This is a genomic window from Sulfitobacter undariae (genome assembly GCF_014196805.1).
Lineage (GTDB): Bacteria > Pseudomonadota > Alphaproteobacteria > Rhodobacterales > Rhodobacteraceae > Sulfitobacter > Sulfitobacter undariae.
Map to the genome: position 1 here is coordinate 57,672 of NZ_JACIEI010000004.1, position 57,671 is coordinate 115,342.

A 57,671-nucleotide genomic window follows, 5' to 3' on the forward strand; every position below is an offset into this window, starting at 1 on the left:
TTCCTCAACCCCTTCTTCGGCGTGGTCATTGCCGCACTTCTACTGGGCGAAAATCTCGGCTCCAGCGACGTCTTGGGCGTTGTAATCATTGCCGCAGGCATCTTTGCCGTGCAAATCTCGCGCCAGACAAAAACCTGACCAGCCATCACAAACAAGTGCACCCCTTTGATTTTCGCATAAAAACCCCATCTAATAGAGCAACACCAGCACAAGGAGCCTCCTATGTCCGAGTATTCTAAAAACCCAGACGTCATCGCGACCCTCTCGCCAGAGGAATTCCACGTCACCCAAGAAAGCGGCACAGAGCGCCCCGGCACTGGCAAGCTGTTGAACAACAAAGAGCCCGGCATCTATGTTGATATCGTATCGGGCGAACCCCTGTTTGCATCAGGCGATAAATACGAGAGCGGCTGCGGCTGGCCCAGCTTTACCAAGCCGATCACCCCCGCCTATGTCGAAGAATTCAGCGACAGCACCCTTGGCATGGTCCGCACCGAAGTCCGCAGCAAAAACGGTGACAGCCACCTTGGCCACGTCTTTAACGACGGCCCCCCAGATCGCGGCGGGCTGCGCTATTGCATCAACTCCGCCTCCCTACGCTTTATCCACCGCGATGACATGGATGGCGAAGGATACGGCGACTATATTAATCAAGTGGAGAACATAGCATGAGCAATCAACGCGCAGTACTGGCAGGTGGATGTTTCTGGGGCATGCAAGACCTGATCCGCAAACGCAGCGGCGTGATCAGCACCCGCGTCGGCTATTCTGGCGGCGATGTACCAAACGCCACCTACCGCGATCACGGCACCCATGCCGAAGCGATCGAGGTCATTTTTGATCCGGCGGTCCTCAGCTACCGTGCCTTGCTGGAACTGTTTTTCCAAATCCACGACCCGACAACAGAAAACCGCCAAGGCAATGATCTGGGCATGAGCTATCGCTCGGCCATCTATTACGCGGACGAAGACCAAAAATCCGTGGCCTTGGACACAATCGCCGACATCGAAGCCTCTGGCATCTGGCCCGGTAAGGTTGTCACTGAAATAGAGCCTGTTTCAGAGTTTTGGGAAGCAGAACCAGAGCACCAAGACTATCTTGAACGCCTGCCCAACGGCTACACCTGCCACTTCCCCCGCCCCGATTGGGTCCTGCCCAAACGCGCAGCGGCGGAATAAAATCAAGGGGCCACCCATTTACACGGGTGGCCCTTTTTGTATCTCGGCACATGACAGAGCGTAACCCAAGTTGACATCCAGACATGCCTGCTGAATGGTTTAGGGCAACCAGATAGGCTTTGCGCGTATGTTAACGGATATTAATCTTCCACTGATCCTCCTCGCCGCTTTCATCGCAGGCGCAAGCCCGGGCCCTGCTACACTTGCCATTGCAGGGACGTCCATGGGGTCTGGCAGAGTTTCTGGACTATTTCTTGCCTCGGGCATTACAACAGGATCACTTATATGGTCCGTCGCAGCCGCGCTTGGCCTTGGCACAATCATGCTGGCAAATGCGTGGATGTTTGAAATCATCCGCTACTTTGGCGCCGCGTACCTCATGTTTCTTGCGTATAAATCGGCGCGGTCCGCCTTTTCCAAAAAAGACATCACGCCCAAATCAATGACAGGTGCGCCCGCGACCCTGTTCACCAAGGGCTTATTACTGCACCTCACAAACCCCAAGGCAATCCTATTTTTCGGCTCACTCTATTCATTGGGTATTCCAGTCGGCGCATCCCTAACCGATCTGGCAATCGTCATCGCGGCGGTTGGTCTTCAAAGCACATTGGTCTTCCATGGTTACGCGCTTTTGTTCTCATCCAAGGCAATGACGCGACTATATCTGCGTCTAAGGCGCTGGTTTGAAGGCGCATTTGCCATCGGATTTGGCGCGGCAAGCTTCAAAATTCTGACCGCAAAGCTTTAGCCCTCAAACCGCCACCCGTGGCCGCCCCGTTGCTTCCACGGTCACATCAGCCTCAACAAACACCTCACGGCCCTCAACGCCAGCCTTGCGGATATCACGCTGCACATTCACCTGAATATCCGCAGCCCCCGCCGCCTCTGCCGCCGCAGTGGCGCGCGTGCGCAATGCATCCTCCAAGGCGCTCAACGCCGCCTCCGCATCGTGAAAGTCTTGCGGCCCGTCTACCAGATGCACACGGTACGTCCCCTCACTGGGCGCGGTCACTGTCCCCGCCTCGCGCATGGTCACACGCCCTACAACTGCGCCAATCGCATTGGCCACCCCCCCATGTTCGGGCAGGATCATCTCACATCCCAATCGCGCCCCCACAGCAGGATAATAGGTCGCGGCCGAGGCCCCCAGCCCGATCACAGGCACCGCCAGCCCCGTTTCCAGTCGCACAAGTCCACGGTGTCCACCCAGTCCACGCTGCATCAGAACATGCTGTGCCAGCACCGCAGGATCTAGGCCAAAGCCCTCTTCTTCCGCTGCAAAAGCAGTCTCTAACAAAGCCAAAGATGTCTGTTTTTCCAATTGGTCAATCACCATCCGTGCCATGACTTCCGGCTCAGCCGCCAGCCGATTTCCCCCGCCCGTACGCCGCCGCCCGAACAGCGCCAATGCCTTGCGCGCGGCGTCTGCATCCCAGCTCGTACTCAGACCCAAAACATGGCTCGCGTCCGATGGCGTCACTCCAGCGATCTGCACCAGACCACGTTCAACCAACCGCTTCAGCGCGCCTGTCTCAATTCGTGAACGCAGCACATCACCCAAAGGCAACACAGCCTCGCCGATCCGCTCCAGCAACACCTCTTCACGCGGGCCAATGCCCTCTGCTTCCTGCCCAAACACCGTTCGCACAAACCGCCCGTCAAATTCACCGGGCAAAGTACTGCGCAACTGCGCGTCCAGCGCCCTATGCACGACCTCGGGCGCGTCCATGGCGATCAGCGACACAGGCACCAATCGCTGCGGCCCAAGGCGCACACCGCCCACCAGCCCCTCGGCCAGAAAATGCACCTCGCTATCGCCGCCAAGGCCGGTTGTCCGCATTGCCACGGCCTCAACCATCGTGCGGTACGGCCCCACCTGTGCCCCCGCAGGATCAATCGCGGGCCGCCCGTCTTTTAACACAGCCACATCCGTGGTCGTGCCGCCAATATCAGAGACCAACGCATGATCCGCCCCCGTCAGCCAGCGTGCGCCAACAATCGACGCGGCAGGACCGCTCAGGATCGTTTCAATTGGCCGCTCCCGCGCTTGCGCACTGGAAATCAACGCCCCGTCGCCACGCACCACCATCAAAGGCGCAGACACGCCCAGTTCACGCAGAACATCCTCGGCCCGCCCGATCAGCCGATCAATCATCCCGATCAAACGCGCATTCAGCACCGCCGTCATGGCCCGTTTTGGCCCGTTCAGCTTGGAGGATAATTGATGTGAAGCAGACACAGGTCGCCCCGTCATTTCTGCCACCAAAGCCATCACCCGCAATTCATGTGCCGGATTGCGGGTGGCAAACTGCGACGCAACAGCAAACCCGCCCACTCCTGCGCCATGTTGCTCCAGAAACGCACGTAAACTGCCCTCATCCAGCGCAGCGGCCTCAGCGCCTGCATGATCATGCCCCCCCGCCAAGACAACATGCGGGTCACCCTTCAGGGCATCCAGCAGGCCATGTGTCTCTAAATCACGTTCTTTGAACCCGATATAGATCAGCCCAACACGCCCGCCCTGCCCCTCGACCAACGCATTGGTGGCCAAGGTAGTAGACAAAGACGCCAAAGCGATATCACCCGCCGCAACACCAGATTGCGCCAAGACAGCACGCACAGCAGCGCCAACCCCAATCGCCAGATCATGGCGGGTCGTCAGCGCCTTGGCGCTTGCGATCACCTCTCGCTCATCCCGAATAATCACCGCATCCGTATAGGTGCCGCCTGTGTCTACTCCCAAAAGCAGCGCCATCAGTGCTCTCCCAACAATCGCGCCACCGCCCAACGCGCTGCATCCGCCACCGCAGCATCCGCATCCTCGCAATGGGTTTGTGCCGCTTCCATCAGGCTTTGATCACCGGAATTGCCAATTGCATACAGCACATTGCGCACAAAACGATCCCGCCCGATCCGTTTGACAGGTGACCCTGAAAACCGCAGGCGGAACGCAGCATCATCCAACTCAACCAATTCGGCCAGCGTCCCGCCCGCACTGCCGTGATACCGCATGTCGCTCGCCGCTACGGCGAATTTGTTCCACGGACAGGCCGCCAGACAATCATCACAACCATAAATTCGGTTGCCCAATTTGCCACGCAAATCCGCAGGCACAGGCCCTTTATGTTCAATCGTCAAATAGGAAATACACCGCCGCGCATCCAATTGATACGGCGCTGGAAACGCATCAGTGGGGCAGACCTCCTGACAGGCTGTGCAGCTCCCGCAGCGGTCCACCTCTGGCGTATCAGGCTCAAATTCCAATGTCGTGAAAACAGAGCCTAAAAAGGCCCAATTCCCCCAATCACGGCTGACAACATTGGTATGTTTCCCCTGCCATCCCAGCCCTGCTGCTTGCGCCAGTGCCTTCTCTGGCACAGGTGCTGTGTCTACAAAAACCTTCACCTGACACGGCTCTTGCTCGATCAGCCAGCGCGCCAATCGTTTAAGCCGCTTTTTCACCACATCATGATAATCACGCCCCTGCGCATATGCAGAAACCGCCCCCAGATCAGGCCGCTCCAGCACCTCCAGCGGGTTGTATTCGGGTGCATAACTTTCGGCCAGCATGATCACAGATCGTGCTTCGGGCCACAAAACTGACGGATCGCCGCGCCACGTCACGCGCTCTTCCATCCAGCCCATCTGCCCATGATAACCCGCGTCCAAAAACGCGCCCAGCCGTTCGGGCACCTCTGGCACCGCATCGGGTCTACATACCCGACAGGCAACAAACCCCTCTGCCAAGGCTTGGGCAACCAACTTTGCTTTAAGGTCCATTCGCTACCTTGCCCTTGAACGCATCCCTGCTCCAAACACCAGAAGCGAGATCAGAAATCCAGATCATTATAGTGCTTCGGCGGCGTGAACCCCGGCACCTGATCGGCCAAAATGGAGCGGAACGCAGGCCGCGATTTAATCTTCGCGTACCAATCCTTCACATCCGGGCAACTGTTCCAATCGACATCAGAAATATAATCCAATGACGACAAATGCGCCGCCGCCGCAAAATCGGCCAGCGTCATAGTATCCCCTGCCAACCAACGGCGGTGGTTCAACAGCCACGTCATATAGCCCAAATGAAACTTGATCGCGCGGGCGCCCGCTTTGACATTCTTGCTGTCAGGATAGCCCGCTTTCATCATCTTTTTGTTCACCCGCTCATACAGAAGCTTGCTGGTGACTTCGTGATGAAACTTGTCGTCGAACCAGCTAACCAAACGGCGCACTTCCAGTTTCTGCACTGAATCCGACGGCAACAGAGAAGGCTCAGGCCGCGTTTCTTCGATGTATTCGCAGATCGCAGCGCTTTCCGACATCATGATTCCGTCCAACCGCAACACAGGCACTTTGCCCGCAGGGTTACGGCGCAGAAAATCGGGATCTTGCTCCCAATAGCGCTCCTCAACCAACTCCACCTCGATTTTCTTCTCGGCCAGACTCAGCCGAACTTTACGGCAATGCGGGGAAAGCGGGACATGAAAAAGGCGGGCCATAGGATAATCCGGAAAAAAGGGTACCCACTACCAATGCCTTGTAGCGATGGGATATTCAACTCTCGAAACAATCTGACCGCCCGTCTGCGCGGATTGTAGCAGCCCCTGAGCGTATCTGCGCAGCCCGTTTTTGAAGCCGCGCCGAGGGCCGCGAGGCGCTGCGCGTTTTGGGTGACGGTAAAACAGCAGCCAATTGCGACGCTTGCTTCGCACTCAGCGCTTCTGGGCCTACACCAAAGTAATGACGCGATGCGGCCTCAACGCCAAAAACGCCCTCATCAAATTCGGCAACATTCAGATAAACCTCAAGAATACGCCGCTTGGACCACAAGAGTTCAACCAGCGGCGTAATCGCCGCCTCCAACGCTTTGCGCACCCAAGTCCGCCCATGCCACAGATAGACATTCTTCACCGTTTGCTGGGTAAGCGTCGACGCGCCCCTGCTTGATCCTTCGGCAATCGCCAGTTTAATGGCCCTGACATCAAAACCAGCATGCGTGCAAAAGTTCGCATCCTCTGCGGCAACCACGGACCGCGCCATCACAGGCGCGATTTCCTCAATGGGGACCCATAGTTGATCAATACTGCCCAAACGACGACCCTCGGAAAACATATAGACCGTGGTTATCGGGTTCACGACACGCCCCACTAGGATAATGGCAACGGCACCAAGAATACAAATCGCCACGCCGCGCCACACAATGCGTCGCAGACGTTTACGCCACGCAGGGCGCATCGGTGCCGCCATCGACTTTAGGGAGGGCTTTGGTTTGGGTTTCGCCTTGGTGCTACGTTTTGCCATGAACCAGCTATAAGCGTGCAGCCGCCGCTTGTGAACGCCCGCTTGCAGGCAGCGTCATATCATCTTCCGCCGTGTTCTCTTGAACACGCCAATGCGCCAGCGAAACAGGAAGGCCCGCCGCTGGCGCAGTTTTTATGGGTTACTCAGCCGGAACAGCCTGCGCTTCGATACCCAATGGCGCGGGGATACGGCTCAGCATTTCCTTTGGACAAATTTGTACAAAGTTACCTTTTTCCAGCTCCCAATGTTGCAAAATATCGGCAGCTTTACGGCTGTTCGTCTCTTCTGCATGGCGCTCGATCAAGGCTTTAAGTTCCTGCTCCCAATGCCCATCGGACACTGCGCAATGTACAAGTGTCTCGTGGTTCATCATGTCAAACACGCGGCCATCTGGATCATAAAGATAGGCCATACCGCCCGTCATACCGGCCCCGAAATTGGCACCGATGCTGCCCAGAATGACAGCAACACCGCCGGTCATATATTCACAACCGTTGCTGCCACAGCCCTCAATCACAACCTTAGCGCCAGAGTTACGCACCGCAAAACGTTCGCCTGCGCGGCCTGCCGCGAACAGGTAACCGTCTGTCGCGCCGTATAGAACCGTGTTGCCGACAATCGTATTTTCAGACGCAACAATGGCCGATTTCATCGGAGGCCGGACCACAATTGTACCACCAGACAGACCTTTGCCAACATAGTCATTGGCATCACCCGACACGACCAGCTTAAGCCCGGGCGCCGCAAATGCGCCCAGAGATTGCCCCGCACTGCCCGCCAAATTCACCGTCAAATGATCCGACTGCAAGGAATTGCGCATGCCAAAACGTTTCACGATATGGCTAGAAGTTCGCGTCCCGACAGAGCGGTGTGTGTTTTGCACCGCATAGCTCAGTTGCAGTTTTTCACCATCCTCAAGGAAGCGCACCGCATCAGAGACAATCTGCGCGTCCAATGTATCAGGTACAACATTGCGCGGCTTGGAACGGTCGTACACCGTGTCCATTTCGGCATCGACCGAGATCAGAAGCGGGTTCAGGTCCAGATCATCCAAATGCGCGTTACCGCGTGACACCTGCGCCAACAAATCCGCCCGACCGATCACATCATCCAGTGACCGCGCACCAATGCTGGCAAGGATTTCACGTACTTCGGTGGCGTAGAAGGTGATCAGGTTCACAACCTTATCGGCATTGCCAGTGAACTTGCCGCGCAGCGCTTCGTCTTGCGTACAGACACCCACAGGGCAGGTATTGGACTGGCACTGACGTACCATAATACAACCCATTGCGATCAGGGCCGCCGTGCCGATGCCGTATTCCTCTGCACCCAACATCGCCGCCATGACAATATCGCGGCCTGTGCGCAAACCGCCATCGGTACGCAGTGTGACGCGCCCACGCAGGTTGTTCATGCTCAGCACTTGATGCGCTTCGGTCAGGCCCATTTCCCACGGCAAACCCGCATATTTAATCGAGGTCGCAGGCGAAGCACCTGTGCCGCCGTTGTGGCCCGAAATCAGGATGATATCCGCCTTCGCTTTGGCCACACCCGCCGCAATTGTGCCAACGCCACTGGATGCCACCAGCTTAACCGTCACTTTACAGCGCGGGTTGATCTGTTTCAGGTCATAGATCAGCTGCGCAAGGTCTTCGATGGAGTAGATATCGTGGTGCGGTGGCGGTGAAATCAACGTCACACCGGGGGTAGAGTGACGCAAACGCGCAATCAGCTCGGTCACTTTCATGCCCGGCAACTGGCCGCCTTCACCCGGTTTCGCCCCTTGGGCAACCTTGATTTCCAACTCTTCACATTGGTTCAGATATTCCGCAGTCACACCAAAACGGCCCGACGCCACCTGCTTGATCTTGGCGGATGGATTATCGCCATTCGCTTCGGGCAAGAAGTGCGCGGGGTCTTCGCCGCCCTCACCACTGTCCGATTTTGCACCGATGCGGTTCATCGCCACGTTCAGCGTTTTATGCGCCTCGGGCGACAGCGCCCCCAGCGACATGCCCGGCGTGACAAAACGCTTGCGGATCGCAGTGATGCTTTCCACTTCTTCAATCGGCACGGCTTTACCCAACGCTTTGAAATCCATCAAATCGCGCAGGTGGGTCGGCGGATTACTTTGCATTTTGGCGCTATATTGCTTCCACATCTCATAAGACGCGCGGTTACAGGCCTGCTGCAACATATGCATGCTGGTCGCTTCCCACGCGTGTGTCTCACCGGATTTGCGCGACTTGTAGAACCCCCCAATCGGCAGAACCGTATCCGTGCCGGACCACCCCAATGCATGCACTTCTTCGGCTTTGCGTTGGATGCCGCTGACGCCAATGCCACTGATGCGGCTGGTCATCCCCGGGAAGTATTCAGCAACCATCGCACGCGACAGACCTACCGCCTCAAAGTTCAGCCCACCCCGATACGAGGAAATAACCGAAATCCCCATCTTGGCCATGATCTTGAGCAAGCCCTGATCAATCGCCTCGCGATAGCGGGCAACCGCCGCCGTCAGATCACCCTCTAACAAGCCACGCTCAATCCGGTCGGCCAGAGAATCCTCTGCCAGATAGGCGTTCACCACGGTCGCACCACACCCGATCAGCACGGCAAAATAATGCGGGTCCACACATTCAGCCGACCGCACGTTCAGCGATGTGAAAGTGCGCAAACCCTTGCGGATCAAATACGAGTGAACCGCGCTTGTCGCCAGAATCATCGGTACTGCCACACGGCCTTCGCCACTGGCCTGATCCGTCAGCACAATATGCCCCGCACCCGAGCGCACAGCATCTTCCGCTTCGTTACGGATGCGCGTCAAATCCTTGCTCAGGTTCCCACTACCGGGTTCGAATGTGCAATCAATCGTTACCAGATCAGCGTTGAAATTGCGGCAAAGCTCGTCAAATTCGGCGTTCCCTACAAACGGGCTGTCCAGCACCAGAATTTCGGTTTGGCTGCTGTCTTCGTCCAACACGTTCTTGAGGTTACCAAAACGCGTCTTCAGGCTCATCACCCGAAACTCACGCAAGCTGTCGATCGGCGGGTTGGTGACTTGGCTAAAGTTCTGACGGAAGAAATGGCTGAGCGGACGGTACTTGTTAGACAAGACAGCCGACGGCGTATCATCCCCCATAGAGGCCAGCGTTTCCTTGCCGTCCTCTGCCATCGGCGCAAGAATCTGCTCCAATTCTTCAATGGTATACCCTGCTGCAACCTGACGGCGGCGCAGATCGTTCCCCGAAAACAGCGCATATTCAGGCTGGCCCGTCAGTATCTCGTCCAGCTCGTTGATCTTGCTCACCCACTCGCCAAAGGGACGCGCATTGGATAGTTTGTCTTTGATCTCGGTATCGCCAAACAGCTTGCCCTCGGTCATATCCACCGCCAGCAATTGCCCCGGCCCAAGCGCGCCTTTGCGCACCACGCGTGCCTCATCCAACGGCACCATGCCCGCCTCGGAGCCCGCGATCAGCATCCCATCAGAGGTCACAACATAACGCATCGGGCGCAAACCACTGCGGTCCAGTCCGGCGCAAACCCAGCGCCCATCGGTCATCGCCAAAGCAGCAGGGCCATCCCATGGCTCCATCACAGAGTTGCAATAAGAATACATGTCACGCCACGCCTGTGGCAATTCCACGGCCTGCTTAGACCATGCTTCGGGCACCAGCATTGTTTTCGCCATCGGCGCAGAACGCCCCGCACGCACCAGAACCTCAAAAACCGAGTCTAACGCGGCGGAATCCGATGATCCTGCGGCCACGATTGGCTTGATGTCTTCCGCCATATCCCCAAACGCCGAAGACGCCATGCGGATCTCATGGGACTTCATCCAGTTCAGGTTGCCCTTCAGCGTGTTGATCTCACCATTATGCGCCAGCATGCGGAACGGCTGCGCCAACCACCACTGCGGGAAGGTGTTGGTGGAATAACGCTGGTGATAGATCGCAAAGGCGCTCTCGAACCGCTCATCCATCAGGTCGGGATAGAACTCGGCCACTTGCTCGGCCAACATCATACCTTTGTAGATGATGCTGCGGCACGACATCGACGCGATATACAGCGTCGGCACTTGCGCCGCGATGGCCGCTTTTTCAATGCGGCGGCGGATCACATATAGCTCACGCTCGAATGTTTCCTCATCCACACCTTTGGCGTTCGAGATCAAAATCTGCTCGATCTCGGGGCGGGTGGCGTTGGCCTTTTCGCCCAGACATTCCACCTTTACTGGCACATGGCGCCAGCCATAGATGTAATAGCCCATGCGTAACACTTCGGTTTCAACGATGGTCCGGCAAGTTTCTTGCGCCGCAAAGTTTGTGCGCGGCAGAAAAACCTGACCCACAGCAATCATCTCATCCAGACGCGGCGTGTGGCCTGTGCGCTTTACCTGATCATAGAAAAACGGCACCGGAATTTGAACGTGAATACCCGCGCCATCGCCGGTTTTGCCATCGGCATCCACAGCACCACGGTGCCAGATCGCTTTCAGCGCCTTAATTCCGTTTTCCACCACTTCGCGTGACCGTGACCCATCGATGTTCACGACCAAACCAACACCACAGGAAGAATGCTCTTCCTCAGGAGAATACAAACCTTTCTCAGCCATGAACGCGCGCTTGGCTTCTTCACGTGCTACCCATGCGTCATCATATTTGGTCATTGGTTGTCTCCTTCAGAGGGCGCAAACAGCGCAAAGGTTTCTTGTCTTGTTAGTTTTTGATGGTCGCCCGCGAACCCGTCGCCGATCAGACAGTCATCAGAGAAATATTCTTGCACCATTTTGGCACCACCCAGATCAGGGAACAGCCCTGCGGCCAGATTGCGGCTGCCGTCATGCTGCATCCCGCACCAAAGCGTCGAACCGCAGGTCTCGCAGAAGGCGCGCTGCGCCCAGTCGGATGATTTGAACACTTTGACGGGGCCGCTGATCTTGATGCTATCGGCGTCCGTCTGGATGTTCACAAAGGCAAATGAATTATGCTGCCTACACATTTCGCAATGACAGGCCCGCAAAACGGGATCGCTGGCAGTGGCCGTGACCGTCACAGCCCCGCACATACAATTCCCGCTTAGTTCAATCTGTTCAGACATCGTTCATCTTTCCTGCTAGCTAGGTCAGCATCGCTGACCAGTCACGCGCTAAAGGTGCATTTCATCGGTGCACAGGCGGTGTACGCTTGGTGCACGATGTGTGACTCCCCTATTCCGCCGCTATGGCAGTGGCCCCGTTAAACTGCTTGATAATCGCTTCGGCACAATCGCGACCGTCTTTGATGGCCCAAACCACCAAGGACGCACCGCGCACGATGTCACCCACAGCATAAACGCCTTCGGCCTCTGTCCGGCCCGAGATATACTCGGCCTTCACAGTGCCCCAACGGTTCACAGGCAGATCAGGACAATCCCAAAGCGTCGGCAGGTCTTCGGCCTCAAATCCCAGCGCCATGATCACCAGATCGGCCTCTTCGATATAATCCGCGCCCTCAATCACTTCTGGCGCTTGGCGGCCAGAGGCGTCAGGCTGACCCAGACGCATTTTCTGCACCATCACACCCGTGATCGGATCACCGGTAAAGCCTTTGGGCGCGCTAAGCCATTCGAATACAACACCTTCTTCTTCGGCATTGGCAACTTCACGTTGGCTGCCCGGCATGTTCGCACGGTCACGGCGGTACAGACATTTCACCGATGTCGCGCCCTGACGGATCGAGGTCCGAACACAGTCCATCGCCGTGTCACCCCCACCGATCACAACCACCTTTTTGCCTTCGGCATTCAGGCTGCCATCGGTAAACGCAGGCACATCATCACCAAAGCTTTTCTTGTTGCTGACAGTCAGGAAATCCAGCGCAGGGACCAAACCCTGAACACCCACACCGGGGGCCTGCAAATCACGGCTTTTGTAAACGCCAGTGGCGATAATCACCGCGTCATGTGCCGCACGGATATCAGCAAAGCTGATGTCTTCTCCCACAGCACAGTTCAACTTAAAGGCAACGCCACTTTGTTCCAGTTGATCGTTGCGGCGCATAACCACATCTTTTTCCAGCTTAAAACCGGGGATGCCGTATGTCATCAAACCACCTGCGCGGTCATAGCGGTCATAAACCGTGACCTGCACACCCGCACGGCGCAGAAAATCCGCCGCGGCCAAACCGCCGGGGCCAGCACCAATGATGCCCACGCTCTCTTTGCGTTCTTGCGCAGGGACAATCGGCTTGACCCAGCCATTTTCCCACGCGGTATCCGTGATGTATTTCTCGACCGAACCGATGGTTACAGTGCCATGGCCCGACTGCTCAATCACGCAATTACCTTCGCACAGACGGTCCTGCGGGCAGATACGGCCACAAATCTCGGGGAAAGTATTGGTCGCTTGCGACATCTCATAGGCTTCTTGCAAACGCCCTTCAGCGGTCATGCGCAGCCAGTCTGGAATGTTGTTATGCAAGGGGCAATGCGTCTGGCAATACGGCACACCACATTGGCTACAGCGGCTGGATTGCTCCTTGGCTTTCGCATCTGCGTACTCTGCATAAATCTCGTTGAAATCTTCCCGACGCAAGTTAGGCGCACGCTTTTCCGGCATGTCCCGCTCAACGTTGATAAATTTTAACATAGGTTGCTTGGCCATGCTGCCTAATCCTCAATTCCCATTTGCACTTTCGAATAAACCAAAGCGAAACGGAATAAAAGGCAGCAGTACTGACCTATATGTCGATTTTACGAGTACAGAGCGTAACGACCCACAGACACCTTATCAGATTTAGGTCCGATTCGAACCATTTAGATCAGTACCCGCTGATAAGAAACAACAAAGCCAATGACCCGACAATGATCCGCCACCACCCAAACAAGGCGTAGCCACGGCGGCTCACAAATTCCAGCAGCCATTTAACCACTAGAACCGCACTGATAAACGCCATGACAAAGCCTACGGCGATCTCACCCATGGCCGAAACGTCCAGAACATCGCGACTCTTGTAGAGGTCATAAGCAAAAGCGCCCGCCATGGTTGGCATCGACAAAAAGAACGAAAACTCAGCCGCGGCGCGCTTGTTGGCACCCAACATCAATGCCCCCACAATCGTCGCGCCAGAACGCGACACACCCGGGACCATAGCAAGACATTGAATAAACCCGATCTTGATCGCCATCGGCAAAGGCAGTTTCATCGCATCATCATACACGGGTTCAGGCGCAATCCGGTCCACAAAAACCAGAACGATACCGCCCAAAATCAGCATAATCGCGATCAACATCGGCGTTTCAAACAGCACAGATTTGATAAACCCATGCGCCATAACACCAATGAATACAGCAGGCAGAAAGGCCAGCAACACAGATAGAATAAACCGACGCGCCTGCGGATCAGTTGGCGCAGCAGTAAACACAGCAATGAGACGCGCAGAATACAGCGTCAGGATCGCCAGCACCGCGCCCAGCTGTATCACAACCTCAAAGGTTTTTCCCGCCGAATTGAAGCCAAGGAAGTGCCCCGCCAACAGAATATGACCTGTTGAAGAAACCGGAATGAATTCCGTCAGCCCCTCCAGAAGACCCAGAAAAGCGGCGACGATCGTGGTATTTTCCATCAGCTTGAGCGCAGATTTTGCGCTGATTCTTTGATCGCAGTAAATTCGCCTGACGGGCGGAACCGCCACAAATACTCAGGCAGCACTGACGTCATAGCAACAGGATCAATCCCAAGCGCCTCAAAGCTCTGCGCGCCTTTGGTCACAACATTGTCGTTGCGCAGGTTTTTCACCTGATCACGTGTGACCATGCTTTTCACCAACCCAAGCGACAAAATTTGCCCCATGTCGAAACCAAACGCCATGTAACGCGCAGCAAAGAAAGGAATGTTCAATACCAGACGGCGGCGGCGAATAACGCCCAACATCAGGTTCATCAACCCGCGCATGCTCATCACCACAGGGCCACCCAGCTCATAAACGCCGCGGACTTCGTCCAACACACCTTTGACAACAGCCTGCGCCACATCATCCACATAAACAGGCTGAAATTGCGTATCGGCACCCACTACAGGCAGGACAGGACCCATCCGTGTCATGCCCGCAAAACGGTTGAAAAATTCGTCTTCTGGCCCGAACATAATCGAAGGCCGTACAATCATCGCATTCGGCTGGTGTTTGAGCACGCCAGCTTCGCCTGCGGCTTTGGTCTGTGCATAGATGCTTTCGCTATCTGCATCAGCGCCAATGGCAGAAACATGAACCATCCGCGTGATTCCCGCAGCCTGCGCCAAACGCGCGATCCGCTCTGCACCCTCGGCCTGAACGGCCTCAAATGTGTTTTTGCCGTTTTCAGCCAACATGCCCACACAATTCACAACAGCATCAGCACCCTGAAGCACAGAGGCGACAGACGCCTCGTCACGAATGTTGCACAAAACAGGCTCAACCTGCCCTACAACGCCATATGTGCGCACAAACAGCGCTTCGTTCGGGCGCCGCACAGCTACGCGTACACGCCACCCCGCCTTGGCCATCCGCCGCGCGATATAACGCCCGACAAAGCCTGAGCCGCCATAGATTGTAACCAGTTTAGACATGGTGCAGTCCCTCAACGATTGTCCCGCACGGGTGTACCCCCGCACAGCCCCGCAAACAAGGCGCAAAAATCCCTCAAATTTCGAGAGTTGAAAGAACTTGCACCCATACCGATAATTATAATTGACACCTCGCGCTGCGAGCCTTAGACGCCACTCACGATACGTGCCCAGGTGGCGGAATGGTAGACGCGCTAGCTTCAGGTGCTAGTACTGGCAACGGTGTGGAGGTTCGAGTCCTCTCCTGGGCACCAATTTTCCGTAAAAAATTGAACACAAGCAACCGATAGAATATCGATTGCACCCCCATTCTCCACATTGATCAATTCAAGAAATTCCGACTTTTCGGGTTTCGCTGGCGCTAACACGCGATGCAGGTATACTGTGTGCTGATCTACACCAGCGGAACACCTTGATGCCTCCAGAGACTTTCGACCAAACAAAAACAGCGCTTCTGGCACTGGGAGGGCAACGGGTTTGGTCTTTGATGGTTTCGCTCTTTGGCGATTTGGCGCTGACCGAGGGCAGTACAATAGACGGGCCTGTGCTGACCGCCGTTATGGGTACGATGGATATCCGACCCGAAGCTGTACGTGTGGCGCTTCACCGTTTGCGCAACGATGGCTGGATTGTTTCCCACAAACACGGGCGGACACGCCGACATTCACTCACCAAGGCAAGTCGCGCAGAAACCGTGAAAGCTAGCGCTCATATCTTTGCAGCACCCGCAGCACAAGACAGCCAATGGCAACTGGCCTTGCTTGATGATGCCGATACCACATCCCGTGAAACGATGGAAAAACGAGGCTTTGCACAACTTCTGCCTCGGGTCTATCTGGGGGCATTGGGCGCGCAGGCCCCTGAAAACGCGCTCTCCCTTAGCGGCCGTTCCGCGCCTCAATGGATACGCCAGCAGATCGGCCAACAAATGCTCGAGGTGGAATACACCACCTTACTGCCCATTTTGGAAACCGCCGAAAAAACCCTGATGGCGGGTCACCTTGATCCGTTGCAAACAGCCGTTTTACGTTGCCTGATCGTGCACAACTGGCGCCGCATAGTGCTACGCCATCCCGCGCTTCCGCCTGCTCTTTTGCCTGACGATTGGGCAGGACACAGATGTCACTTACGGGTGATCCGATTGCTGAACCGCTTTCCACGTCCTCCGCTCATCCATATCGCCCCCACTTGAATACAAAGCACTTTCCACCTACCTTTCCTTGGCTGTATTAGGACGCCCCATGACAAACCGAGTTTATCAAAACGATCTGCCAGACGGGCTTGACCTTGGGGCCATGGTTGCCATTGATTGCGAAACCATGGGCTTGCACCCGCACCGTGATCGTTTGTGCCTTGTGCAACTGTCCTCTGGCGACGGGCATGCGCATTTGGTTCAAATTGCGCGCGGGCAGACAGAGGCGCCAAACTTGTGCCGCCTGCTCGAAGATCCGAATATCCTCAAGCTATTCCATTTTGGTCGCTTCGATATCGCTGCACTGCTCAATACTTTTGGCACCATCACAGCACCTGTGTACTGCACCAAAATTGCCAGTCGCCTTGTCCGAACATACACAGACCGGCACGGGCTGGCGAAGCTGCTGAACGAATTGTTAAAGGTCGACATCTCCAAGCAGCAGCAATCCAGCGATTGGGGCGCACCCAAATTGACAAAAGCGCAAATTGACTATGCCGCCTCCGATGTCTTGCACCTCCACAAACTCCGCGACGTGCTTGAAGGCATGTTGGAACGCGAAGGCCGTACCGCACTGGCGCAATCCTGCTTTGATTTCCTACCTGCCCGTGCGCAGCTAGATCTGGCTGGCTGGCCAGAAACCGACATTTTTGCGCACGCATGATACAGCAATGATCACACGTGACCGCTACTCACGCATGGTGAGATTACTAAAGGTGGCTTTTCCGATTGGCGCGCTTGCGCTTTTGTCGACGCTGTTCCTCCTGTCACGCGCAATAAACACTGACACTCCCATTCCCTTTGCCGAAAAGGAAATTCAGGACCGTCTACGCGACCAGCAAGTCACAGGCCCGTTTTTCTCTGGCACGACAACAGGCGGTGACCAAGTATCATTCGAGGCGAAAAAGCTTCTGGCCCTGCAAGGCCGTCTGGGTGCGAACCGAGCCGAAGACGTCACTGCTTTGCTTGAAACCGCCGAAGGTGCCACATTCGAAGTCAAAGCAGACGTAGCAGAACTCGACATTGCCGAGGACAGTGCCGCGTTGACGGGGCAAGTCTATATGACCACATCCTCGGGCTACAGGATCAATTCCGAAAAATTCACCGCACGCATTTCGGATCTAGACGTGACCGCCCCCGGCGAAGTCCAGGCCACAGGCCCCCTAGGCCAGTTGACGGCGGGGAAAATGCGGGTGTTTACTCCAAAAGAAGCCACATCCACGCAAATGCTTTTCAGTAACGGCGTAAAGCTGGTATACACACCGCAATGATTAAGAAAGTAGTATAAATATGGGCCTTCGTTTGTTGCTTACAGCACTTTTTGCTGCTGTTCTTTCCACTGCGGCGTTTGCGCAAGGGGCGAATGTAGCTTTCGGGACGATAGCCCAAGACACCAGTCTCCCCGTTGAGGTGAGTTCGGATGAGCTATCTGTAGACCAGCAAACCGGATCCGCTGTGTTCACCGGAAATGTCGTGATTGGTCAGGGCGATATGCGTCTGTCCGCACAGCGTGTGATGGTGGTGTACCGCGCCACTCAAGATGGCATCGCCAAAATGGAAGCAACCGGCGGTGTGACGCTTGTTTCTGGTGCTGACGCGGCAGAATCCCTGCGCGCTGATTATGACATTGATGAAGGCACTATCGTCATGCGCGGGAACGTGCTGCTCGCTCAGGGGGCAAGCGCCCTCAGCGCTGACACGATGACAATCCGCCTCACCGATGGCACGGCGCGCATGTCGGGTAATGTACGCACACGTTTGCAAACGGGCGGCAAAAACTGATGAGCCAGCCAAACCTGACGGTGCAAGACGGAGATGCAGGGCTGCGTATCTCTCATCTGCGCAAATCCTATAGCAAAAAGACAGTGATCCGCGACTTTTCTATGGAACTGGCACGCGGCGAAGTGGTGGCATTGCTGGGCCCCAATGGATCAGGAAAAACCACCACCTTCTATTCGGTTGCAGGTCTTGTGACGCCCGAAGGCGGCACCGTGACGATTGATGGCAAAGACGTAACAACCTTGCCAATGTACCGCCGCGCACAGTTGGGAATCGGGTATCTTCCTCAAGAGATGAGCATCTTTAGAGGCCTTTCGGTGCAAGAAAACATTCTGGCTGTTTTGGAAATTGTCGAAAAAGACAGGCGCAAGCGCCGTAAACGTCTTGAGACGCTGCTCACCGAATTTTCCATCGAACATCTGCGTCGCGCCCCCGCTTTGGCGCTGTCGGGTGGGGAACGCCGCCGCGTCGAGATTGCACGCTGTCTGGCGGCCGATCCAAAATACCTTTTGCTGGATGAACCTTTTGCCGGTGTTGATCCAATTTCCGTTGGCGATATCAGGCACCTTGTTTCTGACCTGAAAAAGCGCGGCATCGGCGTCTTGATTACCGATCACAACGTGCGCGAAACGCTTGAGATCGTTGACCGCGCCTATATTCTGCATGAAGGGCGTGTGTTGATGTCAGGCACACCGGACGAAGTGGTGCGGGATAACGATGTCCGCCGCGTGTATCTTGGTGAAAATTTCAAGATTTCCTAAGCGGCCTTTGGCGTACAAATAATATTCTTCCGTCTTAAATGATTGACTTTGAACAGACTCTGCCCATCTAATTAGGTATGGCGATAGAGCATTTCATTGATCGGAAGGCTGCGCCACCTGCGGGTGGGACGGTGACGATCATTCTAATGCCCACTGCCATTCCCCGTATCTAACCCAAATCGTACTGCCCGTTTCGGGCACGCCTGTTCAGGTTGGATTTTAATAATGAAGGAGAAACTATGCGGTACCAAATCAGCGGAAAGCAAATCGACATCGGCGAAGCACTGCAAACGCACGTGAAAACCGAACTGGGTGTCGTGGTAAAAAAATATGCTGAACGGCCAATTGATGCTCAGGTGATCTTCTCCAAATCAGCACATGAATACGTATGCGAGGCAACAGTCCACCTGTCGACAGGGCTGACTGCATCCGCCAAGGCCCATGCGACAGAGATTTATGCCGCCTTCGATTCATGCTGCGAAAAAATGGAAAAGCAGCTGCGCCGTTACAAACGCCGCTTGAAGGACCATCACCGCGACCGCACAGACCCGGTTGAAGTTTTGGGCGCTTCCTCATATATCCTTGCGTCAGAACAGGACACGGACGGAGACGAGCCTGATACGCTACAACCTATGATCATTGCCGAAATGCAGACAAACATCCAAACCCTGTCTGTCGGTGAAGCTGTGATGCATATGGAGCTGTCTGGTGCGCCTGTCATGGTGTTCAGAAAACAAGGTAAAGACGGGGTAAACGTCGTCTATCGCCGCGAAGACGGCAACATCGGCTGGATTGACCCAGCATAGAGACTAAGCTATGGCGCGCGCTGAGGCGCGCGCTTACAGGGATACGCTACAATATGAATTTCGCGAAACTTCTGACGCCTCGGGCGGTCAAAGTGCTATCATCAACGACCAGCAAAAAGCGGCTCCTCATCGAGCTGTCAGAGCTGGCCGAAGCAAACTATGGCCTGAAGTCTGCAGACGTTGTCGAAGCGCTGTTGGCGCGTGAAGCATTGGGCCCAACAGGTGTGGGTCGTGGCGTAGCCCTGCCTCATGCTCGACTGGATGGTATTGACGCTGTCACTGGCCTGTTTGTCTTGCTTGAAAAGCCCGTGGACTTTGGCGCAGTGGACAGACAGCCCGTGGACATCGCGTTTGCCCTGTTTGCCCCTGAAAACGCAGGCGTAGAGCACCTGAAGGCGCTTGCGCTGGTGTCCCGCACCCTGCGCGATACCAACATCTGTGCAAAGCTGCGTGCGAACCCCAGCGAAGAGACGCTTTATACAATCCTGACTGAAGCAGAAAGCGTCAAGGCCGCTTAACGCCAGCGCCCGAAGCCGAACATCATATAGTCGCGCTGGTACACATCAGCAGCCAACGCTTCAATCTCGTCGTCATAGATATCTTCCAACGCATAAGGCCCATGCAACGATGCGGGCTCTACCTGCGGCGCATCGTGATATCCAACCGCCGCTGCCAAAGCAGCCAAATCCTGAGCCAGTGTTTCCTCACGCAGAATCAAATCGGGCATCGTGAAATCACCAAACCCCTGAATAGCCTGCGCCTGCGTACACCAAGCCTGATCAACCCGCACTGCCGTCTGCCCTGCCAAATTTCCTTTGAGGAAAGTCAGAAACGCCATGAATGCCGCCCGATGTGCTGCAAGATCAATTTGGCCCTCTTCGGGCAACGGCAGCTTGTAGCGGCGTACCAACGTTCGGCGTAATTGCAAGAAACTGCCCTGCCCCGCGTTCAAAATCCGGTGGCAGAACACATCATGCGCCCTGAGGACCGGATGGCGTAGAACAGTAAAGCTTCGGTGACCTTCACTTTGGCTTTTCCACTGGCGGAGTTCTTTCTGGGTCATCTTTTGCCCCAGTTGATTCTGCTTTTCACCATCCAGCCCAGAGAGCCAACGCCGAACCTCTTGATAGGGCGCCCCAGCAACGGGCATGAACAACAGCGGCGCTTTCACACCAGTCACATAAGACGGCACATTTGCACCCCGACGCGGTTCAAAGTTGGGTGTTCGCGTCAGATCAAACCGGTCAAGCCGCGCCAAAGCAGCTTCCATTTCGGCATAATTTCCAACCTTTTCAGACAGCGGGCTGGGGTTTTGCTTTTTCAGGTTTTTGTCCAGTTCTTCCAACATTTCCGGCACACCCAGATATGTTGCAATGCCATTCATCACCTCGACGCTCTGCAAATCCTCATAGGCCACATAGAAGGCTGTCTGCCCGCTGGTTTGCAAACGGTTCATCAGTAGCAATTGGAATGCTTGGAGCGCCCCAAGATGTGCCTCAAATTCCTCTGCATCAAACATCGCCTGCGCCGCCTTGCGCGCCTTAACATCCGTCAATTTCCACTGGCCAGTTTCCTGAGCAATTTTCCAACTGACATAGCTTTCAACTGGGTTTCGGGTGAGGATGATTTTGGCACATTTCGGGTCATCCATTACCAGATCCAGCACACGCGGATCATGGTCGTGAAAATAGCGAAAACCGCCCATAGCTGAGGGATCAGCTTTGATTGCGGCCAGCAATACAGACGGGTCAGCATCCCGCATTTCCTGATCCACATCCAGAATATGTGTCGTTTTAGGGTAACCAATGAAATGCGGATTGAACGCCTCTCCATGACAAGAGATACCAGCGAAAGCATTCAGGTTCGCTTCCAGAAAGTTGGAGCCCGTGCGCATTTCTGCAAACACTACAAAACTGTCAAACCGTGCTGTCATTTCATTTCACCAGATATGGTTTACGTGGTATTTCACTATTAGAATTCGGTCCCCGTTCAACAGGGAAATCCCCCATCAAATAAGGGTGCATACCCTGATTTTTCAGGTTCTGAAGAAACTGGCCAAACCCGTGAAGATCAACCATTTTGGGCGCTTCAGACAATCGCCGAATGCGCGCCTGACCGATCTCGTCCAAAATACCCTGTAGGGGTTCCATCGGGGCTTCGATAAACTCTGCCATTGTCCAGATCCGCACACGCGCTTTCGAGAAAGGTGATCGAAGCTCATCCATTTGCTCGCTCTCGATCTTTTGCAAATTCGCAGCAATCCGCCTGATGTCCGCAAAATCCATGTTGGATCGAAACAAGGGCACAGACCAAGCGCCTGTAATCACGGAAATCTGCGCGTTCGGGTCTTTTGCAAGCCCCCAGTTAATCTTTTGATTGTCCATTGGACCGAACTGAAAACACTGCCGCTCTCCACGGGTGTTCCAAATCAGGTTGGTCAGGAACCCCTTCGGATCATAATCACGCAGCAACGCACTATCGCTAAGCGCACCATTTAATGTTTCCTGAGAGTCGCCAAAATGAACGCGGTCCGGCGCGAACAGATGGCCGTGCACCCGTGCGCCTGTGGCATTGTGCAACCAAGCCTCAAAATTCTCAAACAACTCGGAAAAGCCCTGAAAAACAGAGAACTCCGATGCCGTCACACCGTTTTCCCAATCCTGATTGGGGAACCGGCTTTGCATATATAGCCCTGACCGGCCTCGCGTCCGCCGCTCCACCGCTTTGGCAAAAATGCGGTCGATCTTTCCCGGGTTAGGTTCCGTGCGTTTCATCGCACCGGCAGCATCGGTCAAAAACGCCTCATACAACCGCTCTGCATGCGGCCATATTTTCCGCGCGACAAAGCAATCCGACCGTCGCAACAACTGCAAATGGTCATCATAGAAAATATGGGGCTTTCCTTGAAAGTCGAACTTTGACAGCGTCAGCGAGCGGCTTTCGATATTGGTGGAATATAGGCGCGATAGCGTTTGGAAATAGCTTTCGTCCGGAATCCACACATTTTTGAAATACCTGTCATATCTAGACCGCTCGGGGTCTTGCAGAATCGCCGATAATGTTTGCCGTGTCAGGCACCACCACTGCGACCCCATATGGGGCACCAACAATTTGGGTATCCGCCGCTGCAACCCAATTTTCCGTTGGATATTAACCGCTTTATCAAAGAGATAACGTTGCCGCTTCCATGAGAACGGGAACCGCATGGTAAACCGCTCGGCATCCAACCCGCCCACAGTCCATGGAACATCAGCCGTTGTTGCGCTCTCAATGAAATCCGTGCGCGGCCTGTCAGACAGATAATCGATCAGCTCGTGCACAGGGCGCAGCGGCAAACACGAACCCGAAGCAAGATAGACATGCCGCACGTCTGGAAAGCTGGCCAGCATCAACTCGGACACGGCCTGCGATGCGGCAACGATACCCCACGTGCCCCACTCACAGCGGTACCTTTTGCTGAACAAGACATTGGGCACATCAGCCAGCGAACGTACAAGATTGTCGTAGATATCTTTGGGCACATTTCGGTCAACATGGATGGCCACAGGCACATCTGATGCCGCCCAATGCCGCGCCACTTGTTCGGCCCGTCCCAGCGCATTATGCACCAGCATTGCCACACCCAACGACGCGGTCATGCCCAGTTCCCCTTTGACATCAGACCCAAAATTTCCAACTGACGCCAATTGATGTATCGTTCGCTCCACTTACACCATAACTGCGGGTTTTCCTTTACCCGTTCGGCATAGGCTTTGTACTCGACCGAACCAGCGTAATGTTGGTTGCGGGACAGCTCTTCGGCTGCCTTGGCGCCAAAGGTGTCAATAAACTTCGCATGCAGCAATACGCCGCTGGCTTTTTCGCCGCCCCATTCATCATAAACTTGGTTTAGCCCGCGTGGCAGCAGCATGTGGGTTGAGCTAACGTAGACATAATTTTTGTCCCATTTAACCAATGGCACCTTATTCAGCGCCGGTGCCTTTGCCGGTTCATCCCGAAAGAACACGCGCGCCCGCGGCCCTCCCTGTATCCACAGGTTGGCAAACCTCCCGTTACGCGCCATCGTATAATTGCCGCTATCAAACCACGATGCGATCTCAATCGGGTTGTCCCCGCTTTGGTACGGTTGCTCGTCCAACCGCCCCTTCGGATACATGTCCAACAACATCGCCGAAAACGATTTAATAGATGACGCATCCAACCAATCAGTCAGCGCACGCAAAGGGCGCGTATCGCAGAACGGGTAAACCAGAAATTCATCTGGATCGACGGTCAATGTCCAATGGCCATGCCCGTACTTACGCTGCAACCAGTTCAGCCAATCCACCCCGAAACGAGACCGACGATAACTGGCACGTGTAAACCACACAGAGACATCAGGCTGCTTTTTAAGATACTCCAGCGCACCATCGTCGCTATCATTGTCCACAAAGAAGAAATGATTCACACCTTGCTTACGGTAGTAATCAAGAAAATAGGCCAAGCGGACTTTTTCATTTCGCTGGGTACAGAACAACAAAATATCGTCGGGCCGAATTTGATCGGTCCGGTCCACAACGCACTTCAATTCACGCCGCTTACGAAAGGCCCGAATACGCCAACGTTTCCGTTGAAGTCTCAGGCGATATGATCGGAACGCACCCAAACGCTTCCCTCTACTTTTGGTCAGTCAGCCTTCCTGCACGCCTATCAGGTAAAACTTAATACAACCTTGAAATGCGCCGCCCAAGTTGGCGCTTCAAAATCATGAACCCGAAGCGTATCCCGAGCCTGTTTAGACCAGTCTGATATCTTGCTTTCCCAGATAGTTACCGATGAATGGTCTAGATAAACAGCGCTATCAGCAAGAATTTCCCTAAATGTCATTATATTGCTGCACAAGACAGGTGTCCCCAACTGGAGAGCCTCAACAGCAGGTAATCCAAAACCCTCAGCATGACTGGGAAACAGCAACGCCTGCGCGCCCTGGATCAATGCAGATAGCGCCCCGTCGCTTAACCCCGACAGTTCACGCACCCGCGCATTTGTGCCCAGCGCATCCAGCCGCGCAAAGACCGCGTCATTGTTCCAACCACGGCCACCACAGATCAATAGCATAGGCGCATCAGGACCCAGATTCTCCCAAACGTCCAACAATAACGCATGGTTTTTACGCGGCTCAATTGTACCGACCGTGATGAAATAGGGGGGCTCAACAGTAGCAACGGCAGGCAAATCAATTACATCGGTCGCCTGTGCTATTACCCCCAAGTGCGAAACAATACCCCTAGGCACTGCACCCCATTTTGCCAGCACCTGCTCGGTCCTTTGCTGCGTATCTTTCGAATTATAGATAATCAGATCAGCATGCAGCCCCACGCGCTGCATTTTTCTCTCAAAAATATCTACAGTACCTGCCCGTTGGTATTGTGGATATTCCAGCGGAATCACATCGTGTATCAATATAGAAATCTGCGCGTCAGGTATTGCCCTTACCGCACCCAGAACCCTCTGTGTCAGATTGCTATGACCCGTATTTAAATAGGCTGTCCCAGCAGGCAAATGCCTGTGCAACATCCTTGCAAGCCCCCGCGGCAAACTTCGTGCTACAGCGAGTTTGCGCGCATCGGTCAATGCACAGCGGGCCGCATCTGGCATCCCCCGCAGCAAACGCGACAATAGAACAGGCGAGGAAGATTGAGCGGCACCAGTCAGGCGTTTGTGGAATTCAAGAAGTCCTGCATGATCCAGCAGAACATACCCTAGCGGCGTCCGTGCCAAACCCCAGACAGGTTCGTCCCGCGCAACCAATTCGGCCATATAGGCCAGTTCGACCCGGTCCACCCCGGTCCATACACGTCCCGCCCGCCGCAGCAGGCGGGTAAAATCCAACAAGCGCGCTGGAGGGGATATCTTATGCGAAGCAATGCTCAATCAGATATCCCCCCAAGCGTCAGTTAAGATCTTCGGCAAAGCCGCCGAGCCGCGCAAGCACTTCACGGCTCGTAAGTGATCTTAGCTCAAATGTGGAACAATTTCTTTCAGGTAAGCCGCAAGATCATCTCTCAGCTCTGAACGGGCAAGGCCATAAGACACTGTCGCCTGCAAGAACCCAGATTTAGAACCACAATCGAAACGCTGCCCCTCAAACCGGAAACCGTGAACCTTGCGGCCCTTTTTCAGATCCGCTGCAATCGCGTCTGTCAGCTGGATTTCCCCACCTGCACCTTCCTTCATTTTGTCGAGGTTCTTTAGAACCGTAGGCGACAAAATATAACGACCAATCACAGCAAAGTTTGAGGGCGATTCTTCCGCCTTGGGTTTCTCAACCATACCTTTGACATCCAGCAGTTTCTGGCCATCATCATCTACATCAAGAATACCATAAGACGAGGTCTTGTCCGGAGAGACCTCCATCGCGGCAACCATGTTCCCGCCCGTCTCTGCATATGCTTCGACCATTTGCTGCAAACATGGCTTTTCAGCGGAAATCACATCATCAGGCAAGATCACCGCAAACGGCTTGTCCCCGATCAGACGCCGTGCACACCATACAGCATGCCCCAAACCCAACGCCTTGTGCTGGCGGACATAGGCAATCTGACCGCTGTCCATATTGGTCTGCTCAAGGACTTCAAGCAGGTCATGCTTGCCCTTGCGGCGCAACTCTTCTTCTAGGTTCGGCGCCAGATCAAAATAATCCTCAAGTGCACCTTTACCGCGCGACGTTACAAAGATGAATTCTGTAATCCCTGCCGCACGCGCTTCATCGATCGCGTATTGGATCAAAGGACGGTCAACCAGCGTCATAATCTCTTTTGGTACGGATTTGGTTGCTGGCAAAAATCGAGTGCCCATGCCTGCAACAGGAAAAATAGCCGTTGTTACTTTGTTACCCATAAACTCTATCGCTGCCTTATGTCTTAATTAGAATGTCAATTGTTCAATTTATACAGAGAGCACAACGGAGAGAGTTTCCTGAAATTCCCCCGAAGCTATCTGTTTCCATTTATTGCCTAATAGTGGCGCAAATATGTCTACTTGTGACCGCCAGCATTTGCAACATTAGCGTTTCTAACTACTGTCAGCCACCGAAATGACCACGCACTAACGCCGTGCGCGTTCTCTCGCGCATGCTACGGCGGCCAAAGCTGTTGAAGCGAAACACAGGGTCATCTCGATCTGCCCGACCAAACAAACCTCCCCTCTGTACCCAAACACCCTGTTCGTTAAAAGAAACACGGTGAAAAAGGGTTGTTCTGGATAAAATCAGAACCGTTTCAATACGTCCCGCGGCCACACGCGCAGCGGCGCTCCGCAGGGCCGCCCCTCCCTTCAATCCGCGCATTGCGGTAAAGGATGCCTGACGTGGCAATACCGCGACAGGGCGAAACGGCTCGGCCGCATGTCTGGGTAAACGGCTGCCTCCTAGGCGACGCTCCAGTCCTTCAGCGTATCCGTCCATCAACCGCTTCATCAGACGGCGTACATCACGCGGCTCCAACCCGCCTGTCACCATGTGCCGCAACAGCCGTTGCCTCTCAGACGCGCATCGCGCATCCCAATGTGCGGCATGTTGATCTTCGGGGATATGCTTACGTTGAAAAACCGCCCAACTTGCGCCGATCTCATACAAATCGCGCGGCACGCGATCATCGCGGCGTGTCGCGCTTGCCGCAAAGCCATGATGCACCTGAGCAAGGGGCGCCAACGCTGTCAAATGACCTGCACGCGCCAGTCGCATGTTTAAATCCGTCTCGTCCAGATAAAACCGGAAGGCAGGATCAAACCCATCCATCTCAATCAGCACATCGCGCCGAAACGCCATATTCGTGCCTTCTGTCTTGATCGCCCGCCCCTCTGGGGGAGTCAGTACTGTAGCCTGCAGCGGATCTATATCCAACTCCTGCGGCAACCCTTGCGCATCCAACGAACGCGCTTTGTATTGAAAACTGATGCCATTACGGCCCCGCACATACCCCCCCATTGCAGCCACATCATTTTGGGCTGCGGGGGCGACCAGATGGCGTAGCCATTGCGGCTCTGGCACAGCGTCATCGTCAATAAACGCAACGATTTCACCTGCGGCATGAACCAGCCCGAGATTGCGCGCAGCCGAGATATTTGCCTTGTCAAATGCAATCCATTTTATATCCGGCAAGATGCCCGCCCCTTCGGCCACCTTCATGCCTTCGGCGCAGGCGACAACCACAACCTCAAAGGGATCGTATTGCAACTGCGCAATACCCAAAAGGCAGCGGCGCAGCGCATCGGGGCGGGCACGGCTGACAACAATCACACTGACTGTCAGATCACTCATCACATGCCCGCCCCCTTACAGAATGCACTATTTATGCGTCTTTCAGATTAACACCTTGAGCATAAGCAATGAAAAACGGGTTTGCGTAATCCGCTTTTCCGTAGGTCAGCGGACTATGATCGTCAAAACGGATCACATCCCCACCTGCACCTTTCAGAACAGCATGACCTGCCGCTGTATCCCACTCCATTGTGCGGCCCACGCGCGGGTAAATATCGGCCTCACCCGTCGCAACCAGACAGAACTTGAGCGAAGAGCCCGCGCTTTTCATGTCCTTAACGCTGTATTTACCAATATAATCATCCGTTGCCTGATCGCGGTGCGATTTGCTGGCGACAACCATCAGTGCGGAATTATCTGGCTTAGAGACTGATATAGCCGTTGTTGGCCCAACAGCATCCTTGTCAAACGCGCCTGTCTCTTCAACGGATTGACCATCCGCAGTGGTGAAAAACATCCGGTTCTTTGCAGGGGCATAAACAACGCCGCGCGTGGGAACGCCCCCCTCAACCAAAGCGATGTTCACCGTAAAATCACCACGACGGTGAATGAATTCTTTTGTACCATCCAGCGGGTCAACGATCAGAAAGGTATCACCTGTTGTGCTATGAGTGGCTGATTGCTCCTCTGTCACCAACATCACGTCAGGGAATGCAGCACGCAGGCCATCGGAAATTATCTTATCCGCGGCTTCGTCAGCGGCGGTCACAGGGCTGTCATCAGACTTGGACTTAACCTCAAAGTCATCCTGACCGTAAATTTCCATGATCTTGTCGCCCGCTTCCAGCGATAGTCTCCGCATTACCTGCGTCAGTTTTTCGTAATCCATGCCCAACTCCTGCCATGCTTTGTTGATATCAACTCAGAACATCTTATGATGATGTTGTAACGGATCATCAAGAATTCCGTGCAACAGTGGTCGCATCCGCAAGGCAGTAATTAATATGTTCCAACCCATCCGTAGAAATCATTCATCCCTGACCACCGTTTTGACGATGCTAGAGCTGATTTATCACTCTATCGTGCGTTCTGTTCGAAAAGGCCATAATAACGCCTTTATGGCGATCGGAACCAACATCCTTCAATCCGTCATTTTTGTGATGGCGTTTTATGTGATGTTCTCGATTTTAGGATTGCGGGGCGGTGCAGGCATACGCGGTGATTTTCTTGTCTATATCATGTCGGGGATTTTTCTGTACATGTCCCACACAAAGGCGCTGAGTGCCGTTGTCGGGTCTGAAGGACCGGCAAGCCCGATGATGCAACACGCACCAATGAATACGATCATCTCTATCTGCTCGGCGGCTTTGGGCGCGTTATACATTCAGGTGTTGTCTTTGGGGCTTATCCTATTTGTCTACCACGTAGCCTTTGTTCCCCTGGAAATAGAACAACCTGCAGCCGCCTTTGCCATGCTTTTGCTCGCATGGTTCACTGGGGGCGCTCTGGGATTGGTTTTACTTGCCGTAAAGCCTTGGTTTCCTACAGCTGTCGGCGTCATCTCTACCATTTATCAGCGCGCCAACATGATCGCTTCTGGAAAGATGTTCGTGGCCAACACGCTCCCCAGTTTTATGCTGGCTATGTTTGACTGGAACCCGCTCTTTCACACCATTGATCAAGCACGCGGCTTTGCTTTCCTGAACTACAATCCTCGGTATAGTGATCCGATGTATGCCTTATGGGTCGGCTTGGTCCTTGTGATGGTCGGCCTCATGGGCGAATTCTACACCCGCCGCCATGCTTCCATCAGCTGGAGCGCGCGACGATAGCCCCTCGGCGCTCAGTATCCCTATACGGAAATTTACTGAATGAGTGAGGGTTGTGGCACAACACGCGCCACAACCCCCTGCATCTTGCGCCTAGGACGCACTATGCAGGCGCTGTGTAAACACGCCTTTGTCGGTTAACGCCTGCAAGCTCTTAGCCCCCGCAAGAGCCGCAAGATCAACCACGGGTTCTATCAAAATCACCAAAAGATACGCCGCGCCAAAGCCGGCCACCGCCGCAAGGTTATCAACCCCAACGCCTTGGCCATACGTCGCCCAAAAGGCCACCCAAACCACAACGCCGCCCTGATAGACCGCCGACATTTTCAACACATCCCTATAACGCAAGTCGACATAGGCCGTCGTTTTGGGGATGACCTTCTTAGCCAATGCATCCACGGCAAATAGTGGAAACAGCAGCGTCGAGACATTGACGAAATACATCGGCACATCCGACGGAGCAAACAAGAGGCCTTGGATCGCCAGACCGCCCGCAAGGCCAATTGTTGCGGGCCCCGATCCAAGAAGTAAGAATAATGTCGTCCCGAGGATCAGATGCACCTCGGATATGCCGACAGCGAAATGCGGTAATACCTCAAAAAAGATAAAAACCCCCACAGCGGCAATCACTGAGCGCAAACCAAAAGAGACAGCGGAGTGCGTCCTTAGATCCTCGTTAATCAGTTTCAGTGAATAGCCCGCAGCGACTGCTGCGGTTCCGTAAGCGAAGACCATTTTTGCGCCGTCAACGACGCCTGGTTCGATATGCATAGTAGAATTCCTTCCGCGTCCACCCGACGCTGATAAAGGGCCGGAATATCCCGGCGGTTACGTTGAGATGGCTGGTATTCTGACTTGCAGTTTGGGGCGCCTTAGCCGTTCAGCTGCTTACAGTTGCGGGGGCAGTCCAAGTTTCTCACTTGGTTCCCAATTAAGACCGTCTCACAACGGCCACCATCAAAAGTAACTCTACTTGATTTGAGCAGCGTGGCAAGGCGCAACTACTACGCCAGACACTTGAAATCACACCACAAACCTGTGGTCATTCAGTCAACATTCACTGCACCACGCGCAGCGTCAAATTCAGCCGCCCGCCTTTCGGCAGCAGCTTGGACGACCCCGCCCTGATCCTATCCACTCCGTGATAAGCACGCCGCGCTTCGCCACCCATCACCACCACATCCCCGGATTTCAGCCACATACTCTCGGTCTTGCCGCCACGTGTGACATTACCCATGCGAAACAGTCCCTCATCCCCCAGCGATATTGACACCACAGGCCACTGCATATCCGCCTCGTCACGGTCTTGGTGTAGGCCCATCTTGGCCTCGGCCCCATAATAGTTGACCAAACAACACTCCGGCTGCCGCTCCAACCCCGTCAAACTCTGCCAAATATCCAACACATCAGCGGGAATCGCAGGCCACGTTTTGCCCGATGGATGACGCTCCGCATAACGATAGCCGTCTTTATCCGAAATCCAGCCATATTGACCCGCCGCCGTCATCCGTACCAACATCGGCTTGCCATTCGGCATCTCGGGGCGAAAGAACGGCACCTGCGCAACAACACCCCGCACAGCCGCCAAAACTGTCCGTTGCGCCGCGACATCCAGATACTCGGAATGGATTTCGAACCCTTTCACCGAAAATTTCACCGCTCGTCCCCTGTTTTCGATCAATTTTCAGGATTTATGCCTGATTCATGCCATCTTGGTGTACGCCAAGGTTGCAGCACCGCAACCCCCTCACTATATACCCATCGAACTGCTGGAAACGCCCTGTTTCCAGCATCAACCGGATCGGGGCAAGGTGCCATAAAGGGCCTTCGCCTCGTGTAATCGCCTTGAGCTAAATGAGGGATCGAAAATATGGCCAAAGTAATTGGTATTGACCTTGGAACAACAAACTCCTGTATCGCAATCATGGACGGCAGCCAGCCCCGCGTTATTGAAAACGCGGAAGGTGCGCGTACTACGCCATCTATCGTTGCATTTACAGATGACGAGCGCCTTGTAGGCCAGCCGGCAAAACGTCAGGCCGTCACCAACCCTGAAAACACTATCTTTGGTGTTAAACGTCTCATCGGCCGTCGCAACGACGATGCGGATCTGGCCAAAGACAAAAAGAACCTGCCCTTCAACGTGATTGATGGCGGCAATGGCGACGCATGGGTGCAAGCCAAAGGTGAGAAATACTCCCCTTCACAAATCTCTGCATTCATCCTCGGCAAGATGAAAGAAACAGCTGAGTCGTATCTCGGCGAAGAAGTGACACAGGCGGTTATCACCGTGCCTGCTTACTTCAACGACGCACAGCGTCAGGCCACCAAAGACGCAGGCAAAATTGCCGGTCTCGAAGTGCTGCGTATCATCAACGAACCAACTGCGGCCGCTTTGGCCTACGGTCTGGACAAAGAAAACACACAAACCATCGCGGTCTATGACCTTGGTGGCGGTACATTTGACGTAACCATCCTCGAAATCGACGATGGCCTGTTCGAAGTAAAATCCACCAACGGCGATACATTCCTCGGCGGTGAAGACTTTGACATGCGCATCGTGAACTACCTCGCGGGTGAGTTCAAAAAAGAGCACAACGTTGACCTGACACAAGATAAAATGGCCCTTCAGCGTCTGAAAGAAGCTGCTGAAAAAGCCAAAATCGAACTGTCGTCTTCCTCACAAACCGAGATCAACCAACCGTTCATCTCGATGGGCGCAAACGGCCAGCCGCTGCACATGGTTATGAAAATGACCCGCGCCAAGCTGGAAACGCTTGTTGGTGATCTGATCAAATCCTCGATGAAACCTTGTGCCGCCGCGCTCAAGGATGCGGGCCTGACGGCTGCGGACATCGACGAAGTTGTTCTGGTTGGCGGTATGACCCGCATGCCGCGCGTGATCGAAGAAGTGACCAAGTTCTTTGGCAAAGAGCCACACAAAGGTGTGAACCCTGACGAAGTTGTTGCGCTGGGCGCGGCCATTCAGGCCGGTGTTCTGCAAGGCGACGTAAAAGACGTGGTTCTGCTGGATGTGACACCTCTGTCCTTGGGTATCGAAACCCTCGGCGGTGTGTTCACACGTTTGATCGACCGCAACACAACCATCCCAACGAAGAAGAGCCAAGTCTTCTCGACTGCGGAAGACAACCAGAACGCCGTAACCATCCGCTGTTTCCAAGGTGAGCGCGAAATGGCTGCGGACAACAAAATTCTGGGTGCTTTCAACCTCGAATCGATCCCGCCTGCCCCACGCGGCATGCCACAGATCGAAGTGACCTTCGACATCGATGCAAACGGTATCGTATCCGTCGGCGCGATGGACAAAGGCACAGGCAAAGAACAGAAAATCACCATCCAAGCTTCTGGTGGTCTGTCCGATGCCGACATCGAGAAAATGGTTCAAGACGCTGCTGACAACGCCGATGCGGATAAAGAACGCCGCTCGCTGATCGAAGCGAAAAACCAAGCCGAGAGCCTCATCCACTCGACAGAAAAAGCTGTGGAAGAGCACTCTGACAAGGTTGATCCGACAACCGTCGAAGCGATCGAATTGGCAATTGCCGCCCTGAAAGACGATCTGGAAACAGAAAATGCCGACAAAATCAAATCCGGCATCCAGAACGTCACCGAAGCTTCTATGAAGCTGGGTGAAGCCATCTACAAAAACGCGCAAGACGCGAACGAAGATGACATGGCAGCCGCCGCTGACGAAGCTCCGAATGGGGCAGGCGATGATGATATCGTCGACGCAGACTTCGAAGACCTCGACAACGACAAACGCGGATAAATTCGCAGTTTGGAACCATGACAGGGCCGGTCCGATCAGACGGGCCGGCCCTTCACGTTCCAGAAAGAGGTAATTCTTATGGCAAAACGTGACTATTACGAGATTCTCGGCGTCGCCAAAGGCGCGTCTGCCGACGAGATCAAAAAGGGCTATCGTGTAAAAGCGAAAGAACTGCACCCAGACCGCAACAAAGACCGTCCCGAGGCCGAAGGCCTATTCAAAGAGGCCAATGAGGCCTACGAAGTTCTCAAAGACGCAGAAAAGAAAGCTGCTTATGACCGTTATGGTCATGCAGCATTCGAAGGCGGAATGGGCGGCGGTGGACGTCCTGGCGGCGGCATGGGCGGCGGACAAGGTGACTTCTCTTCTGCCTTCTCCGATGTCTTTGACGACCTGTTTGGTGACTTCATGGGCGGACGTGGCCAGCAAGGCGGCGGTCGACGCGCTGCACGCGGCTCTGATCTGCGCTACAACCTGCGGATTTCTCTCGAAGAAGCTTTCGCTGGCATGCAGAAGTCGATCAACGTGCCAACATCGGTCAGTTGTGGATCATGTAGTGGGTCCGGTGCCGAAGGTGGCGCAGAGCCAACCACCTGCCCAACCTGTTCGGGCATGGGTAAAGTACGCGCGCAACAAGGTTTCTTCACCGTTGAACGCAGCTGTCCTACCTGCTCTGGCATGGGTCAGATTATTAAAAACCCATGTAAAACCTGCCGTGGTGCAGGACGTGTGGAAAAAGACCGCTCGCTTTCCGTTAACATCCCCGCTGGTGTTGAAACGGGCACGCGCATCCGCCTTGCAGGCGAAGGCGAAGCAGGTATGCGCGGCGGTCCTTCCGGCGATCTATACATCTTCATTGAGGTGAAAGAACACGAGTTGTTCGAGAGGGACGGGCCAAACCTGTTCTGCCGCGTTCCCGTAACCATGGGCAACGCCGCCCTAGGCGGCAGTATCGAAGTCCCCACAATTGATGGGGGCCGTGGCCGTGTATCGGTTCCGGCAGGCAGTCAATCCGGGCGTCAAATGCGCCTGCGCGGCAAAGGCATGCCCCATCTGCGCGGCGGTACAACTGGCGATATGATCATCGAACTGGCGGTTGAAACCCCAGTGAACCTGACCAGCCGCCAAAAGGAACTGCTGCGCGAATTCGAGGAACTTTCTGAAGAGAATAATCCCGAAGGCAGCAGCTTCTTTTCCTCCGTCAAATCCTTCTGGGATTCGATGAAAGGCTGAAACCGAAAATAACCGGCGGGCTTTAACGGGCCCGCCGGCTCCTTTTCCTTTCACCGCAAAATTCACTTCCATGCCCCCAACGATTCGCATCAACTATGTTGAACTGCGTCTCCTTTACCTGTGCAAAGCCGGTGCCGCGTCGGTGTACACATGGTGTACAGCTTGCACACGTTGGCTTTGGCCTATCGTTAACCAGAATCTAACCAATCCCGTTGCACGCTCTCGCTATGAACGCATTCAACGAACAGTCACTCCCATTCCTGCTAGACGATGCACAGCCCACAGTGGCTGTCAGCGGCAAGCAGCCCTCTTACATCACGGATCACCGTCAACGTTTACGCGCCCGTTTCATGAGTGGTGGAGCAGCCGCGCTGCCCGAATATGAACTGTTAGAATTGGTTCTGTTCCGCGCCATTCCGCGACGGGATGTCAAACCGCTGGCACATGCATTGATGGGGCATTTTGGTGATTTTAATCGTGTCATCGCCGCCCCAGAAACCCGTCTGCGCGAGGTTTCTGGCGTAGGCGACGCTGTGATCCTTGAATTGAAAATCGTTGAGGCAGCAGCCCACCGCATGGCGCGATCCCGCATCATGCAACAACCGGTTTTATCCAGCTGGGATGCCCTATTGGACTATTGCCATACCACGATGGCACACCGAGAAACCGAACAGTTTCGCGTGCTCTATCTGGACCGTAAAAATGTGCTTATCGCTGATGAAGAACAGGCCAAAGGCACGGTTGATCACGTCCCCGTTTACCCCAGAGAGGTCGCAAAGCGCGCTTTAGAACTAAATGCCTCTGCCATCATACTGGTCCATAATCACCCGTCGGGCGACCCGACACCTTCCCCCTCTGACATCGAGATGACCAACCGCGTCAATGCCGCCTGTAAAGCATTGGATTTAACTTTGCATGATCATCTTATCATTGGGAAATGCCAAGAACTTAGTTTTCGTTCCGAAGGCTATCTGTAGGTTATTGCACCCAAATTTCTACACGACGGTTGGCCCGTTGGCCCCATGTGCTTTCGTCACAGGCCATCGGCATCGCTTCACCAAACGCATCAACCCCCAGCTCGACACGCTCCAGATTACCCGCTACCGCAGCTTCTTTCACCGCACGCAAAACCGCATCAGCACGCCGCAGCGCAATGTCTCTGTTCGCGTCGGCAGCGCCGTTCCCATCGCTAAAGCCCACAAACAGCAAGCGCCGCGCATCGTACTGGCCCACTTCCAACGCCCGTGCCAACTGCTGCACATTTGAGCGAGATTGCGCATCAAGACGAATGGACCCCGCCTCAAAGCGGAAAGACGTACTTAGGCGTGACATGGGCGTCAATGTCGCGGTCATACGTTGCAACTCACCTAGGCTGACCTCGGTGCCCGCATTCGCAATTGCATTCGCAAAGCGGTTGCCTTGATGCTCAACCTCAATCTCTTCTGGTGTTTGATCCACAAAACCGGAACGCCGGATCACAATCTGCGCAGCGGGGCCACGGGTAAACGCCAAAAATTCTCGTGCAATCTGTGGTAATCGGCGGGCTGGAAAATACAGGAACATCGGCGCCGTAAGGGGGTAATCTTCTGTCTTAATCGTGCGACGTGAGGCTTCCATCGAGAACCCGCAGCTTCCAGTAAGCATCAAATCCTGCGTGTTTCCCCGATCTGCATAACTGGTCAAACCCAGTGCAAATGTATCAGCAGCCACAGCTTGCGCCAGATCTGCCAGCATCGCATGGCGCGTGCCACCATCTGCCAATATTTTCAGCCCATCTGGGACCAATAACTGATCCGCAATCGCTTGGCTCAGACCTGACCCTTCAGCGGGTAGATGCAGACTGATCGGCACATCAGGTCCGCCAAGTGATTTCCAGTTGGTGATACGTCCTGCCAACACCTGCGCCAGCTTGTTAGGTGAGATACCCCTCACCGGATTGCTACCAGACACCACAGGCACGATCGCATCAAGGGCTAGAACCCGGCTTCGGTTAAGGCCAGTCATATCGCCCAACCCCGCCTCTCGGGCGCGGCTTCTCTCATCAGGGCGAATTTCGCGTAAAGACATCACAATGTCTGCTTCATCGGCCAGAAGATCGGCGAAACCTTCATCGGTATTCGTCACGCGAAATTGGAAACGCGCAGCGAGCTTACCATCATCAATTCGGTAGATAAGGTAGGCAAAGCTCTCCGGCTTATCGCCTTTGATGCGTTCCGCCCGATACCCATTCTTTTGTGAAAATGCCTCGATAAGGGCCGGCATCACCACCGCACCCAAGCTAGGGGCACCCGATATCTGAAGCTCGGCAACGTAGTCCTGCAAATCAGGACACGCAGGGCCTTCACAAAGTACGCCAGAGCTGTCGATCGTCAGCTCTCCGTAATCGGTTTCGACCCGATAGAACTCGCCATCAAATCCAAGCAGCATCCCACTCAGCTCTACCTTGCTATCGCGAGAGGTAAGCGTGATGTCCTGCGCCATGACGGGCAGGGGTGTTCCAAAAAGAAAAAGTGCGGCGAAAACCGCCGCACATATTACTTTTGTCATGTGACCTCAGCATTGCGTTAGTTAGACGCAACCTTCATGTCTTCGAACAGATTATTCAACACCAGAAAGTTACCTGAGGCATCACATTCGGGCACAGCAAGCGTCAAATCTTTAGATGTGATATCCTTGCCACTTAAGGTCTGCAAAGTCCGCGCTTCAATCTCGAGTCCACAGTTATTTTCAGCGACTTCCGTTTCAACACTCACAGCGACATCACCAGAGCTTTGCGAAGCGCTGACGGGAAAGGTATAAACCTCTGCGGCAAGGCCATCCACTGCCGAAGGATCACCCAAACGCGTGAGATAGCCCCCGCGCCCTGTCACGCCAAATGTTGCATCACGTGTAGCGCCCGACCAAATATGCCCTTCGCTATTATAGTCAGCGCCAAACTCGCGCGCATGAAGCTGGAAGCCAGTATCGCCTTTCCACTGCAAAACCACACGGTCAAAATCTGACATGTCCTCTACGGTTGTCTGCGCAACACCACCCTCGCCATTGGTAAAGGCCACAATAAAGACAGCCTCTTTTTCCAGCGCCGGAACAGTAATGTTCAGATTGCCGTTTGCATCTGTAGTTTGGCTAAACACCAGACCCGCATGGTGCACCGTCACACGCTCTGCTGGCAAACAAGGTGCAGCAAGCGTCAGCTTTACCATAGCAGCAGCGACTGACCGAGCTTTCGCAGAGATTTCACAAGTTGCCGCCGCTTCTGCCTCGGGCAGAGGTGCCGTTTCTGTTGCATCCGTGCTCGCAGTGGCTGCAGCTTTTGCTGCGGGCTCCGCAATCTTCGGTGCGACGGAGGGCGCGTTCTCTGACTGCTGAGGCTCGTCAAATTTAGCTGCTGTCAGTGTAATGGCACCAACGTCCAGAATGGCCGCCTCTGCGTTCGCCAAAGGCGCGCCCTGAAAACCGTCAGAAGACGACGTTGTGGTCTGCCCACCCTGCATAACGTAGCCGATGGCCAAGGCGCAAGCCAGAGCTCCAGCGGTGGTGGCAACTTCTTTACGGTACTTCATATCCTCGGTCCCTTGTTACGAAGTGGGTCGAGAATCACAATCACCTGAAATCGAGGCCACAATACGGCGGCCTCGAGCTGATATTAAGACAATTTTAATAAGTATGCTTAGGTGAGTTGCCCGTGGCAGTGCTTGAACTTTTTGCCAGAACCACAGGGGCACAGATCATTCCTTGCGGGTGACCCCCATGTAGAAGGGTCATTTTCATCGAACCCGTCAATGGCTTCTGCTGCCGCTTCGGCCTGATCCACGGCATCATCGACCGCGTCGTCCGCCGCCCGTTGCTGTGCCAACATCTGCTCCATCAGCCGTTGCTGTTGTTCTTCACTTGGCGGCTCGATGCGTGACAAGCGCTGCGTCACATCTGAACGCAAGCTGTCCAGCATGCTTTCAAACAACTGGAACGATTCGTTTTTATATTCGTTCAGCGGATCACGTTGCGCATACCCGCGGAAACCCACAACCGAGCGCAGGTGCTCAAGCGTCAAAAGGTGCTCACGCCATTTTGCATCAATCGTTTGCAACAAGAAATGCTTTTCGATGTTGCGCATATTTTCAGGACCGAATTTTTCAGTCTTTTCGGCCATCAATTTATCTGTTGCTTCGATCAAGCGATCACGAATGATGTCATCATCTACGCCGTCTTCTTCACACCATGCAATCACGGGCACATCAACGCCCAACTGCTCAATCACAGCGGCGTAAAACCCCTGTGTGTCCCACTGATCTGCATAAGTATTGACCGGCATATACTGGTCAATCAAATCATCGACCATCTGATGACGCATATCTTCGGTGATTTCATGCAAATCCTGTGATTCCATGATTTCACGGCGTTGCCCGAAGATGACTTTACGTTGTTCGTTCATCACGTCGTCAAACTTCAACAACTGCTTACGCATGTCAAAGTTGCGGCCCTCGACCTTGGCTTGCGCACGCTCAAGAGACTTATTCACCCAAGGGTGGATGATCGCTTCGCCCTCTTTCAGGCCCAACGATGTCAGAACTTTTTCCAATCGGTCAGAACCGAAAATGCGCATCAGGTCATCTTCGAGAGACAGGTAGAACGAAGAACGTCCCGGATCACCCTGACGGCCAGACCGACCGCGCAACTGGTTATCAATCCGGCGGCTTTCGTGACGCTCGGAGGCCAGAACGTATAGGCCACCTGCCTCAAGAACCTTTTTCTTTTCATCAGCGTGTTCGGCTTCGATACGGGCGCGAACAGCAACTGGATCGGCCTCGGGATCGGCGGCCAATGCATCCAGAACTTTCAGCTCAACGTTACCACCCAACTGAATGTCAGTACCACGACCCGCCATGTTGGTGGCAATAGTCACGGCACCGAATTTTCCAGCGTCGCCGACAATTTGTGCTTCTTGCTCGTGCTGGCGGGCGTTCAAAACACTATGCTTGATGCCTTCTTTTTCCAGCAGCTTACTCAACATCTCGGACTTCTCGATTGAGGTTGTCCCCACAAGGCAAGGCTGGCCTTTGGCGTGCGCCTCTTTTGTGTCTTCGATCAACGCAGCATATTTCTCTGCAACAGTGCGGTAGACGGCATCATCCGCATCCTGACGCGCCACAGGCACGTTGGTAGGTACTTCGACAACACCCAACCCGTAGATTTCCATAAATTCATCTGCTTCGGTCAGGGCCGTGCCTGTCATCCCTGCGAGCTTATCGTAAAGGCGGAAATAGTTTTGGAAGGTCACAGACGCCAATGTGACGTTTTCGGGCTGAATTTTCACACCTTCTTTGGCTTCAATCGCCTGATGCAGGCCATCCCCCAAACGACGACCAGCCATCATGCGGCCGGTAAATTCATCGATCAAAACAACGTCGCCGTCACGCACAATATAGTCTTTGTCTTTTTCAAACAGGGTATGCGCGCGCAAACCTTGGTTTACGTGATGCACCAAAGACGTGCTTTCAGGATCATAAAGCGTCGCTTCACCTTCCAACAACTCACGGGCGCGCAATTGTTCTTCGAGGAACTCAATACCCTCGTCGGTAAAGGTCACACCGCGGGTTTTCTCATCCAGTTCATAATGCTCGGGCAGCAGCGTCGGGATAATCGTATCAATGGTCTGATACATGTCTGAACGGTCATCAGACGGACCGGAAATAATCAAAGGCGTACGCGCTTCGTCAATCAGGATACTGTCAACCTCATCCACAATCGCAAAGTTATGTTGCTTTTGGAAAATCTCGCTCAGCTCGGCTTTCATATTGTCGCGAAGATAGTCAAAGCCAAGTTCATTGTTGGTAGCGTAGGTGATATCGCATTCATAGGCATGACGCTTTAGATCATCGGGCATGTTCGGAATGATATAGCCGGTCGTGAGACCCAACGAAGCAAAGACTTTGCTCATCCATTCCGCATCACGTTTCACCAGATATTCGTTTACTGTAACAATGTGCACGCCTTTGTGAGTAAGCGCATTGAGATAAGCCGCAAATGTCGCGGTTAGGGTTTTACCTTCACCTGTCTTTTGCTCGGCCACGTTGCCTTGATGCAAGAAAATCGCACCCATCAACTGGGTATCAAAGGCGCGCAGTCCCAAAGTACGGCGCGCACCCTCACGGCAGTTGGCAAAGGCTTCAGGAAGCAATGCATCAAGGCTTTCGCCTTTCAAAGCACGGGCGGACAATTCCTCGGTTTTATCCTTGATTGCCTCATCCGAGAGTTTCTCAAACTCTGGCTCTAGCGCGTTGATCTTTTCAACCAGCGGGCGGACGGCTTTGATCTTGCGACCATTAGGCGAACCAAAAACTTTTTTGGTGAGTGTTCCGAGTCCCAGCATGCGATCTCCAGCCGATGTTAAAATCATTCGCGCGATCTGCTTGCCCCGCAAACTCCCAATCCATAGATAGAAGTCAGAGTGATGGCTACCTGCCGCGCCCATCAGCGATGTAAGTGCCACCAGCCAACGTGTCAATGTAACCAGCCCGCTAGTACGGGAATGATAGGACTTTCAATGCAAAAACCCCTCACTTTTCTTGCTTCCCTAGCAATTGTAGCCGCGTTTGCACTTCCTGCGATGGCCCAAGAAACTGCACCGGCCGAAACTGCACCAGCCGAAACTGCGCCCGCTGCCGTGGTTGCAGATCCCTCAGTTGTTGTCGCAACTGTAGGTGACACTGAAATCACCGTCGGTCACATGATTGCAGCTTGGGCATCGCTTCCCGAACAATATCAAGGCCTGCCTGAGGATGTACTGTTCCAGGGCATTCTCGACCAATTGGTTCAGCAAACCGCGCTGGCACAACAGTTCAGCGGCGATCTTCCAAAACGTATTGAAATCCTGCTCGATAACGAGCGCCGCTCGCTGACAGCAGGTGAATCCATCAACGCCATCATGGATTCACCCCTTGCCGAAGCAGACGTTCAAGCGGCTTACGACGAGGAATACACCAACGCCGAGCAAGGTCAGGAATTCAACGCGTCCCACATTCTGGTCGAAACAGAAGAAGAAGCATTGGCTGTGATTGCAGAGCTTGAAGGCGGCGCTGACTTTGCCGAAGTTGCTGCAGAAAAATCCACAGGCCCCTCCGGCCCGAATGGTGGCCAACTGGGTTGGTTCGGCGAAGGCGCTATGGTTCCTGAATTCGAAGCAGCCGTCGTTGCAATGGAAGTCGGTGCTGTTTCCGCACCAGTCAAAACACAATTCGGCTTCCACGTGATCAAGTTGAATGAAACCCGTGTTCAGGAAGCCCCTGCTTTGGATGATGTGCGTGAAGAACTTGAGATGCAACTTCGCCAAATCCGAGCGCAGTCAAAAATCGAAGAAGTGACTGCCGCAGCTCAAATTGACCGCAGCGGCGCAGAAGCTGTTTCACCCTCTGTCATCAAACAAATCACAGTTCTGGAATAAGATCACTATGGCAAAGATTTCCGCTGTTTCTCCGCTCGCCCCTGCTGCGTTTCCTTCCCTTCCCGTGATCGGTGGCGTGAAATTCGCCACTGCCGCGGCGGGAGTAAAGTATCAGGGCCGAACAGATGTCATGTTGGCAACCTTGGTGCCGGGCACAGTGGTGGCAGGAGCGTTTACGCGCTCCTCCACCCGCTCAGCGCCAGTTCTGGATTGTCAGGCCAAGATGGGCATCGCTTCTGCGGAGGGCGCGGCGATCCTTGTAAATTCAGGGAACTCCAACGCCTTTACTGGCAAAGTTGGTGTGGCTTCGGTTGCGGCAATTACCGCCGCCGTTGCCGACGCCTGCCATGTTCCTGAAGGACGGGTCTTTACCTCCTCAACGGGCGTCATCGGGGAACCGCTCCCCCATGAGCGAATCACGGCAGTGCTGGGCTCACTGGCCGCCAACACAAAGGCAGATGACATTGCCGCCGCGGCCCAAGCGATCATGACCACCGATACCTTCCCTAAAGGGGCTTCGGCCACCGTTCTGATTGACGGAAAAACAGTCTCTATTGCAGGCATCGCAAAGGGTTCTGGCATGATTGCGCCAGATATGGCCACGATGCTGGTCTATATCTTTACAGATGCAAAAATTGCCCAAGACAAGCTTCAGTCCATCGTAAGCGCCCAAAACGAAAAGACATTCAACTCGATCACCGTCGACAGCGATACCTCGACCTCCGACAGCCTAATTGTTGCCGCGACAGGAACCAGCGGCATCGCAGTAGATGACAGCGTTGAATTCTCTGACGCGCTGCACAGCGTGATGCAAGACCTTGCCCACCAAGTTGTCCGCGACGGCGAAGGTGCGACCAAGTTCGTCGAGGTTAACGTTATCGGCGCCGCCACGGATGCGGATGCCAAGTTGCATGCCATGTCGATCGCAAATTCACCATTGGTGAAAACAGCCATCGCTGGCGAAGACGCCAATTGGGGCCGGATTGTAATGGCTGTCGGTAAATCCGGTGCGGCCGCCGATCGTGACCTTTTAGGCATTCGCTTTGGTGATATCGAAGTAGCCAAAAACGGCTGGCGCAGCGAAAGCTATTCCGAAGAAGCCGCCGCCGCGCATATGAAAGGTGAAGATATCGTCATCACCGTCGATATTGGTCTGGGATCTAGCACGTCTACCGTTTGGACCTGTGACTTGACCCACGGTTATATCGATATCAACGCTGACTACCGCTCGTGAGCTATTCTTCGGGGGCATATCAATGAAGATGGTGCTGGTCTCAGCCGTTGCACTGATTGACGTCGACGGGCGCGTGCTTTTGGCACAGCGTCCGCCTGGCAAATCCATGGCGGGTCTGTGGGAGTTCCCCGGAGGGAAGATCGAACAAGGTGAAACTCCAGAGGCGGCGCTAATTCGAGAATTAGAAGAAGAGCTGGGGATCGATACTTGGGCCTCGTGTTTGGCGCCATTGACCTTTGCCAGCCATAGCTACGATGATTTTCACCTGATGATGCCTTTGTTTGCCTGTCGTAAATGGAACGGCACACCGCGCCCAAAGGAAGGTCAGGTGTTGAAGTGGGTTAAACCCGAAGCCATGCGTGAATATCCAATGCCAGCAGCCGATATTCCACTGATTTCCATCCTACGTGACTGGCTCTGAACACTGCGGACCCAGATTGAGCGTTAAAACTTCACTTTTCATTACAAAAGTGAATGATTGTGCTGGAAGTGTTAACAATCCGAGCTAGAGTGAATCAGCATCAATTCTGGGGAGGATTAATTATGCTACGTACTATCACTTTGGGAAGTTGTGTTTCTGTTCAAGGCACATTTGTACACGCCATTCCGGATGGTCGGATCGCTGTTAAAGTAAACAACACTGTTTATTCAGGAACACCGATTACCAAAAACTAGCTACTCTCAAATCAAGATACAAAAAAGGGACGGTGCATAACACCGTCCCTTTTTCTATTTTTCAAACTGGCTTATTAGCTCAGCGTGCGTGTCACTTCTTCACGGGTGAAGATTTCGATCACATCGTCAGGGCGGATGTCTTCGTAGTTTTCGAAGGCCATACCACATTCCTGACCGGACTGTACTTCTGGTACTTCATCCTTAAAGCGCTTGAGCGTCTTAAGCGTACCTTCGTGAATAACAACGTTATCCCGCAGCAGACGTACACCAGCAGAGCGGCGCGCCACCCCTTCGGTAACCAGACAGCCAGCCACTTTGCCGATGCCTGTGACCTTGAACACTTCTTTGATGCTTGCGTAGCCAATGAAGGTTTCTTTGATCTCGTTACTGAGCAAGCCGGAAGCCGCCGCTTTTACGTTGTCCACCAGATCGTAGATAATCGAGTAGTAGCGGATCTCGACACCCTTCTGGTTTGCCGTGTTACGCGCAGAGGCGTTGGCACGGACGTTAAAGCCAATGATCGGCGCGCCCGAAGCTTCGGCAAGGCCCACATCTGTTTCAGTGATCGCACCAACACCAGAGTGAAGAACCCGTACACGGACTTCATCGTTACCGATTTTCTCCATTGCCTGAACAATCGCTTCGGCAGAACCCTGCACATCCGCTTTGACCAGAATAGGCAGTTCAGAAACGTTTTCATCAGCTTTGGCATTTGCCATCAACTGTTCCAACGTCGTTGCGGCACCCGCAGCAGCGCGTTTGTCTTTAGCGGCGTTTGCACGGTATTCCGCAATCTCACGCGCCTGCGCTTCGGTGGATGTCACGTTCAGAACGTCACCCGCTTCTGGCGTACCATTCAAGCCCAGAACCTCTACAGGAACAGAAGGGCCAGCTTCTTTTACGCGGTTGCCTTGGTCGTCAATCAACGCACGAACCTTACCGTACTGCTCACCTACAACAAAGATGTCACCCTGACGCAATGTACCGTTTTGCACCAGAACCGTCGCCACTGGACCACGACCCACATCAAGCTGTGCCTCGATCACGGCACCAACGGCAGCGCGGTTCGGGTTTGCTTTCAGTTCAAGGATCTCGGACTGCAATGCAATCGCTTCCAGCAGTTCATCCAGACCTTGGCCAGTGACCGCTGAAACTTCAACGTCCTGCACATCGCCAGACATCTTCTCAACGATAACTTCGTGCTGCAACAAAGCAGCGCGGACACGGTCGGCATCAGCCGCTGGTTTGTCGATCTTGTTGATCGCCACGATCATCGGCACTTTAGCCGCTTTCGCGTGGGCAATCGCCTCGATTGTCTGAGGCATAACAGCGTCATCCGCCGCGACCACCAGAACCACAATATCCGTTACCTGTGCACCGCGCGAACGCATGGAGGTAAAGGCCGCGTGGCCCGGAGTATCAAGGAAGGACAACACTTGGCCGCCATCGGTAGTCACCTGATAGGCACCGATATGCTGGGTGATGCCACCCGCTTCGCCGGAAACAACCTTGGCGTTACGGATCGCATCCAGAAGGGATGTTTTGCCGTGGTCAACGTGACCCATGATGGTGATCACAGGTGGACGTGACCGCAGATCGCCTTCGTCATCGACTTCGATTTTGATCACATCTTCAACGTCAGCATCGGAAACGCGAACCACTTTGTGGCCGAATTCTTCGATGATCAGTTCCGCTGTATCCGCATCGATGGTTTCGTTTTGCGTTACCATCAGACCGGATTGCATCAACGCTTTCACAACAGCGCCAGTTTTCTCAGCCATACGTGCGGCCAGTTCGGACACAACAATTGCTGGTGGCAATTGAACGTCACGAATGATCTTTTCGCGCTCGACGTTACCGCCCATCGCTTTTGCACGTGCGCGGTCTTGCTTACGCTTCATCTGCGCCATGGAACGCTGACGGCCACCTTCACCGCCACGCAGCGCTTGGTTTACTGTCAGTTTACCTGAACGACGATCGTCGTCTTGGCGATTCTTTTTGTTTGTTTCTTCGCGGTCACGCTCGGTTTTACGCGGCGTAGCAGCAGGAAGCGCTTTGTTCGGCGTTGCGCGTGCTTGAGCTGGCTCAGAAGGAGCAGGTGCAGCAGCTTGCTGTGCAGCGGCTTCCGCAGCACGTTTCGCGCGCTCTTCTTCCTCGGCTTTCGCCTTGAGGCTCTCTTCGCGCTCGCGATCTTCTTGCTCTTTCGCTTCCATCTCGGCGCGACGGCGCTCGCGATCTTCTGCGCGTGCTTTTTCTTCCGCAGCGCGTGCTGCGGCTTCTTCTACTTCACGCGCTTTCGCGGCTTGTACAGCCTTCAGGCGGCGTTCCATTTCTGAATCGGTGATGCCTGCGGGGCGCCGTGAAGGATCGCCTACAGGGCCCGCACCCGGACCGGTTGGTTTTTGGCCACCAGGCTTTGGTACCACAACGCGTTTGCGCTTAGTTTCCACGACGACGTTTTTTGTACGTCCGTGGCTAAAGCTCTGCTTTACGTTGCTGGGACGCGAACCGCCCAGACCCAATGTTTTTCTGCCGTCACTATCGCTCATCTAGCTCGTCATCCTTTCGGCTGGCCGTTGCCAGCCTCGTTTTTGCGCACGCCGTTTAGTCTATGGGCTTCCTCTACAACACGTAGAGTGAGTCCACCAGAGGCGAGCGCCCCATGTATCACAGTTTGGCGTCCGAATGCCAAACCTAATTCATCCGCAGTCAAACACCCGATATAGTGTCCATAGTGCGGCGTACTCAGTTTCGATTTGCCGCGCCCTGATCCATCCGAAGCTTGAATCAAGACGTGCGCCTCTTCCGTTTGCAGCCAGCTTTTGACCTTTTCATAGCCCGCAACGGCTTTGCCCGCCTTGCGTTCCATCGAAATCAACTCCACCACGCGGCGGACCAACTGTTTTTCTACTTCTTCAACCAGATTGTCTGGCGCCTTTAACGGCTGCTTCGCAGAGCGCGAGAACAGCCCTTTTTTCTGTGCAGTTTCAAGAGCATCGCGATCTGCTGACACCCACATTCCGCGGCCGGGCAGTTTGCCCATCACATCCGCAAACACCTGTCCGTCCGGCCCTATGACAAAACGGATCATTTTATATTTCGGGTGCACCTCACCTGTGGCAAGACACTTCCGCTCTGCGCCGCTTTCGCGATCTTTGGATGCGCCACCGCGTCCCATATCGGTTCCCCCGAGACCTGCGATCAGGCCTCGGCCTCCTCGTCTGCGTCGATGTCTTCTTCAACATCGGCTTCCAGTTCAGCGGGATCAACCCAACCCAGCAATACGCGGGCTGTCATGATCAGCTTTTGCGCGTCTTCCAATGACATTTCAAAGGCTTCCAATGTGCCTTCGTCTTTGACGCGTTCACCGTTCACAGTGGTCCAGCCACCCGCCAATTCCCAATCCGCACAGGTTGCGAAATCTTCCAGCGTTTTAACATCGTCTTTTGCCAATGCTTCAATCATCTGGGGTGTAAGGCCCTCAAATTCAAACAGGCTGTCTTCTACGCCCAACGCACGTGCGGCATCCAATGCGGCTTTACTCTGTGCTTCCAAAACATCACGGGCACGGGCTTGCAATTCACCCGCAGTCGCTTCGTCAACACCGTCAATCACCAGCAGTTCGTCAACTTCGACATAGGCGACTTCTTCTAGGTTCGTGAACCCTTCGGATACCAGTAGTTGGGCAAAGAACTCGTCCAAATCAAGGTTATCCATGAACAATTTTGTGCGCAGTTCAAACTCGGCCTGACGGCGCGCGCTGTCTTGCTCTTCGGTCATGATGTCAATGTCGAGGCCAGTCAGTTGGCTGGCCAGACGTACGTTTTGACCGCGACGGCCAATCGCCAACGACAATTGCTCAGCAGGAACAACAACTTCGATCTTGCCGGCTTCCTCATCCAGAACAACCTTGGAAACCTCTGCTGGTTGCAACGCGTTCACAAGGAAAGTCGGCTGATCGTCATTCCAAGGAATGATGTCGATCTTTTCACCCTGAAGTTCGTTCACAACCGCCTGAACACGGCTACCGCGCATACCAACGCAAGCGCCGACAGGGTCGATAGAGTTATCATAGCTGATCACAGCAATCTTAGCGCGCGAGCCCGGATCACGGGCCACAGCTTTGATCTCGATGATGCCGTCATAGATTTCCGGCACTTCCATCTTGAACAATTCAGCCATGAATTGCGGATCTGTACGGCTCAGGAAAATCTGTGGGCCGCGCTGCTCGCGACGGACATCCTTGATGTAAACGCGGATACGATCGTTCGGGCGGTATGATTCGCGGCCGATTTTCTCGTTGCGGCGCAGGATCGCTTCGCCAGCGCCCACATCAACAATAACGTTGCCGTATTCTTCGCGTTTGACCAAACCGTTGACGATTGTGCCTGCGCGATCTTTGAATTCTTCATACTGGCGGTCACGCTCGGCTTCGCGGACCTTTTGAAGGATCACCTGCTTGGCAGACTGTGCCGCGATACGGCCCATTTCAACTGGCGGCACTTCTTCAACATAGGTTTGACCGATTTCTGGATCAGCCATATACTGCTTGGCTTGCTCAACCGTAAATTCAGCTTGATAGTTTTCCAGCTCATCATCCGCAACAACGGTACGAACGCGGGTGAATGTCGCGCGGCCTGTTTTGCGGTCGATCGCCACACGAATGTCCATTTCCGCGCCATAGCGGGACTTGGCAGCACGGGCCAGAGATTCTTCCATCGCGTCAATAACCAACGCTGGGTCGATCATTTTTTCGCGGGCCACTGCTTCGGCAGTTTGCAGCAGCTCCAACTGGTTTGCGGATGTAATGGCCATTAGATTTCTCCCTCGTCAGACTCTTCGGTCTCGACATCATCAAATTGGGTTTCGTCAATCACACCGGACGCTTTGCGTTGGCGCAGCATTTCTTTGATCAACTCGTCCGTCAGGACCAGCTTGGCATCTGTCAGCCAATCGAACTTTAGGCCAACAGTGCCTTCTTCGATGTTGATCAGCACTTCGTCACCTTCAACACCCGCCAACTGACCCTTAAAGCGGCGGCGACCGCCGATCAGCTCATCGGTTTCGATCTTGGCTTCGTAGCCTTCAAAATTGGCAAAGTCTTTGAGACGCGTCAACGGACGGTCAATTCCGGGCGATGACACCTCAAGCGCGTATTCTTCGGCAATCGGGTCTTCTACATCCAAGATGGCACCAACTGCGGTGCTGATCTGGCCGCAATCATCTACTTCGATCCCGCCATCAGGCTTGTCAGCCATGACCTGCAAGATCGCATTTTTACCAGACATCAAACGTACACGCACCAATTCATACCCCAAGTCTTCGATGACAGGGGTGATGATTTCGGCGAGACGCCGGTCCATGGCTGCTTTGGCGATAAGATCGTTGTTCATAAGTTCACTTGCCTTTAGGCACAAAAAAACGGGCGCGCGGCCCGTGTCAGAGGTTCGATGGACGTTCGGTTTGGACCCGTACGCGCCGCTGTTGAACGATCATATACGCTTGAAGAAGCAGAACATCAAGCCCCCCACCACCTTTGTGGCGCGCGTAGATCATCAAATACACCACGTCCCAAGGCCGAAGGCATCGCCACACTGCGCGAAACGGCCTGCCCGCCTGCTACAACAATATCCTTAAATCCTGCCAAAACCTGTGGTTGGCTGATATCGATGGCGTCGACAAGATATTCACTCAACGCTTGGGCGCGCACTACATCCGAAGGGATCGAGACAAGCTCGACAGTGTCAAACCACCCCGCCTGCCCGTCTTTCCAGTGGTTTTCAACGCGGTGCGCCAACAACTGCTGCCCCGCAGCAAAGCGGTGAACGCGGTATAGCCCGGTCCCGACACCTGTTTCAGGCGCACCGGCAGAACGAATCACATATGCCACAGCGCTAAGCGTAAAGGGCAATGCTGGATCAGGGGCGGCCAAGGTGATCTGCACACGGTCCCTCGCCAAGGCACGCACATCGCCCAGCGCAACAAGGCTATGCACAACATCAGCCGCAGTGAAAATCCGCCCGTCATGGAACGACACGCCATTGCGCAATGCAAATGTCCAGACCTTGGCGTCGCTTGAACTGGTCCACTCTGTCGCCAACTCCCCGCGCAACGTGCCATCGGCGGCGACTTCGGTCAGGGTTTCAAAAACCAAACCCTGCCGCGCCACTTGCATGAACAACCCATCGCCCTGCACCCAGCTATCACTGCGCGCCGCACCCGACACCGCCAGCCGCAGCTTGCCGCCACGTTGTGGCATTGGCCCCGCACTCACCCCAGCTGCGGCAAGCAACGCAGCCGCAGCACCGCTGGCAAACAGCGCACGCCTATCAAGCGGCTTACGGCTCATGTGAGCGCGATCCGGTCCATCGCGCGGACCAACTCTGCGCTGATCCCCGGCTCGGACAGAGCATGCCCCGCGTGGCGGACCATCTTCAATTCGCCTTTGGGCCATGCTTTGGCAATGGAATAGGCGCTCTCGGGTGGGCAAATCATATCGTAACGGCCCTGCACGATAACACCCGGGATATGTGCAATTCGGTCCATTTGGGCCAATATCTGGCCATCATAATCCAGAAAGCCGTGGTTGATAAAATAATGGTTCTCAAGCCGTGCAAAGGCACGCGCGTATTCCCCCGGCCCGTCAACCATATGCCCCGTAGACGCAATCGACGCGAGCGCATTTTCCCATCCCGCCCATGCCCGCGCATAGCGCGTTTGCAAGGCGACATCGTCAGAGAACAACCGCCGATGATACGCCTTGATATAGTCGCCCTGCTCGCCTTCAGGGACAAGGGCGGTGAAACGATCCCAAACCTCAGGCCAGAATTTACCAGCGCCGCCGCCATAGAACCAATCCAGCTCAACTTGGGTCATCAGGAACACACCGCGCAGCACGATATTGCGCACCGCCTCAGGGTGGGTCTGTGCATAGATCAGAGACAGCGTCGCCCCCCAACTGCCGCCGAACACAACCCACTGCGGAATATCAAGCGTCTGGCGAATCAGTTCAATATCAGCAACCAAATGCCATGTGGTGTTATCCGTCACACTCGCGAAGGGTGTTGAGCGGCCACAACCACGCTGATCAAAAAGAATCACACGGTAGCGCGCCGGATCAAAAAACCGCCGCATCGACGGGCTACACCCGCCCCCAGGCCCCCCATGCAACACCACAACAGGGATGCCGTTAGGATTGCCACATTGCTCTACATATACGTGATGCCCCTGCCCGACAGACAGCATGCGCCGGTCAAACGGGTCAATGGGCGGGTACAGATGTTGCACTGCGCGCTTTTGATCAGGGGTCTTATCCATTACCAACCTATATAGTACGAGAGCAGACATTGAATACAGGAGCGCCAGAATGCAAGCGCATCAGAGCACAGTTGACCCCGATGAGGTCGCAAAATTCGAAGCCATGGCCGCCGAGTGGTGGGATACAGAAGGCAAATTCAAACCGCTGCATATGCTCAACCCGTGCAGACTGGATTATATCACCAATCAGATTGCTGGAGAATTTGACCGTGACCTGACCACGCCCGCGCCGTTTAAGGGCTTGCGAATCCTCGATATCGGTTGCGGTGGCGGGCTGCTGTCTGAGCCGATGGCCCGTCTGGGTGCCACCGTGGTGGGCGCGGATGCGGCGGCGGGGAATATCCCCGTGGCGCAGGTCCACGCGGACCAATCAGGGCTAGAGATTGATTATCGGCATACCACCGCCGAAGCACTTGCAGAAGCAGGTGAGCAATTCGATGTAGTGCTGAACATGGAGGTGGTGGAACACGTCGCTTCGCCCATCAGTTATCTGACAGCCTGCCGCCAGCTGCTGAAACCTTCTGGCCTGCACATTTGCTCGACACTTAACCGCAATCCGAAATCCTATATGGTTGCGATCATCGGGGCAGAGCATGTTATGCGCTGGCTTCCCAAAGGGACACATGAATGGTCCAAATTCATCACCCCTGATGAGCTGTACAAACTATTAGAAGAAGCAGGCCTGACCCCCGTTGACCGCAAGGGTTTTGTCTTTAATCCGCTTTTATGGAGCTGGAGCATCTCGGCCAAAGACCTGAGCGTGAATTACGTCACCGCCAGCCTCAAACCTTCAGCCTAGCTGATTACGGATCTCGCGCAGGATCGGCAGGGCTGCGCGGGCTTTTTCTTCGCCCAATTGCTCAACCACTTGCGTGATCATCGGGGCGATTGCACTTAACGCAGTCTCGCGGGCCAAACGGCCAGCGGGGCTGATCGTTACCATTTTACGGCGCGCGTCGTCCCAATCGGGGCGGATATGCACATAGCCTGCCCACTCCAACTTGTTCAGCGTATTTGTCATCGCCCCACGGGTGACATGAAATGTCTCGGCCAATTGCGCAGGAGATCGCTCGCCATCGCGCCACGCCAGATGATTCAACACAGAGAAATGCGAAATCTCCATGCCCTTGGGCAGCACTTTGCTGAGGCGGTTGCGCAAAATCTGGTCAGTACCCAGAATTTCACTGAACAGCATGATCGCCAACGTATTCGGATCGCCCGTCATTCAGGCAACCCAAAGGGGCGTTTGTGGCTTACGCTTGGCACTTTGCCGCGTGCGATGTCGATTTGCGCAAGGTCCAGATCAAATGTGTACACACCCGCCTCGGTTCCCGCATCTAGAATCACCTCACCCCACGGAGCCACAACCAGCGAATGACCATAGGTATCGCGTGTCTTGTGATTGGCGCTGGCGTGTGTGCCTGTTTGCGCGGGAGCAATCACAAAACACCCTGTCTCAATGGCGCGGGCGCGCAGCAATGTATGCCAATGCGCAGCACCGGTCACAGGCGAAAATGCCGCCGGAACTGTTAGGATATGCGCCCCGGCATCCGCCAATGCCTGAAACAACGCCGGAAAACGCACATCGTAACAAATGGCCATACCAATATTGGCGAATGCTGTACGCGCCAAAACGGCTTGCGCACCGGGCCTATAGCCTTCGGATTCTTTCCATGTTTCAGTTGGTGATACCTGAACATCAAACATGTGAATTTTGTCATACCGCGCGGCGATTTCACCCTGCGGATCGATCAGGAAAGACCGATTGGCAAACCGCCCGTCCGCGTCATCAGTTTTCAAACCCAGCGATCCGATCAGCAGCCAAACGCCCAGCGCAGCTGCATCCGCACGCAAGGCGGCCAACGTAGGGTCATCTGCCTCATGGTGCAGGACACTACGCTGGTGATCTCGGCTGGTCGAAATACAATTGCTCACTTCCGGCGTGCAGATAAATTCAGCACCCTGCGCGGCTGCATCGGCCAACATGCCACGCATGACTGGCAGATTGGCCGCAGGATCGTCGCTAACGTTCAGCTGGAGGAGAGCCCCCTTCATCCTGCCAGCAGCGCGTCGAGTTTACCTGCCCGTTCCAGCGCATAGAGATCATCATTCCCGCCGACGTGAATATCACCAATGAAAATTTGTGGCACAGTACGGCCGCCATTGGCGCGTTTGATCATTTCTGGCTTGCGGTCAGGGTTCGCCAAAACATCCACTTCGGAAAAGCTAATACCTTTTTCGTTCAACAGACGTTTGGTGGCATGACAAAAGCCGCACAAAGGCGATGTATAGATTTCAACGGTATTCATAATGTGATCCTTTTCAAAACGTGTTGAAAAGGATTTAAGCGTCTTTGGCCGCTCTTGCTAGGGTTAGAACGCGAACAGGGCCAGAACCAGCGTCCAGACAGGCCTGTGCACAGGCCATAAGCGTGGCACCCGAAGTCATCACATCGTCCACCAGAAGGATCGGACGCCCCACCAGCAATCTGCCCCTTCTTGCCTGTCCCCATGCTTTAACGACAGCACCAGATTGCGCCCCATAGCGCTATACGTCAAGGCCGAACGCCCCTGTACCCATGGCATGGGCGCCTGCATACAGGAATCACAGTGATGAAATTCACCCTGCCCGCCTGAAGTGAGTTGAACACCGCAACTGTCGCAAACTGCACCGCCAAGAAAGCTGGTATCACGCCAGCATGGGCCACAGAGACCAAAATCACTTTCGACCATATCCCCGCATGTAAAACAGCGCGGGGGATAAATCAGCGTTACAGCTGTTTGAAGTTGTGCATTCACCAGCCTATGTACCTTCTATGACCAAATCCATGACAGACACCGACACCCTGAAAAGACACCGCGCCCGCGCCACAGCGGATGGGATGTTTTTACATGCCGCCGCCGCTGACGAACTTCATGATCGTCTGGATATGGTTAAAAAGCCGTTTAAAGACACAGCAATAGTCACGGGGTTCGCCGATTTCTGGGCCAAGGCACACCCAAATGCGATGGTTACCGAAGATGCGGAAACCCTAAACCTCTCGCCCCAGTCTCATGATCTGGTGGCGCATATGATGGGACTCCATTGGGCGAATGACCCTGTTGGGCAATTAATCCAGTGCCGTCGCGCCCTGCGCCCCGACGGTTTGTTTATCGCAATCAGTTTTGGCGGCGACACCCTACAGGAACTCCGCCGCGCATTGGGTGAGGCAGAGATCGCGGTAACAGGCGGGCTCTCCCCGCGCATCGCGCCCCTTCCCGAACTTCGTGATCTGGGGGGGCTTCTGCAACGGGCAGGATTCGCCCTGCCTGTCGCTGATACCACTACTCTCACGGTAGAATACCGCGACATCTGGCATCTGATGCATGACCTGCGTGCGATGGGAGAAACCAACGCGCTATCCAACCGTTTGCGCAAACCGACCCGCCGTGCCGTGTTCCAACATGCTCAAGAACTCTATGCGCAGCACTTTGCCGCAGCTTCGGGCAGGCTCCGAGCTAGCTTTGAGCTACAAACCCTTACTGGCTGGGCTCCCGACGCTTCACAGCAGCAACCCCTGCGCCCTGGGTCCGCGCAACAACGGCTTGCAGATGCGCTGGGAACGCCTGAAACACCGCTGAAAGATTGACCCCACGTGAAATCTATCTATTTGAGATTTCGAATTTACGCAGGATGGCACCATGACAAACATGCAGACCGACCCACGCCCAACACACGCAAATGCAGACCACCCAACCGTGCCGCGCCCAAAAATTGGGGTGTTATTGGCTAATCTGGGAACGCCCGATAATTATGACTATTGGTCAATGCGCCGCTACCTGAGCGAGTTTCTCTCGGATCAACGCGTAATCGATTACCCTACGTGGAAATGGCAGCCGTTGTTGCAGCTGATCATCCTCACAAAACGGCCCTTCACCTCAGGTGCCGCGTATAAATCCATCTGGAACCACGCAGAAAACGAAAGCCCCCTGATGACGATCACCAAGGCGCAAACCGCCAAGATCAAAGCCGAAATGGCCGAGGCTTATGGCGAGAATGTCATGGTTGATTTCTGCATGCGCTACGGCAACCCCTCAACGCAAAGCAAAGTCGACGCGATGGTAAAGGCTGGTTGCCAAAAAATTCTGTTTTTCCCTCTTTATCCGCAATACGCAGGTGCCACTTCGGCCACTGCCTGCGACAAATTCTTTGAAGCGCTCAGCCGCCAGAAATGGCAGCCTGCCAGCCGCACAGTGCAGCCGTATTTCGATCGCCCCGATTATATTGATGCACTGGCCCAATCCATTGAGGCAAAATACGCCACCCTTGAATCGCGGCCCGATATTCTGGTCTGCTCTTACCATGGGGTCCCACAGCGGTATCTAATGGAGGGTGACCCCTATCATTGCCACTGCCAGAAAACCACGCGCCTGCTGAAAGAGCGGTTGGGCTGGGCTGATACCGAGATCACAACCACCTTCCAGTCGAAATTCGGCCCTGAGGAATGGTTGCAGCCCTACACCGTTGAGGAAGTGGCGCGACTTGCCGAGCAAGGTAAAAAGAACATCGCGATTTGCGCACCCGCATTTTCAGCCGATTGCATCGAAACGCTGGAAGAAATCAACGAAGAGATTTTTGAGAGTTTTGAACACGCTGGGGGAGAGGTGTTCACCTATATCCCGTGCCTCAACGATGATGATGCGCATATCAACGCGTTATCGAATGTGATTCGGGAAAACCTGCAAGGCTGGATCTAAGTCCATTCACAACTAGCGGGATCGGCACAGGCTGATCCTGCTAACCACAACAACAGCCTTACTCCATAGGCCGGAAACGCAAAAAGGCGGTGCAACAGCGCACCGCCTTTTTAATTTAGTCCAAAGACTAAAACTTAGTCAGCCAAAGCTGCTGCAACCAGAACCAGGATCAACAGTGGAACCAGAACACCGGCAGAAGAGCTAGAAGCTTCTTCGATGATGACTGGTGCTTCGATGATTGGATCTGCCAGCGAGCCAGCGGAAGCGGAAGAAGCGGCAGCTGTCAGAGCAGCGGCGAGAACGAGTTTTTTCATAGTAATTACCTCCAGAAGATGGGGCGCCATGTTTCTCAGCATGAAACGCACCGTAAACTTACCTCGTGATATCCCGTTAATAGCATCTTTCCCCCAAAGGAAATAAAGATTTTCAAAACGAATAATACTCGGTGAAGCTTGTCGTCAAATTAGCAACACTTGCGTGCCGATGTTGACCATATTGTAAAGCTCTTCAACGTGTTCATTGTAGAGACCAATGCATCCGTTGGATGACCGACGACCAATTTTGCGTGTGTCATGGGTGCCGTGGATTCGGTAATATGTCCAGCTCAGGTGCATAGAGCGGGTGCCCAAAGGGTTTTCAGGACCAGGTCCGATAAAGGGAGGCCACTCTGGATTCCGCTGTAGCATAGAAGGTGTGGGGCGCCACGACGGGTTCGGGTCTTTTACAGTCACCTGTGTGCGGCCCCGACGTGTCAATTCTTGGGTCAAAGGTACACTAGACGGGTAGAGCTTATAAACGCTCCGGTCTTCAGACCAGTAATGAACAGCGCGACTATCAATATCGACAAGAATCGCACCGTTTTTCGTATCGCTGAAATAAGGCTCCCAAGACAGCGTGCGGAAACTCGAGATGTTGCGTGGCACCACCTCTGTTACATCGCGTTCTGTTTCGGTCGTTGCCTGGCTGTTCACATCAATAGCGGTCTGCGCCAATGCGGGTGAAGCAAGCAGTGCCGCCCCGCCGGCAATAAAGCCGCGGCGCGTGTTCAATTTAAAGGTGGTATTGGACATCTCATGTCTCCGGCTAAAAAGCTCTATGGCCTTCGTATATTGCCTCAAAGACACGTTTTCAAATCAAACCCTACATCGATAGGCGGATCGTTGCGATGTACATTTGAACTGTTGCTCGCCAGCATGTATGCCATTTGAGAAATATAGGCTTGGAGTAGCGTAATGATCCGTCTTTTCACTCTTTTTCTGGTAGGCACGATGGCCTTGACGGCCTGCCAACCCGTCTCATCAACTGACAGCAATGGCCGTATGGTACCGCGTGCCTACAAAATTAGCCAACGTGAGGCCCAGCAACTGCCCTTCCGCATGCTTGATTCCGTAAATGCTTTGCGCGGTGCCTCAAGCTTGACCCCGCTGGCGCTTGACGCACAGCTTACAGCCGCCGCAGCAACACATTCACGTGATATGCAGGTTCAAAACCGCCCTTGGCACTTTGGATCAGATGGATCATCCCCTGTGGAACGGGCCAGCCGCGCAGGCTTCTCAGGAACACTTCTCGGAGAGGTAAT

54 protein-coding genes, 1 tRNA gene, 1 pseudogene and 1 riboswitch (2 of these 57 cut by a window edge) are annotated in these 57,671 nt (G+C 54.3%); of the genes and pseudogenes, 23 read left to right on the plus strand and 33 right to left on the minus strand.

Annotated features, from left to right (window positions below):
* From GGR95_RS08300 to GGR95_RS08315, 4 genes are all read left to right on the plus strand, one after another.
* On the plus strand, positions 1-138 hold the 3' portion of the coding sequence (locus tag GGR95_RS08300) for a DMT family transporter (RefSeq protein WP_184564721.1). It extends 732 nt beyond the left edge of the window; the window shows 138 of its 870 coding nt (coding positions 733-870); its start codon lies off the left edge, out of view; the stop codon is at positions 136-138.
* An 84-nt stretch (positions 139-222) separates the two neighbouring features.
* Positions 223-672 (plus strand): peptide-methionine (R)-S-oxide reductase MsrB, encoded by a 450-nt coding sequence (gene msrB, locus GGR95_RS08305; RefSeq protein ID WP_184564723.1) that lies wholly within the window; start codon positions 223-225, stop codon positions 670-672.
* Complete coding sequence (gene msrA / locus GGR95_RS08310; RefSeq protein WP_184564725.1) at positions 669-1,178, plus strand: peptide-methionine (S)-S-oxide reductase MsrA; 510 nt, start codon at positions 669-671, stop codon at positions 1,176-1,178. Before msrB ends, msrA begins: the two co-directional genes overlap by 4 nt.
* A gap of 127 nt (positions 1,179-1,305) precedes the next feature.
* Positions 1,306-1,926 carry a LysE family translocator gene (locus tag GGR95_RS08315; protein WP_184564727.1) on the plus strand — a complete coding sequence of 207 codons (621 nt, stop codon included), beginning with the start codon at positions 1,306-1,308 and terminating at the stop codon, positions 1,924-1,926.
* 3 nt (positions 1,927-1,929) lie between these two features.
* Here GGR95_RS08315 and GGR95_RS08320 read toward each other — a convergent pair whose 3' ends face one another.
* From GGR95_RS08320 to GGR95_RS08360, 9 genes are all read right to left on the minus strand, one after another.
* Positions 1,930-3,933, minus strand: coding sequence for a hydantoinase/oxoprolinase N-terminal domain-containing protein (locus GGR95_RS08320; protein WP_184564729.1), 2,004 nt, complete (start codon positions 3,931-3,933; stop codon positions 1,930-1,932).
* On the minus strand, positions 3,933-4,958 hold the full coding sequence (gene queG / locus GGR95_RS08325) for a tRNA epoxyqueuosine(34) reductase QueG (RefSeq protein ID WP_184564731.1): 1,026 nt from the start codon (positions 4,956-4,958) through the stop codon (positions 3,933-3,935). The genes GGR95_RS08320 and queG overlap by 1 nt, the downstream gene beginning before the upstream one ends.
* A gap of 50 nt (positions 4,959-5,008) precedes the next feature.
* Positions 5,009-5,674 (minus strand): FtsZ-binding protein FzlA, encoded by a 666-nt coding sequence (gene fzlA, locus GGR95_RS08330; RefSeq protein ID WP_184564733.1) that lies wholly within the window; start codon positions 5,672-5,674, stop codon positions 5,009-5,011.
* Between the two features lie 55 nt (positions 5,675-5,729).
* Entirely contained in the window at positions 5,730-6,476 is a 747-nt protein-coding gene (gene mtgA, locus GGR95_RS08335; protein ID WP_184564735.1) for a monofunctional biosynthetic peptidoglycan transglycosylase, read from the minus strand.
* A 139-nt stretch (positions 6,477-6,615) separates the two neighbouring features.
* A complete protein-coding gene (gene gltB / locus GGR95_RS08340) occupies positions 6,616-11,148 on the minus strand; it encodes a glutamate synthase large subunit (RefSeq protein WP_184564737.1) in 4,533 nt (1,510 codons plus the stop codon).
* Positions 11,145-11,579, minus strand: coding sequence for a GFA family protein (locus GGR95_RS08345; protein WP_184564739.1), 435 nt, complete (start codon positions 11,577-11,579; stop codon positions 11,145-11,147). Before GGR95_RS08345 ends, gltB begins: the two co-directional genes overlap by 4 nt.
* 109 nt (positions 11,580-11,688) lie before the next feature.
* A complete protein-coding gene (locus GGR95_RS08350; RefSeq protein ID WP_184564741.1) occupies positions 11,689-13,122 on the minus strand; it encodes an NAD(P)-dependent oxidoreductase in 1,434 nt (477 codons plus the stop codon).
* A gap of 157 nt (positions 13,123-13,279) precedes the next feature.
* Positions 13,280-14,083, minus strand: coding sequence for an undecaprenyl-diphosphate phosphatase (locus tag GGR95_RS08355; protein WP_425506386.1), 804 nt, complete (start codon positions 14,081-14,083; stop codon positions 13,280-13,282).
* Complete coding sequence (locus GGR95_RS08360) at positions 14,083-15,063, minus strand: complex I NDUFA9 subunit family protein (protein WP_184564743.1); 981 nt, start codon at positions 15,061-15,063, stop codon at positions 14,083-14,085. The genes GGR95_RS08355 and GGR95_RS08360 overlap by 1 nt, the downstream gene beginning before the upstream one ends.
* Before the next feature lie 165 nt (positions 15,064-15,228).
* On the opposite strand from GGR95_RS08360, the gene GGR95_RS08365 reads away from it, so the two are divergent.
* The 8 genes from GGR95_RS08365 to GGR95_RS08400 all read left to right on the plus strand — a co-directional run bounded on the left by GGR95_RS08365 (position 15,229) and on the right by GGR95_RS08400 (position 20,116).
* Positions 15,229-15,314: transfer RNA gene (locus GGR95_RS08365), tRNA-Leu, on the plus strand.
* 161 nt (positions 15,315-15,475) lie between these two features.
* The gene (locus tag GGR95_RS08370) at positions 15,476-16,252 is read left to right on the plus strand and encodes a PaaX family transcriptional regulator C-terminal domain-containing protein (RefSeq protein ID WP_184564745.1); all 777 of its coding nucleotides are present in this window, start codon (positions 15,476-15,478) and stop codon (positions 16,250-16,252) included.
* Between the two features lie 49 nt (positions 16,253-16,301).
* Positions 16,302-16,916, plus strand: a complete 615-nt coding sequence (locus tag GGR95_RS08375) for a ribonuclease D (protein WP_184564747.1) — start codon at positions 16,302-16,304, stop codon at positions 16,914-16,916.
* A gap of 7 nt (positions 16,917-16,923) precedes the next feature.
* On the plus strand, positions 16,924-17,523 hold the full coding sequence (gene lptC, locus GGR95_RS08380; RefSeq protein ID WP_221384789.1) for an LPS export ABC transporter periplasmic protein LptC: 600 nt from the start codon (positions 16,924-16,926) through the stop codon (positions 17,521-17,523).
* Between the two features lie 19 nt (positions 17,524-17,542).
* Positions 17,543-18,034 (plus strand): LptA/OstA family protein, encoded by a 492-nt coding sequence (locus tag GGR95_RS08385; RefSeq protein ID WP_184564749.1) that lies wholly within the window; start codon positions 17,543-17,545, stop codon positions 18,032-18,034.
* Positions 18,034-18,792, plus strand: coding sequence for an LPS export ABC transporter ATP-binding protein (lptB, locus tag GGR95_RS08390; RefSeq protein WP_184564751.1), 759 nt, complete (start codon positions 18,034-18,036; stop codon positions 18,790-18,792). Before GGR95_RS08385 ends, lptB begins: the two co-directional genes overlap by 1 nt.
* Positions 18,793-19,031: 239 nt before the next feature.
* On the plus strand, positions 19,032-19,598 hold the full coding sequence (hpf, locus tag GGR95_RS08395; protein WP_184564753.1) for a ribosome hibernation-promoting factor, HPF/YfiA family: 567 nt from the start codon (positions 19,032-19,034) through the stop codon (positions 19,596-19,598).
* A gap of 53 nt (positions 19,599-19,651) precedes the next feature.
* A complete protein-coding gene (locus GGR95_RS08400; RefSeq protein ID WP_184564755.1) occupies positions 19,652-20,116 on the plus strand; it encodes a PTS sugar transporter subunit IIA in 465 nt (154 codons plus the stop codon).
* On the opposite strand, the gene GGR95_RS08405 is transcribed toward GGR95_RS08400, so the two are convergent.
* The 7 genes from GGR95_RS08405 to cysQ form a co-directional block, all read right to left on the minus strand.
* Positions 20,113-21,531, minus strand: a complete 1,419-nt coding sequence (locus GGR95_RS08405) for a sulfotransferase family 2 domain-containing protein (RefSeq protein WP_184564757.1) — start codon at positions 21,529-21,531, stop codon at positions 20,113-20,115. The genes GGR95_RS08400 and GGR95_RS08405 overlap by 4 nt on opposite strands.
* Before the next feature lies 1 nt (position 21,532).
* Positions 21,533-23,236: a beta-1,6-N-acetylglucosaminyltransferase gene (locus GGR95_RS08410; RefSeq protein ID WP_246423334.1), complete on the minus strand. Its 1,704-nt coding sequence runs from the start codon at positions 23,234-23,236 to the stop codon at positions 21,533-21,535.
* Positions 23,233-24,243, minus strand: a complete 1,011-nt coding sequence (locus GGR95_RS08415; protein ID WP_184564759.1) for a glycosyltransferase family 2 protein — start codon at positions 24,241-24,243, stop codon at positions 23,233-23,235. Before GGR95_RS08415 ends, GGR95_RS08410 begins: the two co-directional genes overlap by 4 nt.
* Positions 24,244-24,287: 44 nt before the next feature.
* The gene (locus GGR95_RS08420) at positions 24,288-25,511 is read right to left on the minus strand and encodes a glycosyltransferase family 4 protein (RefSeq protein ID WP_184564761.1); all 1,224 of its coding nucleotides are present in this window, start codon (positions 25,509-25,511) and stop codon (positions 24,288-24,290) included.
* Between the two features lie 81 nt (positions 25,512-25,592).
* A complete protein-coding gene (gene galU, locus GGR95_RS08425; RefSeq protein ID WP_184564763.1) occupies positions 25,593-26,477 on the minus strand; it encodes a UTP--glucose-1-phosphate uridylyltransferase GalU in 885 nt (294 codons plus the stop codon).
* Between the two features lie 184 nt (positions 26,478-26,661).
* A complete protein-coding gene (locus GGR95_RS08430; RefSeq protein WP_184564765.1) occupies positions 26,662-27,897 on the minus strand; it encodes a glycosyltransferase family 2 protein in 1,236 nt (411 codons plus the stop codon).
* 31 nt (positions 27,898-27,928) lie between these two features.
* Complete coding sequence (gene cysQ / locus GGR95_RS08435) at positions 27,929-28,726, minus strand: 3'(2'),5'-bisphosphate nucleotidase CysQ (RefSeq protein ID WP_184564767.1); 798 nt, start codon at positions 28,724-28,726, stop codon at positions 27,929-27,931.
* A gap of 115 nt (positions 28,727-28,841) precedes the next feature.
* On the opposite strand from cysQ, the gene GGR95_RS08440 reads away from it, so the two are divergent.
* Positions 28,842-29,669 carry an ABC transporter permease gene (locus GGR95_RS08440; RefSeq protein ID WP_184564769.1) on the plus strand — a complete coding sequence of 276 codons (828 nt, stop codon included), beginning with the start codon at positions 28,842-28,844 and terminating at the stop codon, positions 29,667-29,669.
* Between the two features lie 90 nt (positions 29,670-29,759).
* Here GGR95_RS08440 and GGR95_RS08445 read toward each other — a convergent pair whose 3' ends face one another.
* Positions 29,760-30,437 (minus strand): energy-coupling factor ABC transporter permease, encoded by a 678-nt coding sequence (locus GGR95_RS08445; protein ID WP_184564771.1) that lies wholly within the window; start codon positions 30,435-30,437, stop codon positions 29,760-29,762.
* 52 nt (positions 30,438-30,489) lie between these two features.
* A riboswitch (cobalamin riboswitch) is annotated at positions 30,490-30,640 on the minus strand.
* An 83-nt stretch (positions 30,641-30,723) separates the two neighbouring features.
* Positions 30,724-31,281 (minus strand): alpha-ketoglutarate-dependent dioxygenase AlkB, encoded by a 558-nt coding sequence (locus GGR95_RS08450; RefSeq protein WP_246423340.1) that lies wholly within the window; start codon positions 31,279-31,281, stop codon positions 30,724-30,726.
* Between the two features lie 255 nt (positions 31,282-31,536).
* On the opposite strand from GGR95_RS08450, the gene dnaK reads away from it, so the two are divergent.
* From dnaK to radC, 3 genes are all read left to right on the plus strand, one after another.
* Complete coding sequence (gene dnaK / locus GGR95_RS08455; RefSeq protein WP_184564775.1) at positions 31,537-33,456, plus strand: molecular chaperone DnaK; 1,920 nt, start codon at positions 31,537-31,539, stop codon at positions 33,454-33,456.
* Positions 33,457-33,534: 78 nt separating this feature from the next.
* Positions 33,535-34,689 carry a molecular chaperone DnaJ gene (gene dnaJ / locus GGR95_RS08460; RefSeq protein WP_184564777.1) on the plus strand — a complete coding sequence of 385 codons (1,155 nt, stop codon included), beginning with the start codon at positions 33,535-33,537 and terminating at the stop codon, positions 34,687-34,689.
* A gap of 227 nt (positions 34,690-34,916) precedes the next feature.
* Complete coding sequence (radC, locus tag GGR95_RS08465) at positions 34,917-35,666, plus strand: RadC family protein (RefSeq protein WP_184564779.1); 750 nt, start codon at positions 34,917-34,919, stop codon at positions 35,664-35,666.
* Between the two features lies 1 nt (position 35,667).
* Here radC and GGR95_RS08470 read toward each other — a convergent pair whose 3' ends face one another.
* The 3 genes from GGR95_RS08470 to secA form a co-directional block, all read right to left on the minus strand.
* Positions 35,668-37,236, minus strand: a complete 1,569-nt coding sequence (locus GGR95_RS08470; RefSeq protein WP_184564781.1) for a phosphate ABC transporter substrate-binding/OmpA family protein — start codon at positions 37,234-37,236, stop codon at positions 35,668-35,670.
* A gap of 17 nt (positions 37,237-37,253) precedes the next feature.
* The gene (locus tag GGR95_RS08475; RefSeq protein ID WP_184564783.1) at positions 37,254-38,252 is read right to left on the minus strand and encodes a hypothetical protein; all 999 of its coding nucleotides are present in this window, start codon (positions 38,250-38,252) and stop codon (positions 37,254-37,256) included.
* A gap of 107 nt (positions 38,253-38,359) precedes the next feature.
* Positions 38,360-41,059 (minus strand): preprotein translocase subunit SecA, encoded by a 2,700-nt coding sequence (gene secA / locus GGR95_RS08480; protein ID WP_184564785.1) that lies wholly within the window; start codon positions 41,057-41,059, stop codon positions 38,360-38,362.
* A gap of 174 nt (positions 41,060-41,233) precedes the next feature.
* On the opposite strand from secA, the gene GGR95_RS08485 reads away from it, so the two are divergent.
* Genes GGR95_RS08485 through GGR95_RS08495 form a run of 3 tightly spaced genes read left to right on the plus strand, consistent with a single transcriptional unit; the run spans position 41,234 to position 43,785 of the window.
* On the plus strand, positions 41,234-42,130 hold the full coding sequence (locus tag GGR95_RS08485) for a peptidylprolyl isomerase (RefSeq protein ID WP_184564787.1): 897 nt from the start codon (positions 41,234-41,236) through the stop codon (positions 42,128-42,130).
* Positions 42,131-42,137: 7 nt separating this feature from the next.
* Positions 42,138-43,364, plus strand: coding sequence for a bifunctional glutamate N-acetyltransferase/amino-acid acetyltransferase ArgJ (gene argJ / locus GGR95_RS08490; protein ID WP_184564789.1), 1,227 nt, complete (start codon positions 42,138-42,140; stop codon positions 43,362-43,364).
* 22 nt (positions 43,365-43,386) lie between these two features.
* Positions 43,387-43,785 (plus strand): (deoxy)nucleoside triphosphate pyrophosphohydrolase, encoded by a 399-nt coding sequence (locus GGR95_RS08495; RefSeq protein WP_184564791.1) that lies wholly within the window; start codon positions 43,387-43,389, stop codon positions 43,783-43,785.
* A gap of 328 nt (positions 43,786-44,113) precedes the next feature.
* Here the strand turns inward: GGR95_RS08495 and infB are convergent, their stop codons facing one another.
* The 6 genes from infB to pip all read right to left on the minus strand — a co-directional run bounded on the left by infB (position 44,114) and on the right by pip (position 51,356).
* Positions 44,114-46,588 (minus strand): translation initiation factor IF-2, encoded by a 2,475-nt coding sequence (gene infB, locus GGR95_RS08500; protein ID WP_184564793.1) that lies wholly within the window; start codon positions 46,586-46,588, stop codon positions 44,114-44,116.
* A gap of 8 nt (positions 46,589-46,596) precedes the next feature.
* Entirely contained in the window at positions 46,597-47,217 is a 621-nt protein-coding gene (locus GGR95_RS08505; protein ID WP_184564795.1) for an RNA-binding protein, read from the minus strand.
* Between the two features lie 23 nt (positions 47,218-47,240).
* Positions 47,241-48,854 (minus strand): transcription termination factor NusA, encoded by a 1,614-nt coding sequence (gene nusA, locus GGR95_RS08510; RefSeq protein WP_184564797.1) that lies wholly within the window; start codon positions 48,852-48,854, stop codon positions 47,241-47,243.
* A complete protein-coding gene (rimP, locus tag GGR95_RS08515; RefSeq protein WP_184564799.1) occupies positions 48,854-49,432 on the minus strand; it encodes a ribosome maturation factor RimP in 579 nt (192 codons plus the stop codon). Before rimP ends, nusA begins: the two co-directional genes overlap by 1 nt.
* A gap of 125 nt (positions 49,433-49,557) precedes the next feature.
* A complete protein-coding gene (locus GGR95_RS08520) occupies positions 49,558-50,388 on the minus strand; it encodes an ABC transporter substrate-binding protein (protein WP_184564801.1) in 831 nt (276 codons plus the stop codon).
* On the minus strand, positions 50,385-51,356 hold the full coding sequence (gene pip / locus GGR95_RS08525) for a prolyl aminopeptidase (RefSeq protein ID WP_184564803.1): 972 nt from the start codon (positions 51,354-51,356) through the stop codon (positions 50,385-50,387). Before pip ends, GGR95_RS08520 begins: the two co-directional genes overlap by 4 nt.
* 49 nt (positions 51,357-51,405) lie before the next feature.
* On the opposite strand from pip, the gene ubiG reads away from it, so the two are divergent.
* On the plus strand, positions 51,406-52,155 hold the full coding sequence (gene ubiG, locus GGR95_RS08530) for a bifunctional 2-polyprenyl-6-hydroxyphenol methylase/3-demethylubiquinol 3-O-methyltransferase UbiG (RefSeq protein WP_184564805.1): 750 nt from the start codon (positions 51,406-51,408) through the stop codon (positions 52,153-52,155).
* Here the strand turns inward: ubiG and GGR95_RS08535 are convergent.
* From GGR95_RS08535 to GGR95_RS08550, 4 genes and pseudogenes are all read right to left on the minus strand, one after another.
* The gene (locus GGR95_RS08535) at positions 52,147-52,581 is read right to left on the minus strand and encodes a MarR family winged helix-turn-helix transcriptional regulator (RefSeq protein ID WP_184564807.1); all 435 of its coding nucleotides are present in this window, start codon (positions 52,579-52,581) and stop codon (positions 52,147-52,149) included. The two genes, ubiG and GGR95_RS08535, sit on opposite strands and share 9 nt — an antisense overlap.
* On the minus strand, positions 52,578-53,411 hold the full coding sequence (locus tag GGR95_RS08540; protein WP_184564809.1) for a carbon-nitrogen hydrolase family protein: 834 nt from the start codon (positions 53,409-53,411) through the stop codon (positions 52,578-52,580). Before GGR95_RS08540 ends, GGR95_RS08535 begins: the two co-directional genes overlap by 4 nt.
* Entirely contained in the window at positions 53,408-53,665 is a 258-nt protein-coding gene (gene grxC / locus GGR95_RS08545; protein WP_184564811.1) for a glutaredoxin 3, read from the minus strand. Before grxC ends, GGR95_RS08540 begins: the two co-directional genes overlap by 4 nt.
* 34 nt (positions 53,666-53,699) lie before the next feature.
* Positions 53,700-54,088: pseudogene (locus tag GGR95_RS08550) on the minus strand (ComFC family protein).
* 95 nt (positions 54,089-54,183) lie between these two features.
* On the opposite strand from GGR95_RS08550, the gene GGR95_RS08555 reads away from it, so the two are divergent.
* The gene (locus GGR95_RS08555) at positions 54,184-54,984 is read left to right on the plus strand and encodes a methyltransferase domain-containing protein (protein WP_246423335.1); all 801 of its coding nucleotides are present in this window, start codon (positions 54,184-54,186) and stop codon (positions 54,982-54,984) included.
* 52 nt (positions 54,985-55,036) lie between these two features.
* A complete protein-coding gene (hemH, locus tag GGR95_RS08560; RefSeq protein WP_425506387.1) occupies positions 55,037-56,092 on the plus strand; it encodes a ferrochelatase in 1,056 nt (351 codons plus the stop codon).
* A gap of 134 nt (positions 56,093-56,226) precedes the next feature.
* Here the strand turns inward: hemH and GGR95_RS08565 are convergent, their stop codons facing one another.
* A complete protein-coding gene (locus GGR95_RS08565; protein ID WP_184564815.1) occupies positions 56,227-56,406 on the minus strand; it encodes a hypothetical protein in 180 nt (59 codons plus the stop codon).
* 144 nt (positions 56,407-56,550) lie between these two features.
* A complete protein-coding gene (locus GGR95_RS08570) occupies positions 56,551-57,162 on the minus strand; it encodes a L,D-transpeptidase (protein ID WP_184564817.1) in 612 nt (203 codons plus the stop codon).
* Between the two features lie 162 nt (positions 57,163-57,324).
* Between GGR95_RS08570 and dalA the strand changes: the two genes are divergently transcribed.
* A protein-coding gene (gene dalA, locus GGR95_RS08575) for a divisome-associated lipoprotein DalA (protein ID WP_184564819.1) crosses the window boundary here: on the plus strand, positions 57,325-57,671 show its 5' portion. The gene runs 160 nt beyond the window's last position; the window shows 347 of its 507 coding nt (coding positions 1-347); it begins with the start codon at positions 57,325-57,327; its stop codon lies beyond the right edge, outside the window.

What these genes read in the sequence shown, in the direction of transcription:
- msrB (WP_184564723.1), top strand. Translation starts at nt 223, where the DNA reads ATGTCCGAGTATTCTAAAAACCCAGACGTCATCGCGACCCTCTCGCCA.
- msrA (WP_184564725.1), top strand. Translation starts at nt 669, where the DNA reads ATGAGCAATCAACGCGCAGTACTGGCAGGTGGATGTTTCTGGGGCATG.
- GGR95_RS08315 (WP_184564727.1), top strand. Translation starts at nt 1,306, where the DNA reads ATGTTAACGGATATTAATCTTCCACTGATCCTCCTCGCCGCTTTCATC.
- GGR95_RS08320 (WP_184564729.1), bottom strand. Translation starts at nt 3,933, where the DNA reads ATGGCGCTGCTTTTGGGAGTAGACACAGGCGGCACCTATACGGATGCG.
- queG (WP_184564731.1), bottom strand. Translation starts at nt 4,958, where the DNA reads ATGGACCTTAAAGCAAAGTTGGTTGCCCAAGCCTTGGCAGAGGGGTTT.
- fzlA (WP_184564733.1), bottom strand. Translation starts at nt 5,674, where the DNA reads ATGGCCCGCCTTTTTCATGTCCCGCTTTCCCCGCATTGCCGTAAAGTT.
- mtgA (WP_184564735.1), bottom strand. Translation starts at nt 6,476, where the DNA reads ATGGCAAAACGTAGCACCAAGGCGAAACCCAAACCAAAGCCCTCCCTA.
- gltB (WP_184564737.1), bottom strand. Translation starts at nt 11,148, where the DNA reads ATGACCAAATATGATGACGCATGGGTAGCACGTGAAGAAGCCAAGCGC.
- GGR95_RS08345 (WP_184564739.1), bottom strand. Translation starts at nt 11,579, where the DNA reads ATGTCTGAACAGATTGAACTAAGCGGGAATTGTATGTGCGGGGCTGTG.
- GGR95_RS08350 (WP_184564741.1), bottom strand. Translation starts at nt 13,122, where the DNA reads ATGGCCAAGCAACCTATGTTAAAATTTATCAACGTTGAGCGGGACATG.
- GGR95_RS08355 (WP_425506386.1), bottom strand. Translation starts at nt 14,083, where the DNA reads ATGGAAAATACCACGATCGTCGCCGCTTTTCTGGGTCTTCTGGAGGGG.
- GGR95_RS08360 (WP_184564743.1), bottom strand. Translation starts at nt 15,063, where the DNA reads ATGTCTAAACTGGTTACAATCTATGGCGGCTCAGGCTTTGTCGGGCGT.
- GGR95_RS08370 (WP_184564745.1), top strand. Translation starts at nt 15,476, where the DNA reads ATGCCTCCAGAGACTTTCGACCAAACAAAAACAGCGCTTCTGGCACTG.
- GGR95_RS08375 (WP_184564747.1), top strand. Translation starts at nt 16,302, where the DNA reads ATGACAAACCGAGTTTATCAAAACGATCTGCCAGACGGGCTTGACCTT.
- lptC (WP_221384789.1), top strand. Translation starts at nt 16,924, where the DNA reads ATGATCACACGTGACCGCTACTCACGCATGGTGAGATTACTAAAGGTG.
- GGR95_RS08385 (WP_184564749.1), top strand. Translation starts at nt 17,543, where the DNA reads ATGGGCCTTCGTTTGTTGCTTACAGCACTTTTTGCTGCTGTTCTTTCC.
- lptB (WP_184564751.1), top strand. Translation starts at nt 18,034, where the DNA reads ATGAGCCAGCCAAACCTGACGGTGCAAGACGGAGATGCAGGGCTGCGT.
- hpf (WP_184564753.1), top strand. Translation starts at nt 19,032, where the DNA reads ATGCGGTACCAAATCAGCGGAAAGCAAATCGACATCGGCGAAGCACTG.
- GGR95_RS08400 (WP_184564755.1), top strand. Translation starts at nt 19,652, where the DNA reads ATGAATTTCGCGAAACTTCTGACGCCTCGGGCGGTCAAAGTGCTATCA.
- GGR95_RS08405 (WP_184564757.1), bottom strand. Translation starts at nt 21,531, where the DNA reads ATGACAGCACGGTTTGACAGTTTTGTAGTGTTTGCAGAAATGCGCACG.
- GGR95_RS08410 (WP_246423334.1), bottom strand. Translation starts at nt 23,236, where the DNA reads ATGACCGCGTCGTTGGGTGTGGCAATGCTGGTGCATAATGCGCTGGGA.
- galU (WP_184564763.1), bottom strand. Translation starts at nt 26,477, where the DNA reads ATGGGTAACAAAGTAACAACGGCTATTTTTCCTGTTGCAGGCATGGGC.
- GGR95_RS08430 (WP_184564765.1), bottom strand. Translation starts at nt 27,897, where the DNA reads ATGAGTGATCTGACAGTCAGTGTGATTGTTGTCAGCCGTGCCCGCCCC.
- cysQ (WP_184564767.1), bottom strand. Translation starts at nt 28,726, where the DNA reads ATGGATTACGAAAAACTGACGCAGGTAATGCGGAGACTATCGCTGGAA.
- GGR95_RS08440 (WP_184564769.1), top strand. Translation starts at nt 28,842, where the DNA reads ATGTTCCAACCCATCCGTAGAAATCATTCATCCCTGACCACCGTTTTG.
- GGR95_RS08445 (WP_184564771.1), bottom strand. Translation starts at nt 30,437, where the DNA reads ATGCATATCGAACCAGGCGTCGTTGACGGCGCAAAAATGGTCTTCGCT.
- dnaK (WP_184564775.1), top strand. Translation starts at nt 31,537, where the DNA reads ATGGCCAAAGTAATTGGTATTGACCTTGGAACAACAAACTCCTGTATC.
- dnaJ (WP_184564777.1), top strand. Translation starts at nt 33,535, where the DNA reads ATGGCAAAACGTGACTATTACGAGATTCTCGGCGTCGCCAAAGGCGCG.
- radC (WP_184564779.1), top strand. Translation starts at nt 34,917, where the DNA reads ATGAACGCATTCAACGAACAGTCACTCCCATTCCTGCTAGACGATGCA.
- GGR95_RS08470 (WP_184564781.1), bottom strand. Translation starts at nt 37,236, where the DNA reads ATGACAAAAGTAATATGTGCGGCGGTTTTCGCCGCACTTTTTCTTTTT.
- GGR95_RS08475 (WP_184564783.1), bottom strand. Translation starts at nt 38,252, where the DNA reads ATGAAGTACCGTAAAGAAGTTGCCACCACCGCTGGAGCTCTGGCTTGC.
- secA (WP_184564785.1), bottom strand. Translation starts at nt 41,059, where the DNA reads ATGCTGGGACTCGGAACACTCACCAAAAAAGTTTTTGGTTCGCCTAAT.
- GGR95_RS08485 (WP_184564787.1), top strand. Translation starts at nt 41,234, where the DNA reads ATGCAAAAACCCCTCACTTTTCTTGCTTCCCTAGCAATTGTAGCCGCG.
- argJ (WP_184564789.1), top strand. Translation starts at nt 42,138, where the DNA reads ATGGCAAAGATTTCCGCTGTTTCTCCGCTCGCCCCTGCTGCGTTTCCT.
- GGR95_RS08495 (WP_184564791.1), top strand. Translation starts at nt 43,387, where the DNA reads ATGAAGATGGTGCTGGTCTCAGCCGTTGCACTGATTGACGTCGACGGG.
- infB (WP_184564793.1), bottom strand. Translation starts at nt 46,588, where the DNA reads ATGAGCGATAGTGACGGCAGAAAAACATTGGGTCTGGGCGGTTCGCGT.
- GGR95_RS08505 (WP_184564795.1), bottom strand. Translation starts at nt 47,217, where the DNA reads ATGGGACGCGGTGGCGCATCCAAAGATCGCGAAAGCGGCGCAGAGCGG.
- nusA (WP_184564797.1), bottom strand. Translation starts at nt 48,854, where the DNA reads ATGGCCATTACATCCGCAAACCAGTTGGAGCTGCTGCAAACTGCCGAA.
- rimP (WP_184564799.1), bottom strand. Translation starts at nt 49,432, where the DNA reads ATGAACAACGATCTTATCGCCAAAGCAGCCATGGACCGGCGTCTCGCC.
- GGR95_RS08520 (WP_184564801.1), bottom strand. Translation starts at nt 50,388, where the DNA reads ATGAGCCGTAAGCCGCTTGATAGGCGTGCGCTGTTTGCCAGCGGTGCT.
- pip (WP_184564803.1), bottom strand. Translation starts at nt 51,356, where the DNA reads ATGGATAAGACCCCTGATCAAAAGCGCGCAGTGCAACATCTGTACCCG.
- ubiG (WP_184564805.1), top strand. Translation starts at nt 51,406, where the DNA reads ATGCAAGCGCATCAGAGCACAGTTGACCCCGATGAGGTCGCAAAATTC.
- GGR95_RS08535 (WP_184564807.1), bottom strand. Translation starts at nt 52,581, where the DNA reads ATGACGGGCGATCCGAATACGTTGGCGATCATGCTGTTCAGTGAAATT.
- GGR95_RS08540 (WP_184564809.1), bottom strand. Translation starts at nt 53,411, where the DNA reads ATGAAGGGGGCTCTCCTCCAGCTGAACGTTAGCGACGATCCTGCGGCC.
- grxC (WP_184564811.1), bottom strand. Translation starts at nt 53,665, where the DNA reads ATGAATACCGTTGAAATCTATACATCGCCTTTGTGCGGCTTTTGTCAT.
- GGR95_RS08555 (WP_246423335.1), top strand. Translation starts at nt 54,184, where the DNA reads ATGACAGACACCGACACCCTGAAAAGACACCGCGCCCGCGCCACAGCG.
- hemH (WP_425506387.1), top strand. Translation starts at nt 55,037, where the DNA reads ATGACAAACATGCAGACCGACCCACGCCCAACACACGCAAATGCAGAC.
- GGR95_RS08565 (WP_184564815.1), bottom strand. Translation starts at nt 56,406, where the DNA reads ATGAAAAAACTCGTTCTCGCCGCTGCTCTGACAGCTGCCGCTTCTTCC.
- GGR95_RS08570 (WP_184564817.1), bottom strand. Translation starts at nt 57,162, where the DNA reads ATGTCCAATACCACCTTTAAATTGAACACGCGCCGCGGCTTTATTGCC.